This is a genomic window from Thiocapsa sp., assembly GCF_035467215.1.
Taxonomy (GTDB): Bacteria; Pseudomonadota; Gammaproteobacteria; order Chromatiales; family Chromatiaceae; genus Thiocapsa.
In genome coordinates, this window is sequence record NZ_DATITZ010000251.1 from 1 (window position 1) to 41483 (window position 41483).

A 41483-nucleotide genomic window follows, 5' to 3' on the forward strand; every position below is an offset into this window, starting at 1 on the left:
GTAAGCAACAGCTTCAGGACCATTACGAGCGGCTCATCGCGCTGATCGCGGAACGCGGGGTGGTGCCTGAACCCGAAGCGGACCTGGCCTTGCTGCGCGGCGCTCGGGACGCGCTGGCCGGAGACCTGCTGTTCCGGGTGCTCTGCGTCGGCGACTTCAGCACGGGCAAGAGCAGCTTCATCAACCGCTTCCTGCTGGAGCAGAACCTGTTGCCGGCGTGGGCCTGGCCTACCACGACACTGCCGACCCGGATCCGCTTCGGCGCGCAGACGCGGGCCATCCGCTTTCGGCCCTCCATGCAGGAGGGTGCGGACCTGGAGGCCGAGGAGGTGACGGAGAACATCGCGGAGACCCTGAAAAACTGGGTCTCTACCGCCGCAAAGGACAAGGTAACTGATGGCGCACTCCCGGTCATCGTCGAGGCCCCCGCGCCCCGGCTCGCCGCCGGGGTTGAGATTGTTGATGCCCCGGGGCTCGATGACCCTGATGGCGCTTTCCCGGTCATCGTCGAGGTCCCCGCGCCCCGGCTCGCCGCCGGGGTTGAGATCGTTGATGCCCCGGGACTCAATGACCCGAACCCCGAGCGCATGAAATTGACGCTGGACTATCTGCATCAGGCCGATGGGGTGCTCTTCTTCATCAACGCAGACAAACCCTGGACCAAGTATCAGAAGGACTTCTTCGACGGTGAGCTCCTGACCCGCGACCTGCTCGGTCGACTCTTCATCATCGTCAATTACTGGGATTGCGTCCCCCCATCGGAGCGCGAGGAGGTTCTGGACTATATCCGCCAGCAGGTCCAGGCGTCGCTGGCCAGGAGAGGGACGGCCTTGACCGGCCAGCCCCTCCCGATCCTGCCGGTCTCGGCTAAGACCGGCGAGAACGCCGCGTTGATTCAGCAAGAGGTCTGGGATGTCCTTGGCGCCCGCAAGTCGACGGATGTGCTGGCGTTGCGGATTGCTCGCTTCAACCAGGAGGTCGCGAAATATCTCGGAATACTCGAACACCGCCTCGCCCTGCTCGGCCTGGACGCCCGGGGCCAATCGCGCCGACGCGCTCAGTTGCAGCAGGAGATCAAGGACTACGAGCAGCAGCGCGAGGTCTTCCTCGCAGGGCTCAGTCGGTTGCTCGCAGTCGAGTTTCAGTCCTACCGGGCAGATTTCCAGCGGCTCTTCGAAGGGCTGGAGGCCGATGTCGCAGCCCTGCAACAGGAGGCCCTCGCCGTGCGCTCGGCCAAGGATGTCAACGACCTTCTCGCCCAACGCATCAGCCGGCTGCAGAAGCAGGCGGCCCGACAGATGAGCGATCTTGACGCCGCCTTTCTCACGCGTCTCAAGGCCACGATCGAACAGCAGAAGGCCGACATTCGCGCCCTGCCGAGCACCGCCGTCACGATCGAGGAATATGTGCTGCGCTGGCAGGGTCTGGACGGCAACCCCCTCGCGGAGGCCGCCCCACTCGCCGGCGGGGTCGGTCTCGCCGGACTACTGTTGGGTGCGGGCACACTGTGGCAGACCGCGACCCTGACCACGGCGACCCCCGGCATCCTGGCCACTGTCGGCACCTTTATCACCGGTGCGCCCGCGGCGGCCACCTCCAGTTTCATGCTCCTCGGGGTGCCGGCGATCGCCATCGGCGGCCTGCTGGTCGCGGCGGCCTTCTTTCTGCGGCGGAACGACCAGAGCAAACTCGCGGAGCAGGTACGCGCTGCCTGTGCTCAACTGGCCGAGCGCGTCGAGGATGAGAAATGGAAGACCCTCGTCCAGCTTAAGACCAATCAGGCCCAGCGCATCGCGCAGATCTGCGCGGACGTGGACGATGACATCAGCCTCGCCTGGCGGGAGAAGATTGCGGAACTGGACGCCATCCAGCACATCGAGGATCAGGGTGCCGCGCTCCGTGCGCTGCGCGATGCCATTGAGCGGCTGACCCTGCGGGTGAATCCATGATGAACCAATCCATGAAGGGCGGGGTGCTCCGCAATGACCAGCGCGTCATCCTGGCAGGCAGGATCGACAAGACCATCGCCGGGCATCACCCGTCCATCGGCGAGATCACCCGCCGCATTCAACACCTGGCGCGGGAACCGCTGACCGTGGTCGTGATGGGTGAATTCAGCGCCGGCAAGTCCAGCTTTCTGAACCGACTGCTCGGGACCGACGCGCTGCCGGTCGCGATCCTGCCGAAGACCGCGACCATCACCCGGCTTGTTTACGGGGCATCGGACACTGCAGGGCCGGTCGAGATCGACCGGGAGGTCGCCGATGGCATCGAGACGGCGATAATCAGCCATCAGGACTTTGCCGAGCTGCAACGGGCCGCCAGGCTCCACGACATCGCCGTGGCACAGGATCTTGCGCGCATTCGCGAGGTCCGCGTCTTCCTGGACGAGCCGCTGCTGACCCGGCTGCAACTGGTCGATACCCCCGGATTCAATCACGATCTGGCGATGGACAACCGCACGCTCGGCATTCTCGACAGCGCCGATCTCGTGCTCTGGATCACCGATGCGCTGCAGCCGGCCAAGCAGACCGAATTCGAGAAGCTGCGGCTGCTCAAGGAACGGGCCAAGCGCATCTGGCTGATCGTCAATAAGGCAGACGTCAACGTGGCCGATGCCGCTGCCTGGGAGGAATCCCGTCGCAGCCTCGAGCACTACTTCGGCGACATCGGCTTTCTGGACTTCTTCGAGTCCCGGTCCGTGGAGTTGATCTCCTGCCGGCAGACCGATGACTTCTGGACCGGCAGGTTCGAGCAGACCAAGTCCCGTCTGGGTGCGGACATCTTCAATCTGGATACCCTGTGGTCCAGCAACCTGGTCGGAGACGAGTGGCAGCGCCTCGGCGCGGCACTGACCGACGAGGCCGCGCGGTATCAGGAACTGGAGCGGCGCTGTGACGCCCTGCATGCCCTCACCGATGTCGAAGACCTCGCGGTGCGACATCTCGGCGCGCTGCACGCGGCTTTGGCAACGCGGATCATGGTGCTGAACGACGCGCTTTGGCATCACGGCGCTGATGGGCGTCAAACCTTGCAGTTGGGGATCGCATCGGTGAACTCCTTTGTCATGGAATACACCCGCGCACCGCTGGTGGCGGCGTTTCATGCGCTGGCCTGCGTCTATGACGAATGTCTCGCCGACTGGCGGATCGAGCACCTGACGGAGTCCATTGGTTTGCTCGACGTGGTGCAGGGTACCCTGCCCGCTGAGCAGGCGGCCCTTCGCACCGATGTGCTGGCTCTGCGCGATTATGACCGACTGCTGCGAGGGCGACTGATCGATGCCAGCGACCGCATCAGTGACCTCAGTCTGCCTGCGCTGGAACGTACGGTGGAGCTGCTCGGTCACCTGGGTGTCCAGTTCGATGCCTTCGATTGGCGATTTTCCCTCAGTATCGACGAGGATAAGGTGTTGCCGGTAGGGGTCTCCGGCACCGTGCCAAGCCTGTCCAAGTACCGCCAACAACAACTGCAAGCGGCCCTGGAACGGGATTTCCGGCTCGACCTTGAACGCATCGCCCGCGAACCTTGCTGCGTTGGCCTGCTTGCGCGATTGACCGACCTGCACCAGGGGACGGGCGAACGCCTGACCAAGGCTCACCAGATCTGGAGTGACCATGATGCAACCTGCCCTGACGTTGACTGAACAGGAGCGCCTCTGCTTCATGCAGGCGCTCGACGCGGTGGCCTGGGCAGTGGTCTGGCAAAGCAACGATCAACCCGGACGTCAATGGCAGAGCCTGCTGCGCGACTTGGGCAACCTGCTGGCGGTGGCCGCGGCCGACCACAAGTTCAGGGCAGGCGCCCCCGGCATTGCCGAGAAGGTCAATCAGATCGGCAATCCGCGCGCGCGACTGTACTTCCTTCGCGTGATTCACGATGTTTATCACAGCGAATTCGACAGCTTGGCCGAAGTCTTCTTTGCCGAGGGACAAAGGATAGCGTGCAGGAAGGGGTTTCTGCCCGTCTACAACCAACTGATCGACGCCATCCGTCTTGACTGACAGCCGCGCCACGAAAGCTCCTCTTCGGCAAACCCGGCGCACGGGAGAACAAGCGGCTTTCCAGAAAGGCGTGGCAGGCTGATTCAGTCTCTTTGTCTTCGTAAACAGGGGCTCTCCCGACGGGTTCCATCGTCCAAGCACCCCCGAGGGAACGTCGCAATCGCAATATTTTACATTGCGAAATCAAATATTAGCGGCCGTTTTTCGGGCGAGAATAACTTACATTATTGATTTTAATATAATATTTCTCGCTCGCGAGAAATATTCCGTATTGTGAAATAGATTACCTATTGCGGAATCTCCTCCGCGTTTCTAGTTTGCATCCAACGCCGCGGCGCATCTGTGATCCCGGCCGACGCGACAACCGACCAGAAACGAGGAGACACACCCATGACCGCATCCGCCAATACCCCGGCCCAGACGACGACACCCGCCTTCTGCAACGGCGTGCTGCACTTTTCCAACCTGCCGCCCGACTTCGAGCGCCTCGGCGCACGTCCGGCGATCCCGGAGGGCGCCCATCGGATCGAGGCGATCGACGACGCGGCGGTCTTTCAGACCCGGCTGATGGCGGATGCCCTGCGCTACACGACCCTGCAGCTCTGTGCGTCCAAGGAGTCCGGGCATCCGGGCGGCTTTGCCAGCTCGGCCGATGCCTATGCGGCGCTGGTGATGCTCGGGCACACCAACATCCTGACCGAGGTCGGTCACCACGCGCCGGGCTTCTACAGCGCCATGTTCCTGGACGGCTCGCTGGAGGCGATGGGCATCAGCGACATGCATCAGCTCCAGACGCGCTTCCGCGAGCGCGACGGGCTGCTCGGTCACATCTCGGGTGCCATCCCCGGTCTGCTCGCCCCGGCCGGTCCGCTCGGCCAGGGTCAGCACTTCGCGATGGCTGCGGCCTATCTGCATCGCGAGACGCTCTTCCCCGTGACGATCGGCGACGGCGGCTTGGGCGAGCCCTACATCCTCTCGGCCTTCAAGCACTTCCACACCGCCTATCCGGAGGTGACGAACTTCCTGCCGGTGCTGATCTGGAACGGTTTCAGCCAAGAGCATCACTCGATGGTCTCGCTGATGGACAACGAGCGGATGCTGGCCTACTGGCGTGCGAACGACTTCGGCCGGGTGATCCTCATCGACGCGAAGGACTACGACGATGCCGGGCAGGAGGGCGACTATGTCGACAGCACGCTGTTCGGCGACGCCGCCCGTTCGGCCTTCACCCGCGCGGTGCTCGAAGGCATGCAGGAGGCCGAGACGTCCGCGCTCGGCGGCACCATGACCTGCTTCATCGTCAAGCAGCTCAAGGGCGCGGGTGTCCATGCCACGGGTGCCAAGTCGCACAATCTCTATCCGGGCGACAACGCGACCAAGCCGAACATCGCCGCTGCACTGGAGCGCGGCGCGCTGGCCCCCGAAGCCTGGGCATTGGTGCGGACCAACATGCAGCGCGCCGGCGGCGGCCCGGCCGGCGACACCGCGGTGACCGAGTCCGAGCGGGTGCCGAGCGACATCGGGACCTTGCCGACCCGCGCCTTCGCCGTGGGTGAGAAGGCGGTGCCGGCCAGCGCCATGGCCGAGATGGTGGCCGAGCTGGGTCGGCGCGATCCGCTGTTCGTGGTGACCAACGCCGACGGCAACGAGGCGTCGAACATGAAGGCGATCAACGAGGCCCTGAAGATCCGCCATCCGACCGAAGACGGGCTCTACAACCAGTCACCGACCGGCCAGGTCTACGAGCCGCTGAGCGAGGACGCCTGTGCCGGATTCGCGGCCGGTCTGGCCCTGTTCGGCGGGCGTTCGCTCTGGCTGTCCTACGAGAGTTTTGCGATCAACGGCTGGCCGATCGTGCAGACCGTCGGCCAGGCGATGGCGGAGCTGCGGCGCAAGACCCCGGCCCTGGTGTCCATGTTCACGGCCGGCGCGCTGGAGCAGGGCCGTAACGGCTGGACCCATCAGCGCCCGGAGATCGAGAACTATATCGGCGGTCAGATGCGCAACGGCAACGTCTACCTGCTCTATCCGGCGGACGCCAACCAGATGCAGGCGGCCTACGGCTGGGCGACCGAGCAGTTCAACAAGTGCATCAGCATCATCGCGTCCAAATCGGCGCTGCCGGTCTATTCGACCCCGGAGCAGGCGCGCGAGGCGATCGAGCAAGGTGCTGTCTGTCTCGCCGATAGCGGACAGGGTTCGGCCGGTACCGTGGTCTTCGCGGTGACCGGGGACATGGTCGCGTTGCCGGTCTTTGCGGCCAAGGAGACCCTGGAGGCCGCGGGCTATCGGGTGCGGATTGTGGCGGTGGTCAACCCGCGTCGGCTCTATCGTCCGAGCGATGTGGCCTGGCGCCATTCGGCCGAGCCGGACGATCGCTTCATGTCCGATGCGGACTTCCAGGCGCTCTTCGACGGCGACGCGCTGATCGGCGTGAGCGGCGGCGGCACGGTCGCCCTGGAGCCGGTGCTTCTGCGGAGTCGAGCCGCCGCGCGCGACCTGTTCGGATGGCAGCGCGGGGAGACGACGGCGAGCCCGGCCGAGATCATGGCCTTCAACGGCATCACGGCCGATTCGCTCGATCGGCGTGCCCGCGACCTGATCGCGGCGGCTCGGCCCGCGCTCGACAGCGCCGCCTGACCGGAGACGTCCAGCGATCGGCGCACGCTTCGCGCGTGCGCCGAAAGGCAAGCTGCCACGGAGGCACACGGAAGGCACGGATTAAGAGAGACGACCCTCATCGTCCGTGTGCTTGCGTGGCACAAATCCCAATGTTCGTCGGGCGGAGATGACTCTCATGACCAGCCACCCAAACACCAAGATCATCGTCATCGACGACGACCCGACCGGGTCCCAAACCGTCCACGGCTGTCTGCTGTTGACGCGCTGGGATCCGGATACCCTGATCGATGCGTTTCACGATTCCTCGCCGCTCTTCTTCGTCCTGAGCAATACACGCGGGATGGACGCCGCGGAGGCGGCGCGGGTGACGCGCGAGATCTGCGTGAACCTGCGCACGGCGATGGATCGGCTCGCGGCGGATGGTCGGCCTGTTCAGCCATTAATCGTCAGCCGCTCCGACTCCACCCTACGCGGCCATTATCCGGTCGAGACAGACGTGATCGCCGAGGAGCTCGGCCCCTTCGATGCCCACTTTCTGGTGCCGGCCTTCTTCGAGGGCGGACGGATCACGCGCGATGGCGTCCACTATCTGATCGTCGACGGGGTGCCGGTCCCTGTGAACGAGACCGAGTTTGCACGCGACTCGGTGTTCGGATTCAGCCATGCCTTCCTGCCCGACTATGTGGAGGAGAAGACCGGCGGGCGCATTGCGGCGCAGGCCGTCGAGCGTTTCGGTCTGGAGGATGTCCGTGGCGACTTGGGACCACGGCTGCGCGCCTTGACCGGGAACGTCTGCGGCGTTGTGGATGCCGAGCGCCCGTCGGATCTCGACGGCTTTGCCCGACAGGTCCTGGACGCGGCAGGCGAGGGCAAGCGCTTCCTTTTTCGGAGCGCGGCGAGCCTGCTCACCGCGCTCGCCGCACTGCCGCCCCAGCCGGTCGCCCCGGCGGCCATGTCGACCTATGTCCGAGACGGGCGGCCGGGCGCGGTCTTGATGGGCTCCCATGTCGAGAAGTCGACCCGGCAGCTTCGGCATCTCATCGATCACACTAACGTCGTCCCGATCGAGATCGACCTGGATCGCCTGCTCGTCGACGAGGACGCCCTGCTGACGGATCTCCTCAGCCGGCTCGAGACCGCCCGGCAGCAGGGACGCGGCGTCGTGCTCTTTACCAGCCGCGGCGAGCGGCAGTTTCCGAGCGCGGCGGAGCGTCTCGCCTTCGGCGAGCGGGTCTCCGGTTTTCTGGTCAAGATCGTGCGAAACCTGCCGCAGGAGATCGGCTTCCTGATCAGCAAGGGCGGCATCACGTCCAACGACACCCTGAGCCACGGCCTGGCGCTGCGCACCGCAAGGGTGCTCGGACAGATTCGCGCCGGCTGCTCGGTGGTGCGCTGTCCGAAGGATCATCCGCGCTATCCGGATCTGCCGGTCGTGATCTTTCCGGGCAATGTGGGCGGGGACGAGGCGCTGACGGAGGCTTATGAGATCCTCGCAGACCCTAAACCGCGCCAAGTGTGACCCACGACGTCTTCACGGGGATGCGCGCTCGGCGCGACTTCCGGACCTCGGAGTCGACGCGGTTTAGAGGATTTAAACTGGAGTTGTGGTGGTTTGACGGGCTGTATCGGTGCCGACCATACTCATGGGTGTCACCATCATGATCCGGGGCCGGGCGATGCCGAGACCGCAACCCATTGTGCAGGATGACGCTCGCGCGTCCTATCCCGCCTACGACGACGACCTGGTCGGGTGGGCTGCGGCGAATGCCGCCTTACTCAGAGCAGGCCGTCTCTCGCAGGTGGACGGCTTGCACCTTGCCGAGGAGTTGGAGGACTTGGGAAAGAGCGAGCGCCGGTCCCTCACAAGCCATCTGGTCAACCTGATGCTGCACCTTCTGAAATGGCAGCTTCAGCCCGGGTTGCAGGACCCGAGTTGGCGGCTCTCGGTCAACAATGACCGCGCGGCGGCTGCCGAGATCCTCGACGACAGCCCGAGTCTGCGCCCGGCCTTGCCGGCTCTCATCGATAAGGCTTACCCGCTTGCCCATCGCAACGCACTCGCCGAAACCGGGCTTCCCGAGGCGACGTTTCCGCAGGATTGCCCCTACGCAATCGAGCAGTTGCTCGACGATGGTTTTTGGCCGGAGTCTTAATCCCGCCGTCGAATCCCTTGCAGAATCCCCCCCATTCGTTATATTGCTGCGCAGCAGCATAGACGCGAGCCGATCTCGCCCCGTTTCCTTGGCCGTTTCGACGGTCGCTCCAGAGGCAAACCGATGCTTCGAAAGATCCTGATCGCCAATCGCGGCGAGATCGCGGTGCGTGTGATTCGCGCCTGTGCCGAGATGGGCATCCGCTCGGCGGCCATCTACTCGGACGCCGATCGTCATTCGCTCCACGTCAAGAAGGCGGACGAGGCCTACTGCTTGGGCAGCGACCCGCTGGCCGGCTATCTCAACGTCCACAACATCGTGAATCTTGCTGTCGCGACCGGTTGCGACGCAGTCCATCCGGGCTATGGCTTTCTGTCTGAAAACCCGGAGCTTGCGCGTGCCTGCGTGCGGCGTGGTCTGACCTTTATCGGTCCGACCGCCGAGGTGATCGCCCGCATGGGCGACAAGACCGAGGCGCGCCTCGCGATGCAGAAGGCCGGTGTTCCGGTCACGCCCGGCAGCCCGGGCAACCTCGAAAACTTGGAAGCCGCATTGCGCTGTGCCGAGGAGATCGGCTATCCGGTCATGCTCAAGGCGACCTCGGGCGGCGGCGGGCGCGGGATCCGGCGTTGCGACGATCCCCAAGCGCTGCGCAACAACTACGAGCGCGTCATCTCCGAGGCCACCAAAGCGTTCGGACGGGCCGAGGTCTTCCTCGAGCGCTGCGTCGTCAACCCGCGGCACATCGAGGTGCAGATCCTCGGCGATCATCACGGCAACTGCGTGCATCTGTTCGAGCGCGACTGCTCCATCCAGCGGCGCAACCAGAAGCTGATCGAGATCGCGCCCTCGCCGCAGCTCGACGAGGCGCAGCGCCAGTACGTCAACGGGCTGGCCGTCCTCGCGGCGCGCGCCGTGGGTTACACCAATGCGGGCACCGTCGAGTTCTTGCTGGACGACGACGGGCGCTTCTATTTCATGGAGATGAACACCCGCATCCAGGTCGAGCACACGATTACCGAAACCATCACCGGCGTGGACCTCGTCGAGGAGCAGATCCGTATCGCGGCAGGTTTGCCGCTGCGCTTCAAGCAGCATGAGATCGGCCGCCGCGGTTACGCCATTCAGTTTCGCGTCAACGCCGAAGACCCGAAGAACAACTTCCTGCCCAGCTTCGGGCGCATCTCGCGCTACTACGCCCCCGGCGGCCCGGGCGTGCGGACCGACGGGGCCATCTACACCGGCTATACCGTCCCGCCGCACTATGATTCCATGCTGGCCAAGGTGATCGTCTGGGCGCTCAACTGGGACGACGTGGTCAACCGCAGTCACCGCGCACTGCGCGACATGGGGCTCTACGGCGTGAAGACGACCATCCCCTTTTATCAAGAGATCCTGCGCCATCCGGATTTTCGCTCCGGACACTTCAATACCGGATTCCTCGAGGCGCATCCGGAGCTTCTGAACTACTCGACCAAGCGCCGCCGCGAAGACATCGCCGCCGCCCTCGCCGCCGCCGTCGCGGCGCATGCGGGTCTCTAATACCGAACCGAGCCGAGATCGACACATGCCCAAGATCAACATCACCGATGTCATTCTGCGCGATGCCCATCAATCTCTGATCGCCACGCGTATGCGCACAGAGGACATGTTACCGATCTGTCCAAAGCTGGATGCCATCGGCTACTGGTCTCTGGAATGCTGGGGCGGCGCGACCTTCGACGCCTGCGTGCGCTTCCTGAAAGAGGATCCCTGGGAGCGTCTGCGCAAGCTGCGCGAGGCACTGCCGAACACCCGGCTGCAGATGCTGTTGCGGGGTCAGAATCTTCTCGGCTACCGGCACTACTCGGACGACGTCGTGCGCGCCTTCGTCAAGCGCTCGGCCGAGAACGGCATGGATGTCTTCCGCATCTTCGACGCCCTGAACGACCTGCGCAATCTCAAGACCGCGGTCGAGGCGACCAAGGCCGCCGGCAAGCATGCGCAGGGCACCATCTGCTATACGGTCAGCCCGGTCCACGACGTGCCCGGCTTCGTGCGCATGGGCAAGGAGCTCGCCGCGATGGGGTGCGACTCCATCGCCGTCAAAGACATGGCAGGGTTGCTCACGCCCTTTGTCGCCGCCGATCTGGTCAAGGCCCTGAAGGACAGCGTCGATCTGCCGCTGCACCTGCATTCGCATGCGACCTCCGGCCTGGCGGACATGTGTCACCTCAAGGCGATCGAGAACGGCTGCGACACCATCGATACCGCCATCTCGTCCATGGCCGGCGGGACCTCCCATCCGCCGACCGAGAGCATGGTCGCCGCGCTTCGGGGTACCCCGTACGACACCGGCCTGGATCTCGAAGCGATCCAGGAGGTCGGCATGTACTTCTATCAGGTGCGCAAGAAATACCACCAGTTCGAGAGCGACTACACGGGTGTGGACACCCGGGTGCAGGTCAATCAGGTGCCCGGCGGCATGATCTCCAACCTGGCCAACCAGTTGAAGGAGCAGAACGCACTGGACCGGATGAGTGCGGTGCTCGCGGAGATCCCGTGCGTGCGCGAGGATCTGGGCTACCCGCCGCTGGTCACCCCGACCTCTCAAATCGTCGGCACCCAAGCGGTGCTCAACGTCCTGACCGAGAAGCGCTATCAGACCATCACCAACGAGGTGAAGCTCTATCTTCAGGGCCGTTACGGTCGCGCCCCGGCGCCCGTCAATCCGACCCTGCAACAGCAGGCGATCGGCGGCGAGGAGCTGGTCGAGTGTCGACCGGCCGATCTTCTGAAACCCGAGCTCGAACGCCTCGTCGAAGAGATCGGCGCGGTGGCGACGTCGGAGGAGGACACGCTGACCTATGCCATGTTCCCGGAGATCGGTCGGGCCTTCCTCGAGCACCGCGCCGCCGGGACCCTGCATCCCGAGCCGCTCGAGCCGCCGCCGAGTGCCGTCGGCGCCAAGTCCGCGCCCACGGAGTTCAACATTGCCGTGCATGGCGAGACCTATCACGTCAAGGTGACGGGCGCCGGTCACAAGGGCGTTGCGGAGCGTCACTTCTATCTGGACATCGACGGCATCCCCGAAGAGGTCCTGGTCGAGACCCTGGACGAGGTCGTCCTGACCGGCGGGGCAGACGGTGCGGTGAAGAAGGCAATCGCCGGCAAACGGCCGAAGCCGACCCAGCCCGGCCATGTGACCACCTCGATGCCGGGCAACATCGTCGATGTCCTGGTCAAGGAGGGCGAGACGGTGACGGCCGGTCAGTCGGTCCTGGTCACCGAGGCGATGAAGATGGAGACAGAGATCCAGGCGCCGATCGGTGGAACCGTGACGGGGATCTTCGTCGGCAAGGGCGACGCGGTGAATCCGGACGAGGTTTTGGTCGAGATCAGGCCGGCTTAAACCGCGTCCATCGGGGCATGTTGTGTCGACACGAATCGGTCGGGTGCCGGATTCCATGCACGTCGGAGTCGACGCGGTTTAAGGTGACTTAGAAAATGATTCACCGGCGTGTAGGGGCGAATTCATTCGCCCTTACTGTCTCTGCAGGTGTTCATGGCATGCGCAGTCGGGATATCTGCTCATTGAAATATCATGACTTTTTTGGGTCATGGGTCTACCAGGCCAACTCGCCGGCGTCGTGGGCCGCGGCAACCGCGCGTCCGCGGCCCTCATCGACGCGCAAGGCGACAACCAGGGCGATCGCGAACAAGAGCACACAAAACAGGATCGCGGTCTGCAGGCCCACCAGGACCTGCAGGAGTCCGATCGCGAGCAGACCGAACATTCCCGCCAGCTTCATCGACAGCCCCCAGAAGCCGAAGAGCTCGCCCGAGCGCGACAGTGGAGAGAAGAGTCCGACCAGGGTTCGGGTGGCAGACTGACAGGCGCCGAGGCTCAGACCTGCTAAACAGCCGACTACCAGAAAGATGTACTGCGCCTGCCAGTCGCGTCCCAGGACGTCGCGCGCCAGCTCGCTCAAGAGCGGCGTGAGATAGATGAGCGCGATCGCCAGCATCCACATGACCAAGGTGATCGCGTAGGTCCGCAGCGCCCCGAGCCGGTCTTGGATGAATCCGAATCCGAGCGCCCCGACGGCTGCGGTGATCTGCACCAGGACGAACATCAAGGTGCGCACCGACTCGTCCCAGCCGATGACCTGCGCCCCGTAGATAAAGGCATAGGCGATGATGATGTAGATGCCGCTCATCGAGAAGAAGACCGAGATGAAGAGCACGCCCAGGTCGCGATGGGTGCGCAGACGCGTCAGCGTCTCGCGGACCCGTGCCATCCCCATCCCCAGAAAACCGATTCCGGGCAGCAAAGCGCGCGGTCGCCCGCGCTCCTGAACCCAAAGGAAGGTCGGAATGGCCGCGATGAGGAAGAAGGCGGCGGCCCAGGGACCGACCCAACGGATACGCTCGAAGTTCTCGGCGCTGACATCGCCCAGGACCAGCAGCACGAAGACCGCCGAGACCATGCCGCCGACATAGCCCAACGCCCAACCGAATCCCGAGATCTTGCCCAGATCTTGAGGTGGACCAAGTCCCGGCAGAAAACTCGCAATGAAGGCCTCGCCGATCGAATAGGCGAAGTTCGAGACGATCAGCAGCAGCACGCCGAGCAGGGCATAGCCGGGTGCGACGAAATAGAGCGCCGCCGTCGCGATGACGGTCAGCAGATAGCTCGCGAACAGAAAACGCTTCTTGCTCGCCGTGTAATCCATGATGGCGCCCGCGATCGGGGAGCAGACCACCACCAGCAGATAGCTGGTGGAGAGCGCCAGGCTCCAGAGCAGGTTGCCGAGACGATAATCCGGCGCATCGCCGACGATGACGCGCGTGAAGAGGTCGCCGAAGACGACTGTGATGATGAGCAGCGTGTAGGCCTGGTTGGCGAAGTCGAACATCGCCCAACCGAAGATCTCGCGTTTCGATGCGCGGATGCGTGTCGTCATGTCGGACCTTGATGGATGGATGTTCTCGGGGGCGGCGGATGCGGTGCGAGTCGGGTCATGATCTGCAGACAAATGAGCCCCAGCACCATCAATCCGGCCACGACCAGCAGCGATCCGTCGAAGGTTCCGCTGACCTCGGCGACCTCGCCCGCGAGAACGGGTCCGAGGATCTGGGCGATCCCGTAACCGAGGGTCAAGCGCGCCATGATCTGCGCCGGATGCGCCGGATAACGCACGCCGACCATGGTCAGGACCAAGGAGACGATCCCGATGAATGTGAAGCCGAATAGGACGGCGCTGAGGACCGCGGCGAGGAGCGATCCGCTGATGACCGGCAGGACGATCCCGATGATCTGCAGACCATAGGCAATCTGGAGCGTACGCAGATAATCCAAGCGGCGGGCGATGCGGTCCCAGAGGATCGGCGCGGGGATTGCGGCCACGCCGACGAGGAGCCACATCCAATCGCCCAAACCCTGCAGGAACGGCTGCTGCTCGGTGATCAACACCGTGAAGGTCGCGTTGATGACATAGCCGAAACCGGCGCAGACATAGGCGCCTTGGAGCAGCCACAACCAGGACGCGCCGGGCTCGGGCGAGGCGCCCAGATGGCGGGGCGTGAGTGGTTGACCGCGATCGGGCGTCGGCAACCCCAGCCAAGCCGGGATCAACAGAACGGCGCCGACCAGTGTCAGGGCAATCCACTGACCTTGCCATGACCAGAAGAGTCCTGCGGCGGCGACCACCAGGACGCCGACCACGATCCCCAATCCGAGCCCGCTGAAATGCACCCCGAGCTCGCTGCGATGATCATGTCGGATCAGCCAGTTGAGGATCAGACCGGAGCCCAGCATCAGCCCCGCGGCACTGCTCAGACCGGCCAGATAACGGCTGACGCCCCAGAGGATCGGCGACTCCCCCATCCCCATCATCAGGGTCGTGATCACGGCCAAGAGCAGACCGGCCCGATAGAGCCTGTCCTTGATCCGAAGATCCTTGAGCCGACTGACGATCAAGACCCCGGAGAGGTAGCCGAGATAGTTCCAGCCGGCCAGCCAGCCGGCGAGGGCCTCGCCCATGCCCGTCTCGCTCTGCAGCACCGGAATCATGGGTGTGTAGGCGAAGCGCGCCACGCCCATGGTTAGGATCAGGGCGCAGATCCCGGATCCCAGAACGCTCCAGTGGCTCGGTTGATGGTCGGGGTGCTTCACGTGTCGTGGTACCCCGGACAGTCTCGAACGACATCCGCAACGAGGCGCGAGCGCCACAGATAGACCGGCACCGCGAGACTCAGCAGCAGCGAGATCAAGAGCGGCTCGTCGATTGCGTCGCGCAGCGGCATGCTCGCGTCCGTTAGTCTGAGCAGCAGAATGCCGACATAGATGAGAATCGACAGGGTGAGGATCTCCCGTGCACGTCGCCAAATCCGCCGTACCCAGTTCGGACAAGGTCGGCGCCGTCGGAATCCCGCAGCCATGACGAGCGCCGCGGGGAGATCGGCGACGACGAGTTCAGGACGCACGAGATTGCGCAACACCTCGATCTCCTCCCCGGTCGTCGGCAGAAAGGTAATCCCGAGCAGCAGCAGATGGCGCACCAGGAAGACCAGCGTCAGCCACAGCAGGACCGGGGCCTTCAGGAGCAGGTCGTCGTCGTAGCGATGGCTGGCGTAGCGCAGTCGGCGCCGGAGAGGCGCCACGCTCATCGCGCCACCGCGGCGGAGGATGATCGCGCTCCCCGGGGAACGCCATAGGACGCGGGTCGGCAGGGGGGTGCGCTCAAGGTGGCGGCGCCTGGTCGAGCTGCGCGTAGATGCAGTTCAACGCGGGCGTATTCTTGTCGGTCGGGAAGAATCCGTTGATGTCGGTTGCATAGGTCGTTCGGTCGATCCGGCCGTAATACAGCTTGCTGGTCTCGTCGAGGAAATAGTCGTTGTCGTCGCCATTGCTGACGTTGATGATGTAATTCAGGGGTTGATTGCCGAGCGACAGATGTCCGCAGGCATTGGCGACCTGATTGTAGAAGCCTTCTACACCCGGCTTCTCGATCAGGCTATCCGGTGCAACCAGGTCGCCGCCGCAGCCGGATAGCGCCAGCATGACGACGCCGGTCACAGCCAGTGTGGCCGGCATGCTTGCGTGCTCAAGGGCTTGCATCATTCATTCTCCTCGAGTTGAGACTGATCACTTATCGAATCCAGCTCGGGTCGAACGGACCCGGCTGAAACGCGCGATATTGCGCGACACCGTACGCCAAGTGATGCACGGATTGAAGAAAATTCAGCTCCGTCCACGCATCGAGAGGCCAGCCGGTACGGTCTCCGCGTTTGTCGAGCACGAGATCGGAGAATGTGTCGTCTAATGCGTCGGGGTCGCCCCGGACAAGATCGACCGGCTCGGCCAGATCGGCGGTGCGCGGGGCGCATCACTCGTCGGCGATCGAGACGTCTTTGCCGGCCGCCGTGAGCTCGGCGGTCTTCACGTCGATATAATCAAACGGGCTGTCGGGGTAGCGCTCGTAGTGGCGGCCGGCGACATACTCCAAGACGCCGCCGAAGTGGTAGCGGTAGAGCATGCTCTCGATCCGGGTAATCTCGCGTCCGCGGTCGAACAAGACGATGCTCGGGGTATATTGGATGCCCAGAGACTCGGCGAGCGCCTTGGGTGTCGTCGCGTTGCCCATCGGGTCGATGATGGGGGCCTCGGATCGCGCGTCGAGACGCACGAGGGTGAGGCCCGTCAGGATCTCGCGGATCTGCGGATCGGCCAAGTGGCCGTCGTGCAGGGTGTCGCAGGCCACGCAGGAGATGTCCTCGAACAAGAGGGCGAGGGGCCGGTCGGCGACGGCGGCGAGGTCGTCGATCGATTGGATCTGCGGATGCTCTCGGAAGCCGTAGACCTCGCTCCGGGGTTTGGCGGCGGCATAGTCGTTCAAGGTCTGTTTCAGATAAGCACGTTCATGCACGTAGTCGAGGACAACCTTGAAGTCATCGACATTGCGATAGCCGCTGACGCGCGCGACCGGACGGTTGGAGTCGTCCAGAAAGACGACCGTCGGGGTGAAGCGCACCTGATAGAGATCCGCGAGCTCCTTTTCGGACATCGACATCTCCTCGGTCACCGCCACCTCGCGATCGCCCTTCGTGTTCAGGGCGATGACGTCGAAATGCTCCTGGATGAAATCGCGATAGGGCGCCGTCGCGAAATTCTCCTGGATCAGCTTGTAGCAGTAGGGGCAGCCGTTCATCTCCATGATGAGGATGACGTGCTTGCCGGATTCGGCGGCCTCGCTCACGTCCTCGGGAAGGTCGAGAAAACTCTCTTTGAACCAGCTTGGATGGCTGAGCATCTTGGCGCCCGTGACCTCGCCGGTCGGCGTCTGCTCCTGCGCGGCGGCGGGGGCTGCGCAGAGGGCTGCAAGCAGCGAGCAAAGCGGCAGAAGCCTTGTCGGGGATTTCGGTGTCGTGCCGAGCATCGAGATGGGTCTCCTGTGCGGTGCATGGCGGTCGGTTGCCGATCCTAACCGGGAGGAGGGTCGCCGGGAAAGGCTCCCGCGACGGTGCCGACGCGCAAGAGCCGTTTGACAGGTCCGCGACAGCTCGCTAAATTCGCGCCCTCTTGAGGGGAGTAGTTGCCCTTGCGTCGTGGCCTTTGTCATGAGCAAGGGGCTCGTGTCAACACACTTGGCGAGTGCCCTTGGTTTTCTCGCCCGACCCCCGGCGACCTCACTTCATGCGTCCTTCTCCCGCGCTTTTTCGCCGCCCGAGACGTCTCGTCTCCGCCGACCCTATCCTCTGCACGACGCCCGTGCCTTCCGGCGAGTCTCCACTGCTGCTCGGCGATGTCGGCCGTGCGCGGAGGGCTTCGCGATGAGCGATCTTGCCCTGTCCGAGGTCTCCGGGTGGCTCTGGGCCGCGGTCACGACCTTCGGCGTGATCTTTCTGGCCGAGTTGGGCGATAAATCCCAGCTGGTCTGTATGACCCTGGCGGCCCGTCATCGTCGATGGCCCGTCTTGATCGGTGCGGTCGCGGCCTTCGTGGTTCTGAACAGCCTTGCCGTCGTTTTCGGCGTGGGGCTCGCGCAGTGGATCCCGGAGCGCGTTCTGGCGGGCGCCGTCGCCATCCTGTTCGCCGTGTTCGGGGTGCTCGCGTTGCGCGCCGAAGAGGCCGACGAGGACACGCCGCAGCGCAGCTGGAGCCATCAGGGTATCGTCATGGCGACCTTCTCGATGATCTTTCTTGCCGAGATGGGCGACAAGACCCAGTTGGCGGTTGCCGGCTTGGCCGTCACCTTGCCGCCCCTCGCGGTGTGGACCGGTGCAACCATTGCGTTGGCGCTGACCTCCGCGCTCGGCGTCTGGGTCGGCTGCCGCCTGCTGCAGGTCATGCCGCTTCATCGGCTCCATCAGCTGAGCGGTATGGTGTTTCTGATGCTTGCCGGGATCGCGCTGACACGCGTGTTTTGATTTAGCCGCCCGCCGCCGCCAAGCGGCGCGAAGCGGGAGATCCTTTCCCGGAAATCGCCTAAAGGAGAGGACCGATCGAGGTTCCGAGCAGCAATATGGCCGATGCCGCGACCGTGATCAGAACGTTGTCGTCGATCGGTCCGAGCTCGTAGCGCTCGATCCAGGTCGCCACGATCGCCGAGATCAGGCCCCAGACCGGGATGGCGGGCTCGGCGAGTCCGCCGATGATCCAGCCCATGGGCGCGCAGACGATGAGCATGAAGACATTGCCGATCGGACTCTTGGAGCGACGGCGCACCAGCAGGTTGCGCGCGATCCCGGTCACTCCGTCGCCGAAGGCCATGTAGAGTGCCGGAAGGATGGCGAGCCAGGGATTGTCGAGCAGCCACCAGAGAAGCGAGACAGAGAGCGCCCACATGAGGGCGAATTTGACATCGTTGCGGTTCTCGTCGGTTTGAAACCAGTAGAACCTGAAGCCCGTCGCATGTGCGCCGAAGGTGAGGAGCGTCAGCAAGAGCCCGCAGATCAACGGATACCAGGGGCTGTCGAAGACCAAGGGGACCATCAAGGACCCGACGCCGCCGGCCAGCATGTGCACGATCTTGCGGTTGTAGTAGACCGCCCGGATCGGCTCCATACCGCGTGCGACCATGGCCCGGTAGGGAATCCGGGTCACGAAGAGGACCGCGAGGACATAGAGGCTGAGGCCGGCGGCCCAAAGCAACTGCGATGAGATGGTCATAGGTTGAACGGCGCCCCAAGCGATTCAGAGCGTTGTCGGAGACCCGACCCGCCCGGGACATGACGCGCTGACAGCTCGACAAGGCTCAAAGCAGCTTCACCAGCGCGGCGATCGCCCCGACCTGTGCGAATAAAAGCGGGATCAGCCACAGCAAGAGGCTGTTGCGACTGCGCTCGATGGCGGCCATCACCTCGCCGCGCAGCTGCTCGATTTCGGTCTTGACCTCGCCGCGCAACTGCTCGATCCGGATGGTGAGATCCGCGCGCACCTGCTCGATCTCCCGGGTCAGCCTTAGCTCGGATTCGCGCAGATGGCCCTGGGTCACCAACTCCGGCAGGTGAGGATAGCGCTCTTCCAGCCGCTCGAACGCCTCGGCGATCACTCGCGCACGCGCCCGTTCGTCCGGCGCGCTGGCCAGTGCTTCGTAAAGCTCGACTACAGAGCTCATGGCGGGCTTCCTTCCGTCGACCGATCGTGCCGACAGTGTATCCGAGGTCGGCATGAAAGCGGGAGGCGCCGAGTCCCTGCGCGGAGTCTCTAGTCAGGCAGCACGAGACGTTATATTGTATCCAACGGCTTGACGATGGCCGATCCAACAAGGGCAATCCACCGATGCTGCGTCGCCTCCTGTTCGTTCTTCTCGTGCTCCCCGCCCTCGCATGTGCGGCCGATCCGCTCACGGTTTTCGTCACCGTCGTCCCGCAGGAGACCTTCGTGTCGCGTATCGGCGGTGAGCATGTCCGCGTCAACGCATTGGTGCGGGCCGGCCAAGATCCGCATGCCTACGAGCCGACCGCGCGACAGATTGCCGCCCTGGCCGAGGCCGATCTCTACGTGCGTGTCGGTGTCGGCTTCGAGGATGCCTGGATGCCGCGCCTGCTGGCGGCCAATCCGCGCATGCGGGTGCTCGATGCCCAAGACGGCATCGAGTTGCGTCGCAAGGCTGCGGGGCGCGACCAAGGCGACCCTGATCATGGCCATGACCACGGCCATGATCACGGCGACGTCGACCCCCACGTTTGGACCAGTCCCGCGCGCGTGAAGATCATGGGTGCCCGAATCCGCGATGCGTTGGCCGACCTGGCCCCGGAGTACGCCGCGGACTTCGCCGCCAACTACAATCGATTTGCCGCCGACTTGGATGCACTCGATACCGAGATCCGCGCGCGACTCGCCGGCGTGGAAAACCGCCGATTCATGGTCTACCACCCGGCCTGGGGCTACTTCGCCGAGGACTACGACCTGGAGCAGGTCGCGATCGAGCGCGAGGGCAAGGAGCCGGGTGCGCGTGCCTTGGCCGCTATGATCGAGCAGGCTCGGCGCGAGGGCATTCGGGTCATCTTCGTGCAGCCTCAGCTCAATCCGTCGTCCGCCGAGCAGGTCGCCCGATCGATCGGCGGTCAGGTTGCGGTGATCGACCCCTTGTCGGGCGATTATTTCGAGAACTTGCGTCGGGTTGCCGATCTCGTTGCGGGGGCCGGCGCGCCATGATCCCCGTCGGCGGCGAGCCGCGGGCGGCATCGCACAAACAACCCGTCATCGCGATCCGGGATCTCGGCTTCTCCTACGGCGAGTCGCCTGTCCTCGAGGGCGTCGATCTGGAGATCCTCGACGGCGAGTTCGTCGGCTTGGTCGGCCCTAATGCCGGCGGCAAGAGCACGCTCCTGAAACTCGTGCTCGGACTCCTGGAGCCGCAGCAGGGGAGCATTCAGGTCCTCGGACAGCCGCCGCGCCACGCGGTGCGTCGCGTCGGCTATGTGCCCCAATTTCCGACCTTTCCGCGGGACTTCCCGATCTCGGTCGAGCAGGTGGTCCTGACCGGACGGCTCGGCTTCGGGCCGATGCTCGGCTGGTACCGCTCGAGCGACCGCACCGCGGCGCGCCAGGCGCTGGCCGAGGTCGAGGCGCTGGATCTGGCGCGTCGGCGTATCGGAACCCTCTCGGGTGGCCAGCTTCAGCGTGTCCTGCTGGCCCGCGCGCTGGTCGCCGAGCCGTCGATCCTGATCCTCGACGAGCCCACGGCCAACATCGATCAACGCATGGAAGGGGATATTTTCGACCTGCTCGCCCGACTCAACGCGCGCCTGACCATCCTGGTCGTCTCGCACGACATCGCCTTCATCTCGGGCTATGTGGATCGCGTCGCCTGCCTCAACCGCACCCTGGTCTGCCATACGACCGAACGCGTCGACGGCGATCTGATCCATCAACTCTACGGCGACAATGTCCGGCAAGTCGCGCACGCGGGCACCGCGCACGGACACGCTCACCACCACGGCCACCCGGGGCACTGATCCGATGCAGGACTTTATCCAGGCGCTCGGCCAACACGCCTTCCTGCAGACCGCCCTGCTGGCCGGACTCCTTGCAAGCCTCGGCTGCGGGGTGATCGGGACCTTCGTGGTGGTCAAGCGCATCGCCTTCATGGCCGGGGGGATCGCCCATTCGGTGTTGGGCGGCATGGGCGCGGCGCTCTATTTCGGCTTCGACCCCTTGCTCGGCGCGCTCGCCGCCGCCGTGCTCTCGGCCCTGCTGATCGGCCTGGTGCGGCTCGCCTGGAACGCCCAGGAGGATACCCTGATCGGCGCGCTCTGGGCGATCGGCATGGCAATCGGGATCCTCTTTATCGCCAAGACACCCGGCTACACGACCGACCTCATGAGCTTTCTGTTCGGCAACATCCTGCTGGTTCCGCGCCGCGAGCTCTGGTTCATGGCCGGCCTCGACCTGGTGCTTCTGGTCACCGTCATGCTTTTCTACCGACAATTGCTCGCGGTGACCTTCGACGAGGAGTTCGCCCGACTGCGCGGCGTACCCGTCGCCTTCTTCTATCTCCTGCTGCTGTGTTTAGTCGCGGTGACCGTGGTCTTGCTGATTCAGGTCGTCGGCCTGATCCTCGTGATCGCCCTGCTGACCCTCCCTGCGGCGATCGCCGGCCACTACGTCCACTCGCTGGGCGGGATGATGCTGATCGCGACCCTGCTCGGCGGGGTCTTCACCTCCGCGGGTTTGGCGCTCTCCTACGGGCCGGACCTGCCCGCGGGACCGACCATGATCTTGTTGGCCGGGAGCGTCTATGTCGTCTCCGCCGTTCTCAGCCGGGTTGTTGCGCGGCGCCGAGCGCGGCGGCGTCCGCTCCTGAACGCAACGGGAGGGTAGGCGGATGGCGTCCACATCCGACGACGCAGTGCTCGATCGCGCCGATGTCCTCTGTCGGGCGCGCGGCGTGAAACTCACCGCCCAGCGGCGCCGAGTCCTCGCGATCCTCTGCGCCTCGGCCCGTCCCTTGGGTGCCTACGAGATCCTCGATGCCATGCGCGAAGGCTCCCGCACACTGGCCCCGCCGACCGTCTATCGCGCGCTCGACTTTCTTCTCGAGCAGGGTCTGGTGCACAAGCTCGAAAGCCTGCACGCCTTCGTCGGCTGCAACCATCCGGATCATCCGCACTCGAGTCAGTTTCTGATCTGCAAGAGCTGTGGCGCGGTCGCCGAGATCGAGGACGAGGCGATTGCACGCAGCCTCGGCTCCGCGGCCAGCCTGAGCGGTTTTCAACCGCAGCGGCCCGTGGTGGAAGTGATCGGGACCTGTGCAGGTTGTGCGCAAAAAGCACGTTGAATCGCGAGGACTCAGTATGAATCGAATCCGTACCTACACCGTCTCCTTGACCGCAATCACGATGTGTCTCGCCGTCGCGAGTGTGCCGGCAGAGAACACCGAGCAGCGTCGACAGGGCGCGCATGTCCACGGGATGGCTCACATGACGCTTGCCGCCGAGGGTGACAAGGTGCTGATCGAGCTGACCAGCCCCGCGGCGAGTCTGATCGGTTTCGAACGCGCACCGCGAACCGACGATGAACGTGCCACTCTCGCGCTGGCCAAGGAGAATCTGGAGGCCGGCGATGCCATGATCCGCCTGAACATCGAGGCTGGCTGCCGGCTGGAGACCGCGGAGATCGACGCCGAGTTTGCCGATGCCGGGCAAGGCCGCAAGGCGGAGCACGCGCACGAACACGACGCCGATCACGGCGAGGACGGGCACGCGGACTTTGTCGTGCGTTACAGCTTCGCCTGCGATCGACCCGAAGCCCTGGGTTCCGCCGCGCTCGGAATCTTCTCGGGCTTTCCGGCCTTGGAGCGTGTCCTGTTTCAGTACGTGACCGCGGAGGGGCAGGGCGGGGCGGAGCTCACCCCGCGTGCGCCTGTCGTGACCTTCGTGCCGCTTTAAACCGCGCCGATATTGCGCCGGACGGTTTTAGGGCTGCGAGACGCTGAGCGACAAACGCTGTAGGAGTTGGCGCGGTTTAGGTGAAAAATATTTTTAATCATGTGGTTGAGGTTTTTTTGCTGCGTCCGCTCCTGGGTTTCGGCGTTGTTTCATCTGTCCTGACGGGCAAAAGGAAAGACCCGACCGACCCCCGCTCCCGTCCGTCCGGCACGAGGTGATGTGATAGAGTCACGAGTCAAGACCCCGACCCCTGCAGACCTACTCAAAACACCGATGCGGCTTGACGCTTGACTGACCACTCACCGCCCCGATTTTCGCTGATATGATTGTTTAATCAGGCGAGTACAACGATATGACTAAGCTCAGCACGCTTTATCAAACCGACTATGCCGCCTGGGCGGCCCGCCATGTCGAACTGCTTCGCGCCGGTCGCTTTGCCGAATTGGATATCGAGCATTTATTAGAAGAGCTCAGCGACATGATTAAGAGCGATCGACGTGAATTGGAAAGCCGATTATTGATTCTGATCGCTCACTTATTGAAATGGGAGTTCCAGTACCAAACCCTCTCCGAGCGCTGGCGCGAGTTTAAAGGCGATAGCTGGCGCGCGACCATCGTCGAACAACGCAAACGCCTTGTTGTACTGCTGCGTCAATCGCCCGGGCTGAAATCGATCCTTGCCGAGGCCATCGCCGCAACCTATCCGGATGCGGTCGACCTGGCCAGCAAGGAAACGCGCCGGCCCCCGGAGACCTTCCCGGCGCACTGTCCCTACCAGGCGACGTCGCTGCTTGATGACGATTACTACCCTGGTTCATGGGAGCAGACCTAGCAAAGGCGAGGTAAGGCCCAAGCTGTCCGAAAAAGGTGTTGCACCCAAGCCGGACGGCTTTTCCGAGGGTAATCGCATGGTTGGCGGTATCATCCCGCCTTGGGGTTTGCACAAAAGAGGTAAACGTAATGAATGCCATCCGCCAGGTCTTCGATGATGCAGCCGAGCAGCTGCGCATCGACCTTCCCCCCGAGCTTCAGCATCGCCGCGTAGAGGTCATTATCTTGCCCATGGATGAAAAGGTCGCGCCGTTTACAGAAACAGCAGGTCCTCGGTATCGGACCTTCAAGGTCGATGAACGGGCGATCTTCGATCGGGATGCACTGCATGAACGGTGAGCCCTTCGTGGATACAGAGCAGCCTTGAAGCCATGATCGAGCACTGCCGCGTGATTCCGGTCTCGGTGCCGATCATTCGCCAGGCACACGCCATCAAGAACCGCTATGGTTTTTCGCTGTGGGATTCGCTGGTCGTCAGTAGCGCATTAGTCGCGGATTGTCCCGTGCTGTATTCCGAGGACCTTCAGCATGACCAATGTATCGAGGGGCGTCTAATCGTGCGCAATCCGTTTAAGGGCATCAACTGAAGCATCCCCAGTCCGAAGCACCGTCAGTTGTCATATCGTCCTTTCATCGCCCAAAGGTTGTATCGCATCGTCGGCCCGCTCTTCGTAGCCAAAGCCGCAGACATAGCCCGGGGATCGGGCCAGGGCCTTCTCGGGCGCACAGCCAAGCATCTGCGTCGGCGGGGATCGACTCGGGTGAGTGACGATACCGATCCAAGGTATCCTTGACCCAGGCATCCAAGGACCGCTCTACGAAACGAGTCTGGGGAGTTGGCACATGACCCTCTCGGTTGGGACGTTGGGAACCCCGGGGGACCTTGGAGAACCCGGGGGAAACCCTTCTCCGGTCATCGAGATCCGCGATCTGGCCTTCCGATGGCGCCGCGGGGCGCCGGCCGTGCTCGCCATCGACCACCTCGAGATCGCGCGGGGCGAGCGCGTCTTCATCGAGGGACCGAGCGGCAGCGGAAAGACAACGCTGCTGAGTCTTCTAGCCGGTGTGGTCAAGGCCGAGCGGGGGAGCCTGCGCATGCTCGGGCAGCCGCTGGAGCGCATGGGTGCCGTCCGGCGCGATCATTTCCGGGCCGACCATGTCGGCTACGTCTTTCAGATTGAACATCTGATCCCTTATCTGTCGCTGGTGGAGAACGTGACCTTGCCCTGCCGCTTCTCGCGGCTGCGTCGGGCGCGCGTGCTCGAGCGCGCCGACTGCGGCGGGCGCTCTGCGCGGTGTCTGGAGGAGGAGGCGCTGCGTTTGCTCGATCATCTCGATATGGCCGAGCCCGCGCGCTCAAGACGGCCCGTCACCGAGCTTTCGGTCGGGCAGCAACAGCGCGTCGCCGCGGCGCGTGCGCTCATGGGTTCGCCCGAGATCCTGATCGCCGACGAGCCGACCTCCGCGCTCGATTCGGATCGTCGCGAAGCCTTTATTCGACTGCTGTTTCGGGAGTGTGCCGAGACGCGGATGAGCTTGATCTTCGTGAGTCACGATGCGGCGCTCGAGCCCTTGTTCGATCGCACCGTGCGTCTCGCCGAGATCAATCGCGCCCTTGGCTCGAAGCCGCTCGGCGACTGAGCCGATTCCGGACTCGGGCCGGGCGAGCTCCGTTTGCTCCCCGCCTAAGGCGATTTCCGAGAACAGGCATCCGGACTGCGCATGACCGGAAGACCTAAAGTGCTTTGCATGCGAATAAATTCGCACCTACACGCTGGTAGATCCTTGCCGAAATTACCTAAAGCCTGAAGCCCATCACCAAGCCGGCCGTGAAGGATGCCGCACTCGTCAGGTTGCCGCCGATGAAGTCGAAAAAGGCGCCTCCATTGACCGTGAGCCACTCGACCCAGCCGTCGTAGTGGATCTCCAGGCCGGACCAGTTCACGTCCAGAATGCCGGCATACTGCAAGGCAAAGACCCCGAGCAGGATGAGGCCGACGACGAGCAGCACCAGCTTGAAGGCCATCTTCAGCGCAAACCCGAGCGCCAGCCCGACCATGAAGGAGAACCCGAGCTTCAGGAAGAAGGTTTCGTTGAAGAGTCCGGCGGCCTCCACCGGTGCGGTGTCTACTGCGAGATGATCCATCGGGTCTGTCGGCAACGAGGCTGAAGGAAGGAGGTCGGGTCGGAGCGCGTCGGCGAGGCGCAAGTGCAGCACGGCAGATGTGTCGAAAATGATCTCGGACGGTTTCGGAATCTCTGCGCTGCTCCGCTAGTGTATACCGAGCACTCGCGGACGTTTCGTCGCATTGGACGCCCCGCGCATGCGGACCGCATCCGCCTGGGCGGCCTCGATGAGGAAGGCGGGTGCGGTTCGGCCGCCCTTCGCGCACAATGGGCGCTGTTCACCGTTGCATGGAGCTCGACGTGACTGCAAGCGCCCTCACACCCGGCCTGATGCTTGTCCACGGCAACCGCCCTGAAGATCTGCGCGATCTTCTGGTGGAATGGATGGCGCGGTATCCGTTGGGCCCGCTCGAGAACGAGATCGTTCTGGTACAGAGCAACGGTATCGCGCAGTGGCTGAAACTTGCGCTCGCCGCCGATGCCGATCCGGGCTCGGGTGAGTTTGTCGCCGGCGAGCGGGGCCTCGGCATCGCCGCGGCGCTCGAGATCTCGCTGCCTGCGCGATTTCTCTGGCGTGTCTACCGGGCCGTGCTCGGCGCCGACGCGGTCCCGGAGATCTCGCCCTTCGACAAGTCCCGCCTGGTCTGGCGTCTGATGCGGCTCCTGCCCGAGCTGTTGACTCGGCCCGAATACATGCCGCTGCGCCGCTTCCTGCAGTCAGATGCCGATCTGCGAAAACGTTTCCAGCTCGCCGAGCGTCTGGCCGATCTCTACGACCAGTATCAGGTCTATCGCGCTGACTGGCTCGACGCCTGGGGCAACGGCGAGGACGTGCTGATCGAGGCGCGCGGAGCTCGCGTACCCTTGCCGGACGAACAGTGCTGGCAGACCGGACTCTGGCGTGCCCTGCTGGCGGATGTGAAGGGAGACGGCGATGCGCGGGAGCAGGGGGCCGGCATCGGTCGAGCCGGCGTCCACGAGGCGTTCCTCCGACGTGCGTCCGACTGGCCTGAAGGCACGCACCCGCGAGGCCTGCCGCGTCGGGTCATGGTCTTTGGGATCTCCAGTCTACCGCGTCAGTCCCTGGAGGTGCTGGCCGGGATGGCGCGCTGGACCCAGGTCCTCATGTGCGTCCACAACCCCTGCGAGCATTACTGGGCCGACATCGTCGCCGACAAGGATCTGCTGCGCGCCGAGCGCACCCGTCAGCGGCGCCGCGACGGCATGCCGGCGGATCTGTCCGAGGAACGGATGCACCTGCACGCCCACCCGCTGCTCGCGGCCTGGGGGAAGCAGGGCCGCGACTTCATCGGTCTGCTCGACGAGCATGACGACGAGGCGGCTCGGGCGGGCTATCGCGGGCGGTTCAATGCCATCGGTCAGCGGATCGATCTGTTCGACGCCTCGCAAGAGGCCGACTCGGTGCTTGAGCAGCTCCAGGACGACATCCGCGATCTGCGCCCGCTCAAAGAGACACTCACGCATTGGCCGGAGGTCCCTTCGACGGGCGATGCCTCCATCCGCTTTCATATCGCCCACAGCCCCCAGCGCGAGGTCGAGATCCTGCACGACGTCTTGCTCGCCGCCTTCAATGCAGACAGGACCCTGACACCCCGCGACATCATCGTCATGGTGCCGGACATCGACATCTACGCGCCGCACATCCAGGCGGTGTTCGGTCTCATCGATCGCGATGACCCTCGCCACATCCCCTACAGCGTCGCGGATCAAGGCCAACGCGCGACTGAACCTTTGATCCAGGCCCTTGCGAAGCTGCTCGAGCTGCCCCGATCGCGTCTGGCGGTCAGCGATGTGCTCGATCTGCTCGAAGCCCCGGCACTGCGCCGGCGCTTCGGGATCGCAGAGACGGACCTTCCGCGGCTCCATCGCTGGATCCGCGGGGCCAATATCCGCTGGGGTCTGCACGCCGAGCAGCGCGCGAGCCTCGATCTGCCGAGTCAACTCGATGCCGATGCTCAACACACCTGGCTGTTCGGCCTGCGCCGGATGCTGCTCGGGTATGCGGTCGGTGCCGGCGGCGACGAAGGGGCATGGCAGGGGATCGAGCCGTTCGACGAGATCGGCGGTCTGGATGCGGTCCTTCTCGGCCCGCTCGTGCGGCTCATCGAGCGTCTGGATGTCACCTGGCGGACCTTGCGCGCGCCCGCGACCGTCGCCGACTGGTGCACGCGTCTGCGTACCCTCATGGCGGATTTCTTCGACGCCGCCGACAGCGCCGAGGCCTTCACCCTCATGCAGCTCGACGCCGCCCTGCAAGCATGGCAGGAGGCCTGCGACGAGGCCGCGCTTGCCGAGGAGCTACCCCTGTCGGTCGTCGGCGAGTATTGGCTCTCCCAGCTCGACGACGGCGGCCTGTCGCAACGCTTCTTCGCCGGCGCCGTGACCTTCGCGACCCTGATGCCGATGCGGGCCATCCCCTTCCGCCGGGTCTGCCTTCTGGGTATGAACGACGGCGACTATCCCCGCACCCGCATCCCGATGGACTTCGACCTCATGGGCCGAGACTACCGACCCGGCGACCGCTCGCGGCGCGAGGACGACCGTTATCTCTTTCTCGAGGCCCTGCTCTCGGCGCGGGACCATCTCCACATCTCCTGGGTCGGGCGCAGCATCACCGACAACGGCGTGCGACCGCCCGCGGTCCTGGTCGCCCAGCTGCGCGATCATCTTGCCGTCGGTTGGCGGCTGGCGGGCGACACGGGGATGTCGGAGGAGACGCGCGCGATCGATCCGGGTCGGGCCCTCCTGGATGCGCTCACGGTGGAGCATCCGCTCCAGCCCTTCAGCCCCGCCTATTTTCCCCCGGAGTCTGAGGCAAGTGCCGCCCAGCTCTTCACCTATGCCCGCGAGTGGCGCCCCCTCGATGCCGCTCAGCCGCGTTGCCCGGACGGAGCACCGCAAGCGCCCGCGGCCGCATTGCCGCCGCTGCCCCGCGATGAGCCGCTCGCGCTCCGCGACCTCGTCGATGTCCTCAAGGCGCCGGTGAAGGCCTTCTTCCGCCAGCGGCTCGGGGTCCTTTTCGAACTCGAAGATCCGACGAGCGAGGATCAAGAGCCCTTCACGCTCGAGCCGCTCGCCCGCTGGCAGCTGCAAGACGAGCTGATCCGTGTTCAGGAGCAAGCGCTGGCGCACGGCGAGCCGATCGCCGCGGCGCGCGAGAGCCGCCTCGATCGAATCCGACGGCGCGGCGATCTCGCGCCGGGTGGCTTCGGCGAGGCCTTCGCCGTCGAGCTGGTCGAACCGATGGATGCCCTTTTCGAGCGATATCGCGATGCTCTCGTGCGCTGGCCAAATCCTCTCGATGATGAAGAGGAGAGCCGGTTTCAAGCCGATCTTCCGCAGCCCGTTCCCGAGCTGGCGGATTGGGTCGGCGGCATCCGCACCGATGCCGAGGGCCTCCGAGGACGCGTCCTCATCGAGGCGAGCGACCTGACGACGAACAACCACTATCGCGGCGAGAAGCTCATCCGGTACTGGATCGCGCATCTGGCCCTGCATCTGGCCGGCGGCCCCCTCACCACGCTGGTCCTCAGCAAGGCTGGCGATGTCGAGCTCAAACCACTGCCGGTCGAGCATGCGAAGGCACACCTGACCGCGCTGCTGGCGGCCTGGCAGCTCGCCATGTGCCGTCCGCTCCCGCTCGCCGCGAAGACCGCGTTCGAGTGGCTCAAGGCCGGCGATGCGTCGAAGGCCCGCACGACCTACGAGGGTGGCTTCATGCAAACCGGCGAGGTCGCGACCGATCCCTATCTCGCACGCGCCTATCCGGACTTCGATGCACTCTGCGCGAGCGGTGAATTCGCCGAGCTGGCCGAGAGCCTGCTGCGCCCGCTCTACACCGCGATGCATGCCGACGACACGAAGAAGCCGGACCGGCCAGCCGCACCGCACGCAACCGGAGCCGCCGCATGAGTCCCGCGCATGGCCGAACGACGGCGACCCCGACGTCCGAGCAGGTGGATATCGAACCGGTCTCGCGTCGGGCCGAAGCCCGACCCACGGGCTCCGATGCCCTGGATCCGCTGCGCTTCCCCCTCTACGGCAGCCGCCTGATCGAGGCCAGTGCGGGCACGGGCAAGACCTTCACCATCGCGACACTCTATGTCCGCTTGGTGCTCGGCCGCGGCGTGCCGAACGACGCGACCCAAGAGGCACAGGAGATCGCTCCCCGCGCCCTCACCCCGCCCGAGATCCTGGTCGTCACCTTCACGGAGGCCGCCACGCGCGAGCTGCGGGACCGCATCCGCGGGCGTCTGGCCGAGGCGGCGATGGCCTTTCGCGCCAAGCCGCACGACATCGCCGCGCGCCCCGCGGGGGAGGATCCACTGCATGACCTGCGTGCCGAATGCCCGCCCGAGCACTGGCCGGCCTGCGCGCGCAAGCTCCAGCTGGCCGCCGAATGGATGGACGAGGCCGCCGTTTCGACCATCCACGGCTGGTGCAACCGGATGCTGCGCGAGCATGCCTTCGACAGCGACAGTCACTTCACCCAGACCCTCGAAACCGATCAGAGCGATCTGCTCGCCGAGGTGGTGCGCGACTATTGGCGGACCTTCATGATCCCGCTCGAGCCCGAGTCGGTCGCCGAGGTGCGTCAGTGGTGGTCCGATCCGGAGGCGTTGCAAGGGTCCGCCCGATCGCTCGTCGAGCATGCCGATCGGCTTGACCCCGCGGCCGAGCCGGCCATCGCGCTCAAGGCCGTCCGCACGGAGAAGGCGGAGCGTCTCGCCGAGCTCAAGGCACCTTGGGCCGCCTGGGCGGACGAGCTTCAGGCGCTTCTGGACGACGCCGTCGACAACAAGCGCGCCAAGTTGCAAAAGCGCTTCTACACCCCCTGGTTGAAGGCGCTACGGGACTGGGCCGCCGACCCTGCTGTCGAGTCGCTCGATCTGAAGACCGGCTGGGAGCGTCTCACGCCCGCGGGTCTGGCCGATGCCTGGAAGACGGGTGATCGGCCCGGTCACCCCGCACTCGAGGCGATCGCCGACCTCAAACCCGCGCTGGCCGATCTTCCCACCCCACGCTCAGCCCTTCTGCGCCACGCGGCGCGCTGGGTCGCCGACCGCTTCGCCGCCGAGCAGACCCGCCGCGCCCAGATGGGCTTCAACGACCTGCTGACCCGGCTCGATGCTGCACTTCAGGGCCCCAACGGCGAGCGTCTGGCCGAGATCATCCGCCGCCAGTTCCCTGTCGCCCTGATCGACGAGTTCCAGGACACCGACCCGGTGCAGTACCGCATCTTCGACGCCGTCTACCGGGTCTCGGAGAACGACCCCGCAACCGCGCTCGTCCTCATCGGGGATCCCAAGCAGGCCATCTATGCCTTCCGCGGCGCGGACATCTACACCTATCTCGCCGCCCGCCGAGACTGTGCCGGCCGTCTCTACACCCTGAAGCGGAACTACCGCTCCACGCCCGGCATGGTCGCCGCGACCAATCGCTGCTTCGAGGCGGCCGAGACCCGAGCGTCCGGGGCCGGCGCCTTCCTCTTCCGCACCGAGACCGACAATCCGGTGCCATTCATTGCGGCGGACGCAAAAGGGCGCAAGGACGCGCTGCTCATAGACGGCGAACCGCTGCCGGCGCTCACCGCTTGTTGGCTGCCGGCCAACGATTCGGGGAAAGCGCTGAGCAAGGACGCCTATCGTCGTCGGATCGCGGAGGTGTGTGCTGCCGAGATGGCGCGTCTGCTCAACCTCGGGCAGACCGAGCAAGCGGCATTCGTCGGCGACGGCGCGCCCAAGCCTCTGCGCCCGGCGCATCTGGCCGTGTTGGTCAACACCGGCAAGGAGGCGGCGATCATCCGCCGCGCCCTGGCGCAACGCGGTGTGCGCAGCGTCTATCTCTCCGACCGGGACTCGGTCTACCAGAGCCCGCAGGCCGGCGAGCTACAACGTTGGCTGGCCGCCTGTGCCGAGCCCGACGACACCAGCCTGGTGCGCGCCGCGTTGGCCACCGCCACACTCGGCCTGAGCTGGCCGGAGCTCGATCGTCTTAATCACGACGAGCTCGCCTGGGAGTCGCGCGTGCTCCAGTTTCGGGCCTATCGCGACACCTGGCGCCGCCAAGGCGTGCTGCCCATGCTGCGGCGCCTGCTCAACGACTTCGACGTCCCCGCCCGGCTGCTTGCTCGCGAGGCCGGATCGGGCTTCGAAGCAGGGCCGGATTCGGGGTTCGACGGGGAGCGCATTCTCACCGATCTGCTGCATCTCGCCGAGCTGCTGCAGCAGGCCAGCGTCCTGCTCGACGGCGAGCATGCGCTCATCCGCCATCTCGCCGAGCAGTGCCGGGATGCAAACCGCGGTGCGGGCGGCGATGCTCGCCAGATCCGTCTCGAGAGCGACGCCGATCTGGTGCAGGTGGTGACGGTCCATAAATCCAAGGGACTCGAATACCCGTTGGTCTTCCTGCCGTTCGCTGCCGATCATCGGCAGATTACGAAAGAAGACCTGCCGCTCAAATGGCACGATGCGCAGGGTCGCCTGCAGCTCGGGCTCTGCCCCGATGACGAGATCCTGGAACGGGCCGACCGCGAGCGTCTGGGCGAGGATCTGCGCAAGCTCTATGTCGCCCTGACCCGCGCCCGCCATGCCACTTGGCTTGGTCTCGCGCCGCTGTCCGGTCTGGAGCAGGGCGCCTTCGGGTATCTGTTGGGCGGCGGCGCCGTGCTGTCCCCCGATGGTTTGGATCAGGCACTCGAGGACCTGCGCGGCGACTGTCCGTCGATCGCCGTGGTCCAGGCGCGCGAGCCTTCGCCCGATGCCCCACCCGATGCATCAGGGGACCGCTTCGTCCCGGCCGGTCCGGCACGCCGTCTCGGGCCGGCGCGCACATCGGTCCCCGTCGTGCGCGAGCCTTGGTGGATCGCCAGCTATTCGGCCCTGCGCACCGTTGCCGACGGCGACCCCGCGCGGCCCGCGATGCCGATTCAGACGGAGGCCCAGACGGCGGCCCGGCCGCCTGCCGATACGGCGACCGAGGATCGGTTCCGGGAGTTGCAGGCCGCGCAAGCGGCCGCACCGGGCGCCGCGCTGTCTCACTCGCCGTCGAGCAGCGATGCAAGCCATCGACTGCCCGCCGCCGGAACCATCCACGCCTTCCCGCGCGGGCCGGAGGCGGGCACATTCCTCCATGATCTTCTCGAATGGGCCGCCAACCCGAGTTTCGCCGAGACCGCCGCCGATCCGGTGCGACTGCGCGACACCATCGCACGACGCTGTCAGGTGCGCGGTTGGTCCCGATGGATCGATCCGCTCACGGCCTGGCTGGAGTCCTTTTTGGCGATGCGGTTGCCCGTGCCCGCGATGGGCGGGCTTCCGGCCACCGCCTTGCGTCTCGTCGACCTGAGCGGCGCCGTGCCCGAGATGGAATTCTGGCTCGCCGCCCACCATGCCGACACCGGCGAGATCGATCGCTTGGTCTGTACCTACACACTCGAGCGCGCGCCCCGTCCGGCGCTCCAAGCCGCTCGCCTCAACGGCATGATCAAGGGCTTCATGGATCTGGTCTTCCAGCATGAAGGCCGTTTCTACGTGGCCGACTACAAATCCAACTGGCTCGGCCCGGACGCCGCGGCCTACACACCGGAGGCCATGCGCGCCGAGATACTGCACGCGCGCTACGAGCTCCAATACGTCCTCTATCTCTTCGCGCTGCATCGGCTGCTCACGGCTCGCTTGCCGGACTACGACTACGACCGCCACGTCGGCGGCGCCCTCTATCTCTTCCTGCGCGGAATCGAGTCGCCCAGCCGGGGCCTGCACGCCGAGCGTCCGCCGCGCGAGCTGATCGAGGCATTGGATCGCTGCTTCGCGCGCAAGGCGGAGGAGGGGCGATCATGAGCCGGGATCGGACGATGCAAGCCGCGCAGGCTCCCGGGGCTCGAGACGCTCAACGGGCGCACATGGACAGACTCCTCGCACGCTGGGCCGAGCACGACTGGCTGCGCGCGCTCGATGTCGCCTTCGTGGATTTCCTCCGCCGCGAGGTGCCGGATGCGCCGCCGTTGCTGATCCTCGCCGCGGCTCTCGCCAGCCATCAGCTCGGTCGCGGCCACGCCTGTCTCGACCTGGAGGCCACGCTGAAGGATCCGACCTTCGCCCTGTCCTTGCCCCCCGAGGGTGCCGACGCCGGGGCGACCGATATCCCGCCGCATCCCGCCGAGGTGCTGGACGGACTGACACTGCACGACTGGCAGGCCGCGCTCGCCCATCCCGATCTGGTCGGCCGGGGCGTCGGCGACACACCGCTGGTCCTGGTCGGTCCGCGACTCTATCTACGCCGCTACTGGCGATACGAGCAGGCCGTGCGCGCCGGTATCGACGCCCGCTCGGTGCGCTCCGAAGCCCTGCAGTCCGCCCTCCCGATCGCGTCCATGCGCCCTCTGCTCGAGCGTCTCTTCCCGCCCGGCTCGACACCGGACCGGAGCACCGATTGGCAGAAGCTCGCGTGTGCGCTCGCCGCGCGCAGCGCCTTCGCCATCATCACCGGCGGCCCCGGCACCGGGAAGACCACGACCGTGGTCCGACTCCTGGCGCTACTGCAAGCCCTTGCGCTCGCCGAGCTGCCACCGGATCAGACCTCTGCCGGACGGCCGCAGCGCGCACTGCGGATCCGCCTGGCGGCACCCACCGGCAAGGCCGCTGCACGTCTGAACGAGTCCATCGCTGCCGCGGTCGCAAGCCTGCCGCTCGCCGACCTGAGGAACGGCGAGGCCGTGCGCGCCGCCATCCCCGTCACCGTGAGCACGCTCCACCGCCTGCTCGGCAGTCGCCCGGACACCCGCCGCTTGCGCCACCATGCCGGCAATCCGCTGGCGCTCGATGTGCTGGTCATCGACGAGGCATCCATGGTCGATCTGGAGATGATGGCCGCCGTCCTCGACGCCCTGCCGGCGAACGCGCGCCTCATCCTGCTCGGCGACAAGGACCAGCTCGCCTCGGTCGAGGCCGGCGCCGTACTCGGGGAGCTCTGCGGTCGTGCCCGCGAAGGCCACTACACCCCGAGTACCCGGGACTGGCTGGAGCGCGCGACCGGCGAGCACATCCCCGCGGACCTCGTCGATCCCGCCGGCACGGCGCTCGATCAGTCCGTCGTGATGCTGCGGCACAGTCACCGCTTTTCAGCCGACAGCGGCATCGGGCAACTCGCCGAGGCGGTCAACGCAGGTGATCCTGTCAAGGTCCGCGACCTCTGGACACGCGGGTATGCCGACCTCGCCCTCGTCGTGCTCCACGGTACCGACGATGCGGCCTTCCGCTCGCTGATCGTCGACGGCGCGGCGACCTCGTCGGTCGATCCGCAGCCCAAGGACGTAGCGCGGAAAGAACAGGCCTATGCCGCCACGCCGCGACACGGCTACCGCCATTACCTCGATACCCTGCGAGAAGGCCAACCCGCTCGAGACGCCGATCCGTCGGCCTACGACGCCTGGGCACGCGAGGTTCTGCAGGCTCACGGCGCGTTCCAATGTCTCTGCGCCCTGCGCCGCGGACCCTGGGGCGTCGAGGGTCTCAACCAGCGCATTGCCGCCCTGCTGCACGATGCGGGGCTCATCCCGGCCAGTAGCGGCTGGTATATCGGCCGTCCCGTCCTGATCACCCGCAACGATTACGGCCTGGGGCTCATGAACGGCGACATCGGCATCACCTTGATCCGCCCCGCACCAGGCGATCGGGACCGGCCGCTCCGCGTCGCCTTCCACGCGGGCGACGGCCAGGACGGCATCAAATGGATCCTTCCCAGCCGCCTCCAGGCGGTCGAGACCGTCTATGCGCTCACCGTTCACAAATCCCAAGGTTCCGAATTCAGCCACGCCGGCCTGGTCCTGCCCGAGACACTCAGCCCGATCCTCACGCGCGAGCTGCTCTACACCGGCATCACACGCGCACGTGCACACCTGACTTTAGCGCAGCCTGGCGGGGATCAGGTCCTGGAACAAGCGGTGCAGCGGCGGGTTTTGCGGGCGAGCGGATTGATGGAAGAGGCGTCTCACGCATCATGAAACCATTCTTTATTTCGATCTCGCTTGGTTGCATAGTATGGCCATGACCTCCGTTGTCGCCCTATACGACGCCCTGACCGCGGCCCCCGACGAGCGCGCACGGGCGCGCGTGATCGCCGAGGCCTTCGAGCGTCTGGACGAACGCTATCCGCATCTGCCCGACCTGGCGACCCGGGGCCATGTGCGCGAGACCGAGCTACGCCTGCAAAAGGAGATCGAGCAAGTCCGGGCCGATCTCAAAGCCGACATCGAGCAGGTGCGTGCCGATCTGCGCGAGACCGAGCTACGCCTGCAACAGGAGATCGAGCAAGTCCGGGCCGATCTCAAAGCGGACATCGAGCAAGTCCGGGCCGATCTCAAAGCGGACATCGAGCAGGTGCGTGCCGATCTCAAGCTGGACATCGAGCGGGTCCGCGGCGAGATCGCGCGCACCAAGATCGACCTGCTGAAGTGGATCGTCCCGCTCATGTTCGCCCAGGTTGCCGCCATCGCGGCCCTGGTGAAGCTCCTCTAAGGAGTCCGTGGCTGATCCAATCGGCGGCTAAGGCACTGACCCCAATGCCACGATCCGACATCACTTGTTCTCGCCTACGCAGCGAGCTACCCTCCGCCAGGGTTTATCTTGGTGTCGGGCTCCTATAGGCGCCGGTGTCAGGGTGTTGCTGTAGTCACCGGTGGCGGACATGACGATGCGCGCAAAAACAATACCTCAAGCGGTTTTTGTCGGGCTCATGGCCTTGCTGGTCGGGGCCGGGCTCTCCCTCCATGCCGCGCCGGTGATCGACAACAACGCCGGCACCTGGACCGATGACTACAACGACAGCCTCGGCGTCGCGTCGGTCGCGCAGACGGAAGTCAACACCGCAGCCGGCATCGTTCAGCTCGAGAGCGGGCAGGCCAGCGGCTCCTATCGCACGGTCACCATCAGGCCCAACAGCTTCAGCGCCTGGGGCGCCCTCACGCTCCAGGCCAACTACTCCGCCGTCGGCGACCTCCAGGTCGAAGTGCTGGACCCGGCGGATACCGTCCTCCTCGGCGGCCCGGTCAACTACGCCGGTCCCATCGACCTGAGCAGCCTGTCTGCCGCCACCTATCCCGAGCTGCGCGTGCGCGTCACCCTCACCGCCGGCGCAACGCGCCCGACGGTCTCGCAGCTCAATGTGACCTGGACACCGAAGTCATTCATCCTGCTGAACAAGAAGGCCCCCGAGGAGGTGCAGGCGGGGCAGCAGATCAACTACCGGATCAATTATTCCGTGGCCTTCGTCGGAGCGACGGATCTGGTGGTGTGGGACACCCTGCCGGCGATGACCTACCCGGCCGATTTCGGCCAGAACGACAACGTCACATTTGTCTCGGCCACCAAGGGCGGTCAGTTCACGCCCACTGCGATGACGGTCAAGGGCGTCGACATCCCGGCCAACAGCGTTTACTGGGATCTGGGCGCGGTGCCGGAGGGCACGACGGATACGGTGCTGTTCACCGTACGCACGCGCAACGGCACACTCGACGGCTCGGTGCAGCCGAACACGGCCTCGGCCGACGCCGCCAATGCGGATCCCGCCGTCTCCGCACCGGTCGAGACCATCATCCGCAGTCAACCGTCGCCCCAGATTCAGAAGCGTGCCGCCGACGGCATCTTCGCTCTGGCCAGCGGCAACTACACCCAGCCAGGCGGGGTGAATCGATTCCGGATTGAAGCGCGCAACCTCCCGGCCGGCGAAGGCCGCGAGACGATGTACCAGACGGTCCTCTTCGACAACCTCGACGACCTGACCGGCAAGATCAATCCGAATTTTGGCGGGGCGGGCATCCCGGTGGCCGACCTGTCCCCGACGGGCGGCCAGTATACGGCTACCGGCGTCACGGTCAACGGCACGGTCGTCCCGCCCAACAGCGTCTATTGGGATATCGGCGCGTTGGGGCCGGGCGCGACATTGACCGGGTTCTTCTCCGTCGAGATGCTGAATGAAGCCGACCTCGGTAGCGCCGGGCATTTGCCGGGCCAGTATGTCAACACCGCGACTCTCGACTCCTTCCGCACCACACCCATCTCCGCCAACCTGACGGTGCAATGGCCGCTGGATGAATCGCCCGCCGGCATTTTCGCCAAGGGCGATGGGGTCGGGGGTACCTTCCGCATCACCGGCGGACGCGACGACAATCCGCTCCTCTACGTCAAGCCCGGCGAGGCCATCCCCTTTGCCCTGCGCGTGAGCAACAGCGGGCTCGTGGCCCTGAACGACGCGGTTTTCCTGGACCGGGTGCCCGACAACACGACCTTCAAAAGCGCGTGGTTCACCGATCCGTGGCTGCAGGATCCCGACAATGCCCGGATCTTCTATTCCACCAGCGACCCGGGTAATTGGGATACGCCTCCAGCGTACAACCTGCCGGTGGATCGGAATAACTTCGGCGCCGACTGGTCGACAACCCTGCCAGCCGATCCAGCCGACGTGAAATGGGTGGCGGTCTGGATTCGCGCCGTCAACCCCGCGCTGCTGGACAGTTCGGCGCCCGGCTGGGTTCTCGGCGCGCCGACATCGGGCACGGCCTTTTTCGATGTCGTCGTGGATGCCGACATTCTGGATGCCACCCCCTGCGTGGATCAGTTCGTGACCAACCGCGGGCAATTCCGTGTCCACGCGCTGACGCGCTTTGACGGCACGGGAACCGATGCCATTAATCCGCCGCTGGCCGCGCACGACGACGAGCCGGTACGGGTTTCCATCGACAAGGCGATCCTGGCACATTCCGTGACGTCGACCGTGACGCCGTCCCTGCTCGACGAGCCGGGTCCGATGCAATTCGCAGCCACCATCCGGAACAACGGTAACGCGATTGCCCAGAACGTGCTGCTGGAGCTCCGCTGGCCCCGGATCCCGATCAACGCGGTGCCGCAGTACCTGACCTTCGCGGGCATCAATCGTCCGATTCAGTCGTTCGACCCGGCCAACGGCACGGTTGTGGTCAATCTCGGCAATCTGGCCCCCGGCGCCACGGCGTCGGCCACGCTGACGGTCAACGTGCCCGCCGGCCTGGAATTCGGCCAGCAATTGACCTTCACCGCCCGCGCCAGTGCCGACCCCGTTCCTTGTTCTGTTGCGGACGCCGTCGATACCGCCACCGCCGCCGCGCGGTTTTTGCCGGGCCTGCGCGTGTTCAAAAACGATGTCGTGGACCTGATTCCCTCGGGCGGATTCATTGACTACACCCTGACCGCGCGCAACATCGGAACGGGTCCGGCTAAGGGCGTCTGGGTGGTGGACCGCATTCCCGACGAGACGGTTTTCGTCGGCGCCACGGGTCCTCAGGGCGAGCAGGTCTGGTTCTCCGACGAGGACAACCTGCCACCAGCCTTCCTGACAGCCATGCAGCCGCTGGACGCGGCGGCCATCGCGGCCCATTTCACGCCGGGCAGCCAGTCCGGCATCAACTGGACGAGTCCATTCGGCAACCAGACCCGATGGATCGCCTGGCTGATGGATGACGCCACAATCAGCCCGCCGCAATACCCGGTCGGCACGGTCAATACCGTCGGCTTCCGCGTCGGCAACGACCTCGACGGCCCGGGCCCGAACACGGACGGCTCGCCCGTCGGCACGCAGAACTTCAACACCGTGGGCATTTTCTCCGACGAGCTGATCCAGGCGATCGGCAACGAGGTCGTAACCACAATCAACGACCTTCCGGGAATCCTGGTTCGCAAGACGGGGCCCTCCTTTGTGACCCGGAGTCAGGAGTTCGAGTGGGTCGTGACCTACTTCAACAATTCCGGCGGCAACAACACCACCACCGTGGTGACCGACACGCTGCCGGTCGGGATCACGTTTGTGTCGGCCACGCACGAATGGAACGAAGAGGCGCTGAACAACGGCGTCCCCGCGAACAACAACAGTCAGCTCGTTCCCTCGTCGGTGGTGGCGAATCCGGACGGCACGACGACGTTGACCTTCCAGATCGCCAACAACCCGGGGACGAACGGCTATCGCGGAGCAGACGAGTCACTGCATACCACGGAGGGCGGGACCATCGTCCTGAGGGTGCGGGTGAACGACAACATTCCGTCGGGAACCATCCTGCAGAATCGAGTCGCGGGCGAGGCAGCCAATGCGTTCGGAACAACGCGTTCGCGCGACCGGCACGAGGTCGAGGTGCGCAACGCCGACACGCGGGTCACCAAAGTCGCGCAGCCGCCAACGCCTGTTCCGGGTGACACGGTCAACTACACCCTGATCGTCGCCAATGACGGGCTCGTGCCCGCCGAGAACATGGTGATCGTGGACACGCTGCCGGCGGGGCTGACCTATGTGGCCAATTCCACCCAGATCTTGAGCCCGAACTACACCCTCGGCGAGCCGGCAGTGTCCGGCCAGACCCTGACCTGGAGCCCGGCCACCGCCAACGCCATCACGCGTACGGGGCTGCCCGCAGGAACGCTCCCCCCGCAGTCGGGGGACATCCTCATCCAGTATCAGGCCGCGGTCGATGGGACCGTCAACCCGAACACCGTCCTCCCCAACCTCGTCGTGATCGGGACCGATACACCCGAGGACGATGATACGAACAATCAGGACGACGCCGACGTTCGCACGCCCGATCCGGACCCGGCCATCCTCAAGACTGGTCCGGCCTTCGTCAATCCGGGCGACCGCTTCAACTGGAGCATCCAGTACTTCAACAACACCCGCCAGCCCGCCGCGAACGTCTACATCGTCGACACCCTGCCGGACGACACCAACGATGGCGAGGCCGATGTCACCTTTGTCTCCCAGACCGCCCCGGCCGGCGTCACCGCCTACTTCAGCGGCGCGCCCAGCAACGCGGCGCCCGCGTTCGATCCGACCGACCCGACCGGATCCGGCGCTTGGAGCGCCACACCGCCCGCCATCGTCAACCACATCTCCTGGCTCGTCGGCGCCCTTCCCGGCGAAGCCGGCCCGCTCTCCATCACCGTCACCGTCGATGCCATCCGCCCCAACAACGGCAGCCCGCAGCTGCCCGCCGCCGGCGTGAACATGACCAATGTCGTCGCCATCGCCACCACCGATCCCGACGAGGATTCCTCCAACAACCAGGACGACCACACCACCCGCACTCCGGGTAACGACATCGCGCTCATCAAGACCGCCACCAGCGAAGGCAACTTCCCCGGCCTCGTTCCCGGCGATCCCATCACCTACACCCTGGAGGTCATCAATACCGGCACCGAAATCGCCTACGGCATCGAGGTCGTCGATACCCTGCCAGCCGGCCTCACCCTCGCCAGTCCGTCACCCGGCCCGGCCCTGCTCTCGCTGGTCAATGCAAACGGCGAACCGGTCCAGCCGGTCGATGGCCTGG

At 65.2% G+C, this 41483-nt stretch carries 31 protein-coding genes; 23 read left to right on the top strand and 8 right to left on the bottom strand.

What is annotated here, in order from left to right; all coding sequences use genetic code 11:
- The 8 genes from VLR48_RS14395 to oadA all read left to right on the top strand — a co-directional run.
- Nucleotides 1-1949 (top strand): dynamin family protein (locus VLR48_RS14395; protein WP_325292454.1); only part of this gene is annotated, 1949 nt, incomplete at its 5' end.
- Nucleotides 1949-3646, top strand: coding sequence for a dynamin family protein (locus tag VLR48_RS14400; RefSeq protein WP_325292455.1), 1698 nt, complete (start codon nucleotides 1949-1951; stop codon nucleotides 3644-3646). The genes VLR48_RS14395 and VLR48_RS14400, both read left to right, overlap by 1 nt.
- Nucleotides 3621-4004: a hypothetical protein gene (locus VLR48_RS14405; RefSeq protein WP_325292456.1), complete on the top strand. Its 384-nt coding sequence runs from the start codon at nucleotides 3621-3623 to the stop codon at nucleotides 4002-4004. The genes VLR48_RS14400 and VLR48_RS14405 overlap by 26 nt, the downstream gene beginning before the upstream one ends.
- A 390-nt stretch (nucleotides 4005-4394) precedes the next feature.
- The gene (locus VLR48_RS14410) at nucleotides 4395-6644 is read left to right on the top strand and encodes a phosphoketolase (RefSeq protein ID WP_325292457.1); all 2250 of its coding nucleotides are present in this window, start codon (nucleotides 4395-4397) and stop codon (nucleotides 6642-6644) included.
- Between the two features lie 157 nt (nucleotides 6645-6801).
- Nucleotides 6802-8145 (top strand): four-carbon acid sugar kinase family protein, encoded by a 1344-nt coding sequence (locus tag VLR48_RS14415; RefSeq protein WP_325292458.1) that lies wholly within the window; start codon nucleotides 6802-6804, stop codon nucleotides 8143-8145.
- Between the two features lie 109 nt (nucleotides 8146-8254).
- Nucleotides 8255-8779: a DUF29 domain-containing protein gene (locus tag VLR48_RS14420; protein ID WP_325292459.1), complete on the top strand. Its 525-nt coding sequence runs from the start codon at nucleotides 8255-8257 to the stop codon at nucleotides 8777-8779.
- A gap of 123 nt (nucleotides 8780-8902) precedes the next feature.
- Nucleotides 8903-10321 carry an acetyl-CoA carboxylase biotin carboxylase subunit gene (locus VLR48_RS14425; RefSeq protein WP_325292460.1) on the top strand — a complete coding sequence of 473 codons (1419 nt, stop codon included), beginning with the start codon at nucleotides 8903-8905 and terminating at the stop codon, nucleotides 10319-10321.
- 25 nt (nucleotides 10322-10346) lie between these two features.
- Complete coding sequence (gene oadA / locus VLR48_RS14430; RefSeq protein WP_325292461.1) at nucleotides 10347-12170, top strand: sodium-extruding oxaloacetate decarboxylase subunit alpha; 1824 nt, start codon at nucleotides 10347-10349, stop codon at nucleotides 12168-12170.
- Nucleotides 12171-12384: 214 nt separating this feature from the next.
- Here the strand turns inward: oadA and VLR48_RS14435 are convergent, their stop codons facing one another.
- The 5 genes from VLR48_RS14435 to VLR48_RS14455 all read right to left on the bottom strand — a co-directional run bounded on the left by VLR48_RS14435 (nucleotide 12385) and on the right by VLR48_RS14455 (nucleotide 17199).
- Complete coding sequence (locus tag VLR48_RS14435) at nucleotides 12385-13725, bottom strand: MFS transporter (protein ID WP_325292462.1); 1341 nt, start codon at nucleotides 13723-13725, stop codon at nucleotides 12385-12387.
- The gene (locus tag VLR48_RS14440; RefSeq protein ID WP_325292463.1) at nucleotides 13722-14936 is read right to left on the bottom strand and encodes a YbfB/YjiJ family MFS transporter; all 1215 of its coding nucleotides are present in this window, start codon (nucleotides 14934-14936) and stop codon (nucleotides 13722-13724) included. Before VLR48_RS14440 ends, VLR48_RS14435 begins: the two co-directional genes overlap by 4 nt.
- Nucleotides 14933-15430 carry a DUF2919 family protein gene (locus tag VLR48_RS14445; protein ID WP_325292464.1) on the bottom strand — a complete coding sequence of 166 codons (498 nt, stop codon included), beginning with the start codon at nucleotides 15428-15430 and terminating at the stop codon, nucleotides 14933-14935. The genes VLR48_RS14440 and VLR48_RS14445 overlap by 4 nt, the downstream gene beginning before the upstream one ends.
- A 73-nt stretch (nucleotides 15431-15503) precedes the next feature.
- Nucleotides 15504-15884 (bottom strand): hypothetical protein, encoded by a 381-nt coding sequence (locus VLR48_RS14450; RefSeq protein WP_325292465.1) that lies wholly within the window; start codon nucleotides 15882-15884, stop codon nucleotides 15504-15506.
- A gap of 265 nt (nucleotides 15885-16149) precedes the next feature.
- The gene (locus VLR48_RS14455; protein WP_325292466.1) at nucleotides 16150-17199 is read right to left on the bottom strand and encodes a thioredoxin family protein; all 1050 of its coding nucleotides are present in this window, start codon (nucleotides 17197-17199) and stop codon (nucleotides 16150-16152) included.
- 394 nt (nucleotides 17200-17593) lie between these two features.
- Here VLR48_RS14455 and VLR48_RS14460 point away from each other — a divergent pair, with 394 nt between their 5' ends.
- Complete coding sequence (locus tag VLR48_RS14460) at nucleotides 17594-18190, top strand: TMEM165/GDT1 family protein (protein ID WP_325292467.1); 597 nt, start codon at nucleotides 17594-17596, stop codon at nucleotides 18188-18190.
- A 58-nt stretch (nucleotides 18191-18248) separates the two neighbouring features.
- Here VLR48_RS14460 and VLR48_RS14465 read toward each other — a convergent pair whose 3' ends face one another.
- Nucleotides 18249-18932, bottom strand: a complete 684-nt coding sequence (locus tag VLR48_RS14465) for a hypothetical protein (protein ID WP_325292468.1) — start codon at nucleotides 18930-18932, stop codon at nucleotides 18249-18251.
- An 85-nt stretch (nucleotides 18933-19017) separates the two neighbouring features.
- Nucleotides 19018-19380, bottom strand: coding sequence for a DUF1640 domain-containing protein (locus VLR48_RS14470; protein WP_325292469.1), 363 nt, complete (start codon nucleotides 19378-19380; stop codon nucleotides 19018-19020).
- A 164-nt stretch (nucleotides 19381-19544) separates the two neighbouring features.
- On the opposite strand from VLR48_RS14470, the gene VLR48_RS14475 reads away from it, so the two are divergent.
- The 9 genes from VLR48_RS14475 to VLR48_RS14515 all read left to right on the top strand — a co-directional run bounded on the left by VLR48_RS14475 (nucleotide 19545) and on the right by VLR48_RS14515 (nucleotide 25630).
- On the top strand, nucleotides 19545-20423 hold the full coding sequence (locus VLR48_RS14475; RefSeq protein WP_325292470.1) for a metal ABC transporter solute-binding protein, Zn/Mn family: 879 nt from the start codon (nucleotides 19545-19547) through the stop codon (nucleotides 20421-20423).
- Nucleotides 20420-21226, top strand: coding sequence for an ABC transporter ATP-binding protein (locus VLR48_RS14480; protein WP_325292471.1), 807 nt, complete (start codon nucleotides 20420-20422; stop codon nucleotides 21224-21226). Before VLR48_RS14475 ends, VLR48_RS14480 begins: the two co-directional genes overlap by 4 nt.
- Nucleotides 21227-21230: 4 nt before the next feature.
- Nucleotides 21231-22091, top strand: coding sequence for a metal ABC transporter permease (locus tag VLR48_RS14485; RefSeq protein WP_325292472.1), 861 nt, complete (start codon nucleotides 21231-21233; stop codon nucleotides 22089-22091).
- Between the two features lie 4 nt (nucleotides 22092-22095).
- Nucleotides 22096-22548 carry a Fur family transcriptional regulator gene (locus VLR48_RS14490; RefSeq protein ID WP_325292473.1) on the top strand — a complete coding sequence of 151 codons (453 nt, stop codon included), beginning with the start codon at nucleotides 22096-22098 and terminating at the stop codon, nucleotides 22546-22548.
- Nucleotides 22549-22564: 16 nt separating this feature from the next.
- Nucleotides 22565-23158, top strand: coding sequence for a DUF2796 domain-containing protein (locus VLR48_RS14495; RefSeq protein ID WP_325292474.1), 594 nt, complete (start codon nucleotides 22565-22567; stop codon nucleotides 23156-23158).
- Nucleotides 23159-23510: 352 nt separating this feature from the next.
- Nucleotides 23511-23990 carry a DUF29 domain-containing protein gene (locus VLR48_RS14500; RefSeq protein WP_325292475.1) on the top strand — a complete coding sequence of 160 codons (480 nt, stop codon included), beginning with the start codon at nucleotides 23511-23513 and terminating at the stop codon, nucleotides 23988-23990.
- A 128-nt stretch (nucleotides 23991-24118) separates the two neighbouring features.
- On the top strand, nucleotides 24119-24328 hold the full coding sequence (locus VLR48_RS14505) for a hypothetical protein (RefSeq protein ID WP_325292476.1): 210 nt from the start codon (nucleotides 24119-24121) through the stop codon (nucleotides 24326-24328).
- Nucleotides 24329-24360: 32 nt separating this feature from the next.
- On the top strand, nucleotides 24361-24576 hold the full coding sequence (locus VLR48_RS14510; protein ID WP_325292477.1) for a hypothetical protein: 216 nt from the start codon (nucleotides 24361-24363) through the stop codon (nucleotides 24574-24576).
- A gap of 256 nt (nucleotides 24577-24832) precedes the next feature.
- Nucleotides 24833-25630 (top strand): ABC transporter ATP-binding protein, encoded by a 798-nt coding sequence (locus VLR48_RS14515; protein ID WP_325292478.1) that lies wholly within the window; start codon nucleotides 24833-24835, stop codon nucleotides 25628-25630.
- A 157-nt stretch (nucleotides 25631-25787) separates the two neighbouring features.
- Here VLR48_RS14515 and VLR48_RS14520 read toward each other — a convergent pair whose 3' ends face one another.
- Nucleotides 25788-26135, bottom strand: coding sequence for an FUN14 domain-containing protein (locus VLR48_RS14520; protein ID WP_093029508.1), 348 nt, complete (start codon nucleotides 26133-26135; stop codon nucleotides 25788-25790).
- A gap of 269 nt (nucleotides 26136-26404) precedes the next feature.
- On the opposite strand from VLR48_RS14520, the gene recC reads away from it, so the two are divergent.
- The 5 genes from recC to VLR48_RS14545 all read left to right on the top strand — a co-directional run.
- Nucleotides 26405-30049 carry an exodeoxyribonuclease V subunit gamma gene (recC, locus tag VLR48_RS14525; protein ID WP_325292479.1) on the top strand — a complete coding sequence of 1215 codons (3645 nt, stop codon included), beginning with the start codon at nucleotides 26405-26407 and terminating at the stop codon, nucleotides 30047-30049.
- Nucleotides 30046-33978 (top strand): exodeoxyribonuclease V subunit beta, encoded by a 3933-nt coding sequence (recB, locus tag VLR48_RS14530; RefSeq protein WP_325292480.1) that lies wholly within the window; start codon nucleotides 30046-30048, stop codon nucleotides 33976-33978. The genes recC and recB overlap by 4 nt, the downstream gene beginning before the upstream one ends.
- A 14-nt stretch (nucleotides 33979-33992) precedes the next feature.
- Nucleotides 33993-36140, top strand: a complete 2148-nt coding sequence (gene recD, locus VLR48_RS14535; protein ID WP_414718613.1) for an exodeoxyribonuclease V subunit alpha — start codon at nucleotides 33993-33995, stop codon at nucleotides 36138-36140.
- Nucleotides 36141-36183: 43 nt separating this feature from the next.
- Nucleotides 36184-36654 carry a DUF1640 domain-containing protein gene (locus VLR48_RS14540; RefSeq protein WP_325292482.1) on the top strand — a complete coding sequence of 157 codons (471 nt, stop codon included), beginning with the start codon at nucleotides 36184-36186 and terminating at the stop codon, nucleotides 36652-36654.
- Nucleotides 36655-36871: 217 nt separating this feature from the next.
- A partial coding sequence (locus tag VLR48_RS14545) for a hypothetical protein (protein WP_325292483.1) occupies nucleotides 36872-41483 on the top strand: 4612 nt, incomplete at its 3' end.

Coding starts and splice junctions, on each gene's coding strand:
- VLR48_RS14400 (WP_325292455.1), top strand. CDS start 1,949: ATGAACCAATCCATGAAGGGCGGGGTGCTCCGCAATGACCAGCGCGTC.
- VLR48_RS14405 (WP_325292456.1), top strand. CDS start 3,621: ATGCAACCTGCCCTGACGTTGACTGAACAGGAGCGCCTCTGCTTCATG.
- VLR48_RS14410 (WP_325292457.1), top strand. CDS start 4,395: ATGACCGCATCCGCCAATACCCCGGCCCAGACGACGACACCCGCCTTC.
- VLR48_RS14415 (WP_325292458.1), top strand. CDS start 6,802: ATGACCAGCCACCCAAACACCAAGATCATCGTCATCGACGACGACCCG.
- VLR48_RS14425 (WP_325292460.1), top strand. CDS start 8,903: ATGCTTCGAAAGATCCTGATCGCCAATCGCGGCGAGATCGCGGTGCGT.
- oadA (WP_325292461.1), top strand. CDS start 10,347: ATGCCCAAGATCAACATCACCGATGTCATTCTGCGCGATGCCCATCAA.
- VLR48_RS14435 (WP_325292462.1), bottom strand. CDS start 13,725: ATGACGACACGCATCCGCGCATCGAAACGCGAGATCTTCGGTTGGGCG.
- VLR48_RS14445 (WP_325292464.1), bottom strand. CDS start 15,430: ATGAGCGTGGCGCCTCTCCGGCGCCGACTGCGCTACGCCAGCCATCGC.
- VLR48_RS14450 (WP_325292465.1), bottom strand. CDS start 15,884: ATGATGCAAGCCCTTGAGCACGCAAGCATGCCGGCCACACTGGCTGTG.
- VLR48_RS14455 (WP_325292466.1), bottom strand. CDS start 17,199: ATGCTCGGCACGACACCGAAATCCCCGACAAGGCTTCTGCCGCTTTGC.
- VLR48_RS14460 (WP_325292467.1), top strand. CDS start 17,594: ATGAGCGATCTTGCCCTGTCCGAGGTCTCCGGGTGGCTCTGGGCCGCG.
- VLR48_RS14465 (WP_325292468.1), bottom strand. CDS start 18,932: ATGACCATCTCATCGCAGTTGCTTTGGGCCGCCGGCCTCAGCCTCTAT.
- VLR48_RS14470 (WP_325292469.1), bottom strand. CDS start 19,380: ATGAGCTCTGTAGTCGAGCTTTACGAAGCACTGGCCAGCGCGCCGGAC.
- VLR48_RS14475 (WP_325292470.1), top strand. CDS start 19,545: ATGCTGCGTCGCCTCCTGTTCGTTCTTCTCGTGCTCCCCGCCCTCGCA.
- VLR48_RS14480 (WP_325292471.1), top strand. CDS start 20,420: ATGATCCCCGTCGGCGGCGAGCCGCGGGCGGCATCGCACAAACAACCC.
- VLR48_RS14485 (WP_325292472.1), top strand. CDS start 21,231: ATGCAGGACTTTATCCAGGCGCTCGGCCAACACGCCTTCCTGCAGACC.
- VLR48_RS14490 (WP_325292473.1), top strand. CDS start 22,096: ATGGCGTCCACATCCGACGACGCAGTGCTCGATCGCGCCGATGTCCTC.
- VLR48_RS14495 (WP_325292474.1), top strand. CDS start 22,565: ATGAATCGAATCCGTACCTACACCGTCTCCTTGACCGCAATCACGATG.
- VLR48_RS14500 (WP_325292475.1), top strand. CDS start 23,511: ATGACTAAGCTCAGCACGCTTTATCAAACCGACTATGCCGCCTGGGCG.
- VLR48_RS14505 (WP_325292476.1), top strand. CDS start 24,119: ATGAATGCCATCCGCCAGGTCTTCGATGATGCAGCCGAGCAGCTGCGC.
- VLR48_RS14510 (WP_325292477.1), top strand. CDS start 24,361: ATGATCGAGCACTGCCGCGTGATTCCGGTCTCGGTGCCGATCATTCGC.
- VLR48_RS14515 (WP_325292478.1), top strand. CDS start 24,833: ATGACCCTCTCGGTTGGGACGTTGGGAACCCCGGGGGACCTTGGAGAA.
- VLR48_RS14520 (WP_093029508.1), bottom strand. CDS start 26,135: ATGGATCATCTCGCAGTAGACACCGCACCGGTGGAGGCCGCCGGACTC.
- recC (WP_325292479.1), top strand. CDS start 26,405: ATGGAGCTCGACGTGACTGCAAGCGCCCTCACACCCGGCCTGATGCTT.
- recB (WP_325292480.1), top strand. CDS start 30,046: ATGAGTCCCGCGCATGGCCGAACGACGGCGACCCCGACGTCCGAGCAG.
- recD (WP_414718613.1), top strand. CDS start 33,993: ATGCAAGCCGCGCAGGCTCCCGGGGCTCGAGACGCTCAACGGGCGCAC.
- VLR48_RS14540 (WP_325292482.1), top strand. CDS start 36,184: ATGACCTCCGTTGTCGCCCTATACGACGCCCTGACCGCGGCCCCCGAC.